This is a genomic window from Rhodanobacter sp. BL-MT-08, from assembly GCF_054161255.1.
The window spans coordinates 2900744-2958414 of the sequence record NZ_CP167872.1; the positions used below are offsets into that span (position 1 = coordinate 2900744).

At 63.0% G+C, this 57671-nt stretch carries 47 protein-coding genes and 2 tRNA genes (1 of these 49 cut by a window edge); 18 read left to right on the forward strand and 31 right to left on the reverse strand.

Going from position 1 to position 57671, the window contains the following annotated elements:
• The first annotated feature begins 844 nt into the window (after nt 1-844).
• Both ACDK93_RS12920 and ACDK93_RS12925 read left to right on the forward strand, forming a co-directional pair.
• Nucleotides 845-1222 (forward strand): nuclear transport factor 2 family protein, encoded by a 378-nt coding sequence (locus tag ACDK93_RS12920; RefSeq protein WP_458069145.1) that lies wholly within the window; start codon nt 845-847, stop codon nt 1220-1222.
• Between the two features lie 65 nt (nt 1223-1287).
• Nucleotides 1288-1797: a DUF2199 domain-containing protein gene (locus tag ACDK93_RS12925; RefSeq protein ID WP_458069146.1), complete on the forward strand. Its 510-nt coding sequence runs from the start codon at nt 1288-1290 to the stop codon at nt 1795-1797.
• 175 nt (nt 1798-1972) lie between these two features.
• On the opposite strand, the gene ACDK93_RS12930 is transcribed toward ACDK93_RS12925, so the two are convergent.
• Entirely contained in the window at nt 1973-2326 is a 354-nt protein-coding gene (locus ACDK93_RS12930; RefSeq protein ID WP_458069148.1) for a hypothetical protein, read from the reverse strand.
• Nucleotides 2327-2975: 649 nt separating this feature from the next.
• Here ACDK93_RS12930 and ACDK93_RS12935 point away from each other — a divergent pair.
• Together ACDK93_RS12935 and ACDK93_RS12940 are read left to right on the forward strand one after the other, a co-directional pair.
• Nucleotides 2976-3344: a hypothetical protein gene (locus tag ACDK93_RS12935; protein ID WP_458069150.1), complete on the forward strand. Its 369-nt coding sequence runs from the start codon at nt 2976-2978 to the stop codon at nt 3342-3344.
• A gap of 401 nt (nt 3345-3745) precedes the next feature.
• Nucleotides 3746-4000, forward strand: coding sequence for a hypothetical protein (locus ACDK93_RS12940; protein ID WP_458069152.1), 255 nt, complete (start codon nt 3746-3748; stop codon nt 3998-4000).
• A 70-nt stretch (nt 4001-4070) separates the two neighbouring features.
• On the opposite strand, the gene ACDK93_RS12945 is transcribed toward ACDK93_RS12940, so the two are convergent.
• Entirely contained in the window at nt 4071-5156 is a 1086-nt protein-coding gene (locus ACDK93_RS12945) for an IS630 family transposase (protein ID WP_458069154.1), read from the reverse strand.
• A gap of 1522 nt (nt 5157-6678) precedes the next feature.
• Nucleotides 6679-7776 carry an IS110 family RNA-guided transposase gene (locus ACDK93_RS12950; RefSeq protein ID WP_458069155.1) on the reverse strand — a complete coding sequence of 366 codons (1098 nt, stop codon included), beginning with the start codon at nt 7774-7776 and terminating at the stop codon, nt 6679-6681.
• A 204-nt stretch (nt 7777-7980) separates the two neighbouring features.
• Between ACDK93_RS12950 and ACDK93_RS12955 the strand changes: the two genes are divergently transcribed.
• Nucleotides 7981-8406 carry a hypothetical protein gene (locus tag ACDK93_RS12955; protein WP_458069156.1) on the forward strand — a complete coding sequence of 142 codons (426 nt, stop codon included), beginning with the start codon at nt 7981-7983 and terminating at the stop codon, nt 8404-8406.
• A gap of 167 nt (nt 8407-8573) precedes the next feature.
• On the opposite strand, the gene ACDK93_RS12960 is transcribed toward ACDK93_RS12955, so the two are convergent.
• The 7 genes from ACDK93_RS12960 to adh all read right to left on the reverse strand — a co-directional run bounded on the left by ACDK93_RS12960 (nt 8574) and on the right by adh (nt 17675).
• Nucleotides 8574-8897, reverse strand: a complete 324-nt coding sequence (locus tag ACDK93_RS12960) for an EthD family reductase (protein ID WP_458069157.1) — start codon at nt 8895-8897, stop codon at nt 8574-8576.
• An 83-nt stretch (nt 8898-8980) separates the two neighbouring features.
• Nucleotides 8981-9388: a DUF779 domain-containing protein gene (locus tag ACDK93_RS12965; RefSeq protein WP_458069158.1), complete on the reverse strand. Its 408-nt coding sequence runs from the start codon at nt 9386-9388 to the stop codon at nt 8981-8983.
• Nucleotides 9389-9406: 18 nt separating this feature from the next.
• Entirely contained in the window at nt 9407-11425 is a 2019-nt protein-coding gene (locus ACDK93_RS12970; protein ID WP_458069159.1) for a TonB-dependent receptor family protein, read from the reverse strand.
• Nucleotides 11426-11713: 288 nt separating this feature from the next.
• Complete coding sequence (locus tag ACDK93_RS12975) at nt 11714-12943, reverse strand: c-type cytochrome (protein WP_458069160.1); 1230 nt, start codon at nt 12941-12943, stop codon at nt 11714-11716.
• Nucleotides 12944-12955: 12 nt separating this feature from the next.
• A complete protein-coding gene (locus ACDK93_RS12980; RefSeq protein ID WP_458069162.1) occupies nt 12956-14653 on the reverse strand; it encodes a methanol/ethanol family PQQ-dependent dehydrogenase in 1698 nt (565 codons plus the stop codon).
• Nucleotides 14654-14724: 71 nt separating this feature from the next.
• Nucleotides 14725-15927: a porin gene (locus tag ACDK93_RS12985; protein ID WP_458069163.1), complete on the reverse strand. Its 1203-nt coding sequence runs from the start codon at nt 15925-15927 to the stop codon at nt 14725-14727.
• 227 nt (nt 15928-16154) lie between these two features.
• On the reverse strand, nt 16155-17675 hold the full coding sequence (gene adh, locus ACDK93_RS12990; RefSeq protein ID WP_458069165.1) for an aldehyde dehydrogenase: 1521 nt from the start codon (nt 17673-17675) through the stop codon (nt 16155-16157).
• A 367-nt stretch (nt 17676-18042) separates the two neighbouring features.
• On the opposite strand from adh, the gene ACDK93_RS12995 reads away from it, so the two are divergent.
• The gene (locus ACDK93_RS12995) at nt 18043-19818 is read left to right on the forward strand and encodes a sigma-54-dependent Fis family transcriptional regulator (protein WP_458069166.1); all 1776 of its coding nucleotides are present in this window, start codon (nt 18043-18045) and stop codon (nt 19816-19818) included.
• 62 nt (nt 19819-19880) lie between these two features.
• On the opposite strand, the gene ACDK93_RS13000 is transcribed toward ACDK93_RS12995, so the two are convergent.
• Complete coding sequence (locus ACDK93_RS13000) at nt 19881-20765, reverse strand: phytanoyl-CoA dioxygenase family protein (protein WP_458069167.1); 885 nt, start codon at nt 20763-20765, stop codon at nt 19881-19883.
• Nucleotides 20766-20884: 119 nt separating this feature from the next.
• Here ACDK93_RS13000 and ACDK93_RS13005 point away from each other — a divergent pair, with 119 nt between their 5' ends.
• Nucleotides 20885-22000, forward strand: coding sequence for a Gfo/Idh/MocA family protein (locus ACDK93_RS13005; RefSeq protein ID WP_458069168.1), 1116 nt, complete (start codon nt 20885-20887; stop codon nt 21998-22000).
• On the opposite strand, the gene ACDK93_RS13010 is transcribed toward ACDK93_RS13005, so the two are convergent.
• From ACDK93_RS13010 to amaB, 10 genes are all read right to left on the reverse strand, one after another.
• Entirely contained in the window at nt 21948-23036 is a 1089-nt protein-coding gene (locus tag ACDK93_RS13010) for a LacI family DNA-binding transcriptional regulator (protein WP_458069169.1), read from the reverse strand. The genes ACDK93_RS13005 and ACDK93_RS13010 overlap by 53 nt on opposite strands.
• Nucleotides 23037-23223: 187 nt before the next feature.
• Nucleotides 23224-25401, reverse strand: coding sequence for a polyphosphate kinase 1 (ppk1, locus tag ACDK93_RS13015; RefSeq protein ID WP_458069170.1), 2178 nt, complete (start codon nt 25399-25401; stop codon nt 23224-23226).
• A gap of 385 nt (nt 25402-25786) precedes the next feature.
• Nucleotides 25787-28492: a M16 family metallopeptidase gene (locus tag ACDK93_RS13020; RefSeq protein ID WP_458069171.1), complete on the reverse strand. Its 2706-nt coding sequence runs from the start codon at nt 28490-28492 to the stop codon at nt 25787-25789.
• Nucleotides 28493-28733: 241 nt separating this feature from the next.
• The gene (murB, locus tag ACDK93_RS13025) at nt 28734-29768 is read right to left on the reverse strand and encodes a UDP-N-acetylmuramate dehydrogenase (protein ID WP_458072455.1); all 1035 of its coding nucleotides are present in this window, start codon (nt 29766-29768) and stop codon (nt 28734-28736) included.
• Between the two features lie 52 nt (nt 29769-29820).
• Nucleotides 29821-30858 (reverse strand): quinone-dependent dihydroorotate dehydrogenase, encoded by a 1038-nt coding sequence (locus ACDK93_RS13030; RefSeq protein WP_458069172.1) that lies wholly within the window; start codon nt 30856-30858, stop codon nt 29821-29823.
• 2 nt (nt 30859-30860) lie between these two features.
• Nucleotides 30861-31628, reverse strand: a complete 768-nt coding sequence (locus ACDK93_RS13035; protein ID WP_458069174.1) for a class I SAM-dependent methyltransferase — start codon at nt 31626-31628, stop codon at nt 30861-30863.
• A 41-nt stretch (nt 31629-31669) separates the two neighbouring features.
• Nucleotides 31670-32443, reverse strand: coding sequence for an SDR family NAD(P)-dependent oxidoreductase (locus tag ACDK93_RS13040; protein WP_458069175.1), 774 nt, complete (start codon nt 32441-32443; stop codon nt 31670-31672).
• A 25-nt stretch (nt 32444-32468) separates the two neighbouring features.
• Nucleotides 32469-32765 carry a DUF4190 domain-containing protein gene (locus tag ACDK93_RS13045; protein ID WP_458069177.1) on the reverse strand — a complete coding sequence of 99 codons (297 nt, stop codon included), beginning with the start codon at nt 32763-32765 and terminating at the stop codon, nt 32469-32471.
• A gap of 173 nt (nt 32766-32938) precedes the next feature.
• Nucleotides 32939-33238, reverse strand: coding sequence for a DUF4190 domain-containing protein (locus tag ACDK93_RS13050; protein ID WP_458069179.1), 300 nt, complete (start codon nt 33236-33238; stop codon nt 32939-32941).
• A gap of 103 nt (nt 33239-33341) precedes the next feature.
• Nucleotides 33342-34877, reverse strand: a complete 1536-nt coding sequence (gene amaB, locus ACDK93_RS13055; RefSeq protein WP_458069180.1) for an L-piperidine-6-carboxylate dehydrogenase — start codon at nt 34875-34877, stop codon at nt 33342-33344.
• A gap of 179 nt (nt 34878-35056) precedes the next feature.
• On the opposite strand from amaB, the gene ACDK93_RS13060 reads away from it, so the two are divergent.
• Nucleotides 35057-35133, forward strand: a tRNA-Arg gene (locus tag ACDK93_RS13060).
• 75 nt (nt 35134-35208) lie between these two features.
• On the opposite strand, the gene ACDK93_RS13065 is transcribed toward ACDK93_RS13060, so the two are convergent.
• Nucleotides 35209-36768: a protein adenylyltransferase SelO gene (locus ACDK93_RS13065; RefSeq protein ID WP_458069182.1), complete on the reverse strand. Its 1560-nt coding sequence runs from the start codon at nt 36766-36768 to the stop codon at nt 35209-35211.
• Nucleotides 36769-36882: 114 nt separating this feature from the next.
• Here ACDK93_RS13065 and ACDK93_RS13070 point away from each other — a divergent pair, with 114 nt between their 5' ends.
• Both ACDK93_RS13070 and ACDK93_RS13075 read left to right on the forward strand, forming a co-directional pair.
• Nucleotides 36883-37473 carry a DUF1415 domain-containing protein gene (locus tag ACDK93_RS13070; protein ID WP_458069184.1) on the forward strand — a complete coding sequence of 197 codons (591 nt, stop codon included), beginning with the start codon at nt 36883-36885 and terminating at the stop codon, nt 37471-37473.
• A 61-nt stretch (nt 37474-37534) separates the two neighbouring features.
• Nucleotides 37535-37867, forward strand: a complete 333-nt coding sequence (locus tag ACDK93_RS13075) for a YkgJ family cysteine cluster protein (RefSeq protein ID WP_458069186.1) — start codon at nt 37535-37537, stop codon at nt 37865-37867.
• Between the two features lie 23 nt (nt 37868-37890).
• On the opposite strand, the gene ACDK93_RS13080 is transcribed toward ACDK93_RS13075, so the two are convergent.
• On the reverse strand, nt 37891-38595 hold the full coding sequence (locus ACDK93_RS13080) for a pseudouridine synthase (RefSeq protein WP_458069188.1): 705 nt from the start codon (nt 38593-38595) through the stop codon (nt 37891-37893).
• Between the two features lie 13 nt (nt 38596-38608).
• Complete coding sequence (locus tag ACDK93_RS13085) at nt 38609-39679, reverse strand: methyltransferase (protein WP_458069190.1); 1071 nt, start codon at nt 39677-39679, stop codon at nt 38609-38611.
• Nucleotides 39680-39837: 158 nt separating this feature from the next.
• Here ACDK93_RS13085 and ACDK93_RS13090 point away from each other — a divergent pair, with 158 nt between their 5' ends.
• Nucleotides 39838-40308 carry a hypothetical protein gene (locus ACDK93_RS13090; RefSeq protein ID WP_458069192.1) on the forward strand — a complete coding sequence of 157 codons (471 nt, stop codon included), beginning with the start codon at nt 39838-39840 and terminating at the stop codon, nt 40306-40308.
• 36 nt (nt 40309-40344) lie between these two features.
• Here the strand turns inward: ACDK93_RS13090 and ACDK93_RS13095 are convergent, their stop codons facing one another.
• From ACDK93_RS13095 to ACDK93_RS13110, 4 genes are all read right to left on the reverse strand, one after another.
• Nucleotides 40345-41151: an AcvB/VirJ family lysyl-phosphatidylglycerol hydrolase gene (locus ACDK93_RS13095; protein WP_458069194.1), complete on the reverse strand. Its 807-nt coding sequence runs from the start codon at nt 41149-41151 to the stop codon at nt 40345-40347.
• Between the two features lie 11 nt (nt 41152-41162).
• Nucleotides 41163-43829, reverse strand: a complete 2667-nt coding sequence (gene mprF, locus ACDK93_RS13100) for a bifunctional lysylphosphatidylglycerol flippase/synthetase MprF (protein ID WP_458069196.1) — start codon at nt 43827-43829, stop codon at nt 41163-41165.
• Between the two features lie 136 nt (nt 43830-43965).
• Nucleotides 43966-45993: an OPT family oligopeptide transporter gene (locus tag ACDK93_RS13105; protein WP_458069198.1), complete on the reverse strand. Its 2028-nt coding sequence runs from the start codon at nt 45991-45993 to the stop codon at nt 43966-43968.
• Between the two features lie 109 nt (nt 45994-46102).
• Nucleotides 46103-46993 carry a pseudouridine synthase gene (locus ACDK93_RS13110; RefSeq protein WP_458069200.1) on the reverse strand — a complete coding sequence of 297 codons (891 nt, stop codon included), beginning with the start codon at nt 46991-46993 and terminating at the stop codon, nt 46103-46105.
• A 79-nt stretch (nt 46994-47072) separates the two neighbouring features.
• Between ACDK93_RS13110 and ACDK93_RS13115 the strand changes: the two genes are divergently transcribed.
• A complete protein-coding gene (locus ACDK93_RS13115; protein WP_458072456.1) occupies nt 47073-47630 on the forward strand; it encodes a YaeQ family protein in 558 nt (185 codons plus the stop codon).
• A 113-nt stretch (nt 47631-47743) separates the two neighbouring features.
• A complete protein-coding gene (locus ACDK93_RS13120) occupies nt 47744-48178 on the forward strand; it encodes an FKBP-type peptidyl-prolyl cis-trans isomerase (RefSeq protein ID WP_458069201.1) in 435 nt (144 codons plus the stop codon).
• A 320-nt stretch (nt 48179-48498) separates the two neighbouring features.
• On the opposite strand, the gene ACDK93_RS13125 is transcribed toward ACDK93_RS13120, so the two are convergent.
• Nucleotides 48499-49695 (reverse strand): acyl-CoA dehydrogenase family protein, encoded by a 1197-nt coding sequence (locus ACDK93_RS13125; protein ID WP_458072458.1) that lies wholly within the window; start codon nt 49693-49695, stop codon nt 48499-48501.
• A gap of 233 nt (nt 49696-49928) precedes the next feature.
• On the opposite strand from ACDK93_RS13125, the gene ACDK93_RS13130 reads away from it, so the two are divergent.
• The 3 genes from ACDK93_RS13130 to metH all read left to right on the forward strand — a co-directional run bounded on the left by ACDK93_RS13130 (nt 49929) and on the right by metH (nt 54725).
• Nucleotides 49929-50858 (forward strand): ArsR/SmtB family transcription factor, encoded by a 930-nt coding sequence (locus ACDK93_RS13130; RefSeq protein WP_458069203.1) that lies wholly within the window; start codon nt 49929-49931, stop codon nt 50856-50858.
• Nucleotides 50859-50927: 69 nt separating this feature from the next.
• On the forward strand, nt 50928-52028 hold the full coding sequence (locus ACDK93_RS13135; RefSeq protein ID WP_458069205.1) for a homocysteine S-methyltransferase family protein: 1101 nt from the start codon (nt 50928-50930) through the stop codon (nt 52026-52028).
• Nucleotides 52029-54725 (forward strand): methionine synthase, encoded by a 2697-nt coding sequence (metH, locus tag ACDK93_RS13140; RefSeq protein ID WP_458069207.1) that lies wholly within the window; start codon nt 52029-52031, stop codon nt 54723-54725. It begins immediately after the preceding gene.
• 43 nt (nt 54726-54768) lie between these two features.
• On the opposite strand, the gene ACDK93_RS13145 is transcribed toward metH, so the two are convergent.
• Complete coding sequence (locus ACDK93_RS13145) at nt 54769-55110, reverse strand: lipid-A-disaccharide synthase N-terminal domain-containing protein (RefSeq protein ID WP_458069209.1); 342 nt, start codon at nt 55108-55110, stop codon at nt 54769-54771.
• A gap of 154 nt (nt 55111-55264) precedes the next feature.
• On the opposite strand from ACDK93_RS13145, the gene ACDK93_RS13150 reads away from it, so the two are divergent.
• Nucleotides 55265-55339 (forward strand) — tRNA-Val (locus ACDK93_RS13150).
• A 401-nt stretch (nt 55340-55740) separates the two neighbouring features.
• The gene (locus ACDK93_RS13155) at nt 55741-56637 is read left to right on the forward strand and encodes a fructose bisphosphate aldolase (RefSeq protein WP_458069210.1); all 897 of its coding nucleotides are present in this window, start codon (nt 55741-55743) and stop codon (nt 56635-56637) included.
• A 42-nt stretch (nt 56638-56679) separates the two neighbouring features.
• Here ACDK93_RS13155 and ACDK93_RS13160 read toward each other — a convergent pair whose 3' ends face one another.
• Nucleotides 56680-57671 carry the end of a diguanylate cyclase domain-containing protein gene (locus tag ACDK93_RS13160; protein ID WP_458069212.1) on the reverse strand. 2776 nt of this gene lie beyond the right edge of the window, so only the last 992 of its 3768 coding nucleotides appear in the window; its start codon lies off the right edge, out of view — the gene reads right to left on this strand; the stop codon is at nt 56680-56682.

The following is a 57671-nucleotide window of genomic DNA, read 5'->3' on the forward strand; positions in this document are numbered from 1 at the left end:
CGGGCTTTCAAAGCAGCGCTATCGTGCAGGTCACCGACGGCGTAGCGTGCTGCCGTCTAACGAGTCATTCAAGCGGACGGCTCCGCCGCCGCTTAATTCCAGCGTTAGGCGTCAGAGCAGCATCCTTTTGTCGTTGTGTCGCGTTCGCCGCTTTCAGGCTTCGCATCGACTGCGCGTGTTGTGTCGTTTCGGGCTGGCCTGCGTTGTCGTCTTTCGCGCCCTTGGTCGCTCATCGTGTCTTGCGCGCGCGTTCGCGTATCTCGCGTCTTCATGCTCCGCGGTGCGCGCGGTTCGTCGCAACGTGCCCTTTGTCGTCAGCGGTTCCTTCTTCGCGCGCAGGCCACAAGCTTCGCGGCATTGCCGAGCTTTCAAAGCAGCGCTATCGTGTTGCTCACCGACGGCGTAGCGTGCTGCCGTCTAACCAGTCATTCAAGCGGACGGCTTCGCCGCCGCTTAATTCCAGCGTTAGGCATCAGACTCATGCATCACCACGAGTGCAAAATCGAGAACAAGGATTTTGAGTTGCTCGGCTCTCGCCACAATCCACTAGATCGGCTTTGGCCGCCTTGGGCTTTGGTCATCTGTCGCAAGTGCTCAAAAATCCGCGAGTGGCAGATTCACTCGCAAGAGGGAATGATGGGCGGCGCGCTTGAGTGCACTGCCTTTCCGCGCGACGACTACGTCAAGTCTCAGTATGGCTTGGACGCATCCGCTGTCGAGGCAATACTTTCGGGGCGGCGGCAGCCTCGCGAGTACGATTGGCATAAGGCAGCCTACAATGATGCCTAACAATTCGTTCAAGGCGGACGGCTTCGCCGCCGCTTAACTCAAGCGTTAGAGCTCAATGACAGATTCCGACGACCTGCTAGACACACTCCAGAAACTCGAAGTGGAGTTGCATGGTCCGAGCACGCGGGCGTCAGAGCGTGCAGCGCAGTTGCTCGCAGAAAGTTTCATCGAGTTTGGTGGCTCGGGTCAGGTCTACTCCAAGGCCGAGGTTCTCCAGCTGCTTGCGAGCGAGGTTCCGCCGGCAATTTCTGCTTCGCAATTTTCTGTGCAGCGTATTGCACAAGATGCAGCGCTACTAACCTACATCTCATGTCATCATTCTTCGCAAGACACGTTCTCTCTGCGCAGTTCTATCTGGCAGTTCCAAGAGGGGCAATGGCGCATCATTTTTCACCAAGGCACAAAGTGCGCTCAGCCAGTAGTACAAGGTTGAGCTCTAACCACTCGTTCGAGGCGGACGGCTACGCCGCCGCTCAACTCAAGCGTTAGGGCCCGAACTTGAGCAGCTCGTTTGTTTGCAAAACTTGCGGCGGAACCCACGAAGGGTTGCCCACAGACCTCGGCTGGACGTTGCCTGACGTGGTCTGGGCTATTCCTGAAGCAGCGCGCGCGAACCAAGCACAGTTCGACAGCAATCGTTGCCAGCTAGGCGATCGGTTCTTTATTCGCTGCATACTTAAGCTTCCTTTCAATGAGCAATCTGGTTACTACGGTTGGGGCGTCTGGGTGGAGCTCTCGGAATCAAACTTCTATCGCTACGCCGAGGTCTATGACAAAGACGGGAGTAGTGAGCCTATGATCCCGGGCCAAATCGCTAATGAAATCCCGGCATATCCTTCAACGCTTGGCCTGCGGGTCACGGTGCAGTTCCAAGACAGTACCAGCCGTCCAACTGTCTACGTGCCAACAGAGAGCAATCATCCGCTGGCTGCACAACAATCCGATGGCATAGACAATCAGCAGTACCATACAGTACTTGTAGCCACGGGGTCGGTCAGCAGGCCCTAACAAATCGTTCAAGGCGGACGGCTTCGCCGCCGCTTAACTCCGGCGTTAGGCGGCAGAGCATTTTCTTTGTGTTTGCTCCGCATCGTCAGGTTCGCGTTCCACACGGCCGGTGTTGTGGGCCAGCGTGCGTTGACCTACCTCGTGGCTCTGTCGTGTCTCGCATGTTGAGCGCGTTTTAGTTTTTCGCTTCCCTCTGCGCTGCATCAAGCGCGGTGCTCGGCATCATCGATTTCATCGCGGACAGCGCGTTCTTTTTGCGCACGCCATCACCGTCAAGGCATTGCCGGACATTAAAAGCAGGGCTATCGTGCAGCCCATAGTTCGGCGTGGCGGGCCGCCGTCCTAACAAGTCATTCAAGCGGACGGCTCCGCCGCCGCTTAACTCCAGCGTTAGGCGGCAGAGCATTTTCTTTTGCGTCTGTCCCGCATGCGTGATCTTCCTGTTCCACACGCTTAGTGTGTTGCACGCCGGCGCGCGTTGCCTTATTTCGTTGCTTGGTCGCATCTCGCGTGTTGCGCGCGTTTTCATTTCTCGCTTCTTCGTGCCGTCCATCACGCGCGGTTTGCGCTAACGTCCAGGTCATCGCAAGCTGTTCGCGCTCGTTGCGCACGCCATCACCGTCAAGGCATTGCCGGCCATCAAAAGCAGCGCTATCGTGCAGCCATAGTTCGGCGTGGCGGGCCGCCGTCTAACAAGTCATCCAAGCGGACGGCTCCGCCGCCGCTTAACTCCAGCGTTAGACCACAGGAGAAACATTATGGAAGTCTCATTGAAGAGCTACTTACCCGGTGTACTTAGCGGCATCGTGATCAGCTATATCACGGTCTACTCAATCGCAGTGACATCCGCAATTGTCATGCCTCGCGAGTTTCCCATTTTGCTATGGCAGGTGGCCGTCGTATTCGGGCTTGGCGCTTTCTTGCCAGCCCTCGTCATCTACCTATCGACACTTCTTGTCTCGCGACCAAATCTTCTCGCGTCGCTCACAGGATTCTGCGTGGCCGTCATTGTCAGCATGTGCTTTTTCACAGGCTTAACGTTCGCTGGGAGTGCGCTGTCAGCGATAATCCTTGGCGCCTTAGTTTCTACTACGCTCGCTAGCTTGTGGTCTAACAGGTCGTTCAAGGCGGACGGCTTCGCCGCCGCTTAACTCCAGCGTTAGACTATCGGGGGAAATATGGTTTTTCGTACGCGCAAAGCAGCAGTCATCGCTGGCATTTTGGTGGTAGCCATGGGATGGGTAATCAAAGCGCCCTTGCTGGTTCATTGGGCCGATATTGGAGCAATCACCCTTATTTCTTTCATCCTGCTTTTTGCAGCAACGGTTTCACTTCTTGCCGGCGCTCTTGCGGTGCAACTAGGTAAGCGCGGCCGTGTTCCGTTCGCATTGCACATACTCTTTGCCGTCCTAGCCTTATATTTCTTACACTCCATGTTTCTGCTTCCGCTTGCTCTCGGTGTTGTCGTGGCTGCTACCGCAATCTTCTGGCCAGTCGCAATCCAGACATCAGTAAGTACTAGCGGCTCCGGTCCAGAGTCAGTCTAACTATCCGTTCAAGGCGGACGGCTTCGCCGCCGCTTAACTTCAGCGTTAGGCGGCAGAGCATTTTCTTTGTGTTTGCTCCGCATCGTCAGGTTCGCGTTCCACACGGGTGGTGTTGTCGGCCAGCGTGCGTTGCCGTATTTCGTAGCTCTATCGTGTATCGCAAGTTGCGCGCGTCTTAGTTTCTCGCTTCTTCGTGCCGTGCGTCACGCGCGGTTCGCGGTACCGTCCAGGTCGTCGCAAGCTGTTCGCACTCGTCACGCACGCCATCACCCTCAAGGGATTGCTGGGCATCAAAAGCAGCGCTATCGTGCAGCCATAGTTCGGCGTGGCGGGCCGCCGTCCTAACAAGTCATTCAAGCGGACGGCTCCGCCGCCGCTTAACTCCAGCGTTAGGTATCGCCATGGAAGTACTCGTTGCTGGTGTACAAGCATTCTTCTTCGGACTAATCGGTGCCATCATCGCGTCGGTCATTTTTTATCTTTCAACCCGCCGCAAACCGGATACTCCCCTTATCTTGGGGCTAGCAATTGGCATCGGCACAACCAGAGCTATCGAGGCGCAGTGGCCTGTGTTACTGGCATACCAACCTCTTGTCGTATGCGCTTGTGTTGTCGCATGCGTGGGGCTGGCAAAGTTATCGCGTGGTGCTACCTAACCATTCATTCGAGGCGGACGGCTGCGCCGCCGCTCAATTCCAGCGTTAGGCTGCGAAATCATGATACCCGCTAGTGTAGTGCTGCATTCTGTTTGGAACTTAAGCGGTTGTTGGCGCGGATGACCTTCTGGAGGATGTCGCGCGCGCTCTTGGTCCAGATGAAAGGCTTGGGCTGGATGTTGTGGTGAGCGACGTATGCCTCGATGGCAGCCACCAGTTCGGGCACGCTGGTGAACACGCCGCGACGCAGGCGTTCGGTGGTGATGTCGCGGAAGAAACGCTCAACCATGTTCAGCCACGACGCCGAGGTCGGGGTGTAATGCATGTGGAAGCGCGGATGCTTGTCCAGCCACGCTGTCACGACCGGGTGCTTGTGCGTGGCATAGTTGTCGGCAATCAGGTGCAAGGCCTTGTCCTTGGGTGTGCGGCGGTCGATCTTCTTCAGGAACTTCAGCCACTCCATATGCGTGTGGCGCGGCTGGCACTGACCGATGACCTGGCCATCGAGCACATTGAGCGCAGCGAACAGGGTGGTGGTGCCATGACGTTTGTAATCATGCGTCATCGTCTGGGCGCGCCCCTTCTTCAGCGGCAATCCGGGCTGCGTGCGATCCAGCGCCTGTACCTGGCTTTTCTCGTCGCAGCACAGCACCAGCGCGTGCTCGGGCGGCGACATGTACAGACCGACGACATCTTCGAGTTTCTGCACGAACTGCGGGTCGCGCGAGATATTGAAACCCCGCACGCGATGCGGCTTCAACCCGTTTGCGCGCCAGTGGCGCGAGACACTGGCGGCGCTGATGCCCAGCTCAGCGGCCATCGTGCGCGTGCTCCAATGGGTGGCTGCCGAAGGCGTGCTCTGCGTAGTCAGTTCCACCAGCCGGGCCACGTCGACCTTCGACGGGGGCGCGCCGCGCGGGCGGTCGCGCTCGATCCCGGCGAGTCGATGCTGGGCATAGCGTTCGCGCCAGCGCGCGACCTGCACCCGCCCGAGGCTCAACTGCTCTGCAATCGCCTTGTTCTGCTTGCCCTCGGCCGACAGCAAAACGATCCGGGCGCGCTGCACTAGCCGGACGCTGGTGAGCTTGGAGCGAACCAGATGGGTGAGCTCACTCTGCTCCTCCTCGCTCAGCACAATGTTGGGGGCAACTCGCACGCCATCTCTCCCGCGGGCCTCGTAGTAAAACATGAGACCGGCGGGTCGCTTATACGTTCAATCAAGATTGAAACACTACACTAGTACCACGAAACTAAGGCCAGGAGACGTGTGTTTTATACCGCGAGATGACGGTAAATTTGTTCCGTTTGCATTTCTCTGCACGCCAGCTGGTAAACGCAGCAGTTTCTATGGTGGCATCCTTAACGTGGTGGTTGACAGTCCCAACGTCAGTGAAATCCCTCTGCATGTAGAGGTAAAAAAATATGCTTTGGTGCACATCTCGTGCTTCAGAGAAAACAGCACTCACATAGTCGGCAACGCCGCAGCTAATATCGGTGCACCTGTCCTAGCCGCAATACAGAGTGACACTGCAGACTTCAGCGTGGGAGTTACTTCTTCTGTTTGGGGTTACAAAACCATCATTAAGTACGCGGCTGCGGTCACAGCCTAACTACTCGTTCAAGGCGGACGGCTCCGCCGCCGCTTAACTCCAGCGTTAGGCGGCAGAGCATTTTCTTTGTGTTTGCTCCGCATCGTCAGGTTCGCGTTCCACACGGGTGGTGTTGTCGGCCAGCGTGCGTTGCCGTATTTCGTAGCTCTATCGTGTATCGCAAGTTGCGCGCGTCTTAGTTTCTCGCTTCTTCGTGCCGTGCGTCACGCGCGGTTCGCGGTACCGTCCAGGTCGTCGCAAGCTGTTCGCACTCGTCACGCACGCCATCACCCTCAAGGGATTGCTGGGCATCAAAAGCAGCGCTATCGTGCAGCCATAGTTCGGCGTGGCGGGCCGCCGTCTAACAAGTCATCCAAGCGGACGGCTCCGCCGCCGCTCAATTCCAGCGTTAGGTGTAAGCATGGAAACTCAATCGCACCAAATGCCAGTTCGGGTCGCGGTCCGCTGGCCATTCCGCATTCTTGCCGCGCTCATCGTCCTCGCGGGACTCGCGGCGGTCCTGGGTGGAGCGATTGCCTGGTGGTCTCACAGCGCTAGTTTTCCCAAGTGGCAAATGCTATTCGCCCTTCCAGGCGTCGCTTGGTTAATTCGCGTGGCGTGGGATTCCGCCATCCGCGGTCGTCCGCCAGCATCCGAGTATTGGCCGTTTGCCTCGCAGAGCGTTTTCACGGTGTACGTCATCGCTTTATTGGTGGCTTCGTACACCTAACAAGTCCGTAAGAGACTTCCCGTCAACGCCGCCCGCTTGATGCTCTTGCCTTGAGCTTTCAGGCTTTCGCTGGTCATCATGTTGTCCTCTGTGTAGCGTCGTGCGTGTCAGTGCTTGCGGCGTTGAACGTTGCCAGACTGCATTTCCGTAAACGGTCTTGTTGCATCGATGGTGCTGACGCGGACCTGGGTATAAACCGCGCCCGGAGACCTCGTTCGTTCGTCGGTGTCGTCGGTGTCTGGCGATCAACCAGAACACTTTTACACGTCCAGAATGTTAGTCAGGTTCTCTCCGGGTGGGTCTGACCCGTTGCTACCTCTTCGCGCTGACGCTGAACGGATGAAACTTGTCGTTTGTGGTTACGCCACGGCACTCATCGTGATGGCATGTTTGCCGGCCGGGCGCTGCACCATCGGGTGCTTCAGCCACGCGTCGGCGTCGTAGGTTTCGTCATCGGCCAGCATGGCCCAGAGCTGCCGGGCATGTTTGTTGGCGATGGCCACCAGCACTTTGCCGAACGGCATCCGACAGGCCAACTGGCGTATCCATACCTGCTCGGGCGTGGACTTTTCCACGCTGACCGCTTTGGCCCGCTGCAGGCTGCTGCGGGCACCCTGGATCAGCAGCGTGCGCAGATGGCCATCGCCACGACAGCTGATTGCACCGAGACGAGCATGCCCGCCACTGGAATGCTGCGTCGGCACCAAACCCAACCATGCGCTGACCTGTCGGCCGTTGCGAAATTCCTTGGCATCGCCGAGTGTGGCGATCACCGCATCGGCAGTGATCGCACCGATGCCGATGATTGCGCGCATCCGTGCACAACGCTCATCCGCCCGCGCATGGGCGTCGATGCGTGCACTGCACGCGTCGACGGCCGTGCGGACCTGCGCCCAGTGTGCGCTGAGGTCACGCAGCAGCTCGCGCATCTCAGGGGGTAATGCCGTGTGCTGGTCCAGGTCGGCCAGGGCAACGCGCAGCGCGTGATCGCTTTTCGCCACCACGACGCCAAATTCGGCCAGCAATCCGCGCAGGCGGTTGCCGATCGCCAACGACTCGACCTTGTAACCCTCGCGTACCCGATGCCATGACAACCGTGCTTGTCGATCGATGGTTTTAACCGGCACGAAGCGCATGTTGCCTTGGCGGGCCGCCGTGGCGATCGCCTCGGCATCGTTGCGGTCGTTCTTCGCGGTGCGATTCTTCCGAAACGGCGTGACGAATTGCGCCGCCATCAGCCGTGGCTGCAGACCGTACTCCAAACACAGACGCCCCCAATGGTGCGCACCGCTGCACGCCTCCATCGCCACGACCGTGCCCGCTGGCACCTGCGCCAGCCACACCGCGAAGGCATCCCGCTTGAGATCCAGCCGGCGCAGCACATGGCCGCTGCCGTCCACCTCGCACACCGAAAACACGCTCTTCGCCAAATCCACGCCGATGGTTATAGTGTTCATGGAGACTTCCTCTTCGAGTGACGGTTGATCAGCATCACCATCATGGCCCTCGAGGCCGAAAGGGGAGGAAGTCTCTTTTTACTCGTTCGAGCGGACGGCTCCGCCGCCGCTTAACTCCAGCGTTAGGAGGTCGACCAAATGAAGGATGGTTATAGTGCTCAAGGAGACTTCCTCTTCTGTTGACGGTTGTTTCGCAACACCATCATGGCCCTCAAGGCCGAAAGGGGAGGAAGTCTCTTTTTACTCATTCAAGGCGGACGGCTTCGCCGCCGCTTAACTAAAGCGTTAGGCCTCATGATCATCGACATCGACAAACTCACTGAATCCGAGCTCATTGATCTCAACAATCGGATTGTTGAGAGGCTACGTTTTATGCAACATGCGCGGGCGCACGCAACGATGCTTCGCTTCAGCATCGGCGATCGCGTCACGTTTGAGCCAGACGTTCGCGGCCCAGTGGTTGGCGTAATTGTCCGGTACAACAAAAAATCGGTCTCCGTTCTCACGGACGATGGCCAGCGCTGGACAGTGGCTCCGGGCCTTCTTCGCCCTGCTTCGACAAAGACCGGTCAACATTCTGACTCGGGCAACATTGTTACTTTGCCGCTCAAACCACGCGGTGAGGTCTGACATCTCCGTAAGAGACTTCCCGCTTGATGCTCTTGCCTTGAGCTTTCAGGCTTTCGCTGGTCATCATGTTGTCCTCTGTGTAGCGTCGTGCGTGTCAGTGCTTGCGGCGTTGAACGTTGCCAGCCTACGTGCTGTTGCCACATTAGACGACTTGATCGCCCGGTAGATTAACCCGGAAAATCCACGATGACTTCGCTCATCTGCATCACCGGCGCGAGGTCGGTGTAGTTGGCGATGTCGGCGAGTATTTCCTTGGCGTGTGGACCGAAACCAGCCTGAAAGGCCTCGGCCGATTCGCTGAAGATATGGCACATGCCGACGTAGGTGGCCGGCGCATCGGGCGCGCCGCCGTTGATGCCTTTGTCCACTGTGTAGTACTTGCAGCTGTCGCCCATCAGCCGCTTGACCAGCGGCATGTGCTTGTCTTTGTAATAGGCGTGGTCGAAGCGCGCGCCGGGCACGTTGGGGTACATCACACTGACTTTGATCATTGCTGTCTCCTGTTGAAAACCTGCGTGTCGCACAGAGTTGACTGGCTTTGCCCAGCCGTCGATTGAATCAGGATGCCACGCCGTCAGAACCGTCCTTCTTTCTGCAACTGGGCGATTTCGTCGTCGGTAAACAGGCGCGAGCGCGTGAGAAAGCGCACGCCCTCGCCGTTATCCAGCGAAAACATGCCGCCACGACCTTCGACCACGTCGATGATCAGCTGGGTGTGCTTCCAGTATTCGTACTGCGATGGGCTCATGTAGAACGGCGCGTCGGCAATGACGCCAAGCTGCACGTCGTTGTCGCCGACGATGAAGTCGTCCTTGGGATAGCACATCGGTGAGGAGCCATCGCAGCAGCCGCCGGACTGGTGGAACAGCACGGGGCCGTGCTTTTGCCGCAAGCGCTCGATCAGCGCGTAGGCGGACGCGGTGGCGATGACCTTGTCGACCCGCGGGTCGGCGGCTGTATCGGTGACGGAAACTTCAGACATGATTCTCTCCGTGGCTGGCTAGAACGTGAGTCGCGCGCCCAGCATGTAAGTACGGTCGGGGCCTGGCTCGAAATAGCGGCTGTTGCTGTCGTTGACGATGACGGTTCCGATGTAGCGGCGATCTGCCAGATTGTCGATGCTGGCGCTGAGCTGCAGACGCGACATCGCGCCCAGCGCGAAGGTGTAGCTGGTGTCGATATCGACCAGGGCATAGCCTGCCGCGCGCTGCGTGTCGGTGTCGTTGACGGTGACCGAGCCCACGCCCTGCAGCGTCACGCCTTGATGCCAGCCCAGGTCGGTGCCGTGTTCGAGGCGCAGCGAACCGTAGTTGTCCGGCACGCCGGGTATCGGCGTACCCGCGGCGACTGGCGTGATGGGCACTGCACACGGCGTCGTGGTGCAGGTGAGGAAGGGGCTGCGGAATGCCGCCAGCAGATGGGTGAAACCGGCTGAGAGCTTGAAGTCGTTGCCCAGCTGGCCGGTCAGCGAAAACTCCAGTCCCTGACGGCGCGCGCTGCCCACGTTCTGGTAGGTCGCACGCCCGTTTTCATTCGTGTCGACGGTCAGCTCGTTGCGCGTATCGGCGCGGAACGCTGCCGCGTCGAACTCCATTGCCGGGACGATTTGCCACTTGGCGCCGACTTCAAGATTCTTGCTGTGCTGCGGCTGCAGATTGAACGCGAGACCCGCCTGCCCGTCGCTGCGGTAGCCGAGCTCGTTATAACTCGGCGTTTCGAAACCCTTGCTGTAACTGGCATACAGACGCACGTTGTCGGCCGGGCGAAACTGCACGCCGGCCACCGGCGTGGTGGCCGAGTATGTCACGCGGCCACTGTCGTTCGGGTTGGCGGCGGTGATGTAGAAATCCTGCTCGTGAAAATGCACGTCGTCGCGGCGCAGGCCCAGCAGCAGCGACCAGCGATCGGCAAAGTGCCAGTACCACTGCGCGTATTCGTCGACGTTGTCGACGTCATCGTTCTCGTTGCGGCGCAGTGCACCGACGACGCCGAGCTGGGTAATGCCGGAACGGCTGGTGACGAAGTTGTTGAAACCGAGCCGACGCTGATGCTGATAGTCCGCGCTGACGCCCAGCACGAATTCGTAGTCGCGGTTGAGCAGATCGCCGCTGTGCGTCCAGCGCAGATCCGTGCCGCCGTAGTCGGTATCGGGCTGGACCACGCCGCCGGACTGCAGCGGATTTTTCTGGGTGGCCGGCGGAATCGAGAGGAACTGCTGGATGCTGCGCTGGCCGTGGTAGACCATCGCGCGCACCTGATCGTTCTCGTCGATCTGCTGTTCGTAGATCAGGCCGAGCTGGGTCTGCTTGCTGCTCTTGCGCGTGTTGTACTGGCTTGCCACGGCCGTGGCCTGGCGCGGATCGGCGTTGACCTGCGCGCGGGTGAGGCCGAGTTCATCCTGTGCGGTGGGTTGATAAAAGCGGTTGAGCACCACGGTGAGCTTGCGCTGCTTGCCCAGATCAATGCCGAACTTGGCGTTGTCCGATTCGCGATGCACGCGGCTGTGCTGGCGATAGCCGCCGGAGATGAATTCCGATGCGGCGATGTTGTAATCGACCGGCCCGACGATGCCGCGCGTATCGGCGCTGTAGCGGAACGTGTCGTTGCCGCCGCCGGAAAATCCCAGCGTGGTCTGCGGCACGGCGGTGCCATCGGCGCTCCACATCTGCACCACACCGCCAGCGGCGTTGCCGTAAAGCACGGAGAACGGACCGCGCAGCACTTCCACGCGATCGGCGCTGTCGATATTGAACTGCGAGACCTGGCCCTGCCCATCCGGCAGCGTGGCGGGAATGCCGTCGATATAGAGGCGGATGCTGCGCACGCCGAAAGTTGCGCGACCGCCGAAACCGCGAATCGATATCTGCTCGTCCTGCGCGTAGTTCTGCCGATCGCGCGCAATGATGCCCGGCACGCCGATCAGCGTTTCGGACAGATTGATGCCGGGGTTGGCGGCCGAGGTCGGCTCGACGTTAACCACCGTGAGTGCAGCGGGAAGATCGAATGGCGATATGGCCATTCGGCTGGCGTTGACCTTGACTGCCGGCAGCGTGGTGGTGGTCTTGGGATCGGTCGCCGCAGCGGTTGCGGCATCCTGTGCCGCAACGGCAGGCGAGACGACAGCAACTGTGAACAGTGCAAGAGCAACAGCCTGATCCCGTCGTCTCGCCGTCGGAAGCCCCTTTGTATCTCGATGAAGCCTTTGCCTGCCCTGCGTCACGTCGATCTCTCCAAAAAAGCACCGCCAACACATGCGAAACCACCGGCGCACCAAACGCACCAGTGGTTTCGCATAGCAGCACCGCGATCACTTGTTGTCGATTGGCTCGCCACGGTATAGCAGCTTTACTTTGGATTTTGTGGCGTCGTCGTATGTCAGCGCCTTGTCTCCTGCCGGATAGCCGTTCTGCTGCAGCAGAAAGGCCATGATCTGAACGTAGTCATCGTGCGCCAGCGTGGCGGGTGCCGTTGCCGGCATGTTGTTTGCCACGATGCCGAACACATCACCGACATGGAAATCGGCCTTGGGCGAGGCAAAGTTCGGCCCCTTCAACGCCGGGCCCGAGCGGCCCAGTAGATTGGGACCGTGGCACATTGCGCAGTAGGTGAGAAATTTTATTTTCCCGCCATCGGCCTGCGCCGAGGTAAACAAGGCCGGCGGTGCACCGGCCGGCTTGGCCGCCTTTTTCGAACCACAGCGCCGGTCTACGCCACCATCGGTGACCGAGCGTTTCAGCATCGCGCTGGTGCCACGATTGATCGGCATCGCCGCGCCAATTTCCGCGTACGGTGCCAGCAGCTTCGCGAGCTGACCCGAGTCGGTCAGTGCCGTCACGGCTTTCTCGAAATCGCGAGCCGCCGGCGCGTGCTCCTCGTCATACAGCGCAACAAGGTTGAACCTGGCGTGCGGTTCGTCCAGCTCGTGGTAGGTGAAACGCGCCGACTCATGCCTGCTGGCCAGATAGGCCACCACGGTGGGCTGCCACAGCATCGCGGCGTGCACCTGGTGTTTTTCCAGCGCGGCAAGCGAGGCATCGTCGGTGAGATGGATGTCCGCATTGACGTTGGGATGCGTCGCGAAATACAGGTTCGGCGTGGTCTGGTAGGTCACCGCCACGTCGGTGTTTTTCGCCAGCTGATCCAGCGTGGTCACCTTGCTGGCTTTGGGCGTAACCAGCACGAAGCCGGTGTGGCCGTAAGGCGCCGTGGTGAGCAGACCCGGCAGCGTGGTTTTCGCATCGGCATCGATGGGAAAACCCAGCACCAGCGAGCAGCTGGCCCTGGCTAGCTTGTTGAACTCTTTCAGACTGAAGCCGTCGTCACCGCCGCCGCTGCCGTCGAACTCATGCAGCGCCAGCGTGCGGCCCTCCTGCGTGGCGATGGCCTGAGCAATGCTCTTGTCCACCGCAGCGGTCGGGCTGCTCTTGTCGACGCAGACCGACAGCTCAGACGCGGCGGCGGCGCCGCCGTACAAAAGTACGGCGGCCGTTCCGACAAGCCATGCAAACCGGCTTTTTTTACCCATCTGTTGCTTCATGCATTGACTCCGTCACATCGCAAATACGTAGAAGTGTCCACCCAGCGGAATGTTCTGCACCTTCGGATCCTTGGCCATGTCGCCGCCCCAGATCGGCGTTGCACCACCCCAGCCGGCATAGATGCCGATGAACTGCTTGCCGTTGACCTTCCACGTGCTGGGCACGCCGATGATGCCCGAGCTCAACTGCGGGCTTTTCCATTTCACCGCGCCGGTGGTTGCATCGAAGGCGTAGAGATAGCCATCGGCGCTGCCGGAGAACACCAGTCCGCCGCCCGTGCTCAGCATGCCGTCGTTCCACGGCAGTTCGGACGGATGGTTCCAGACCTTTTTGCCGGTGTTGAGATCCATCGCGATCACATCGCCCCACTGACCCTTGAACGCCGGATCGGCCATCACCTTGAACGACTCGCCAAGGAACGGCAGGCCGGCCTTGTAGCTGACCGTGGCGCCCTTGATCGTCATACAGGTATGCATGGCGGGGATGTAGGCCATGTGGGTTTTCGGATCGACCGAGATCGGCCACCAGTTCTTGCCGCCGAGGAAGCTGGGGCAGGTAAACACTTCCTTGTCGATGGTGGGGCGCAGGGCGGGATCGGTGACCGGCTTGCCGTCCTTGAAGCCGCTGACCGACGTGGCGGTGACAAACTTCTCGGCGTAGATCAGCTTGCCGGTGGTGCGGTCAATCGCATAGAACCAGCCGTTGCGGCTCGCGCTGACGATGGCCTTGTGCTGCACGCCCTGATAGTTGATGTCGGTCAGCACCGTCTCGTTGGTGCCGTCGTAATCCCAGGTGTCGTTCGGCGTGTACTGGTAGTTCCACTTGATCTTGCCGGTGGCCGGGTTCATCGCGATGACCGAGTCGGTGTACAGGTTGTCACCCGGACGCAGCGTGGCCAGCCATGGGCCGGGATTGCCCACGCCCCAGAACAGCGTGTCGCTTTCGGCGTCGTAGGTGCCGGTGAGCCACGCACCGCCGCCGCCGGTCTTGTAAGCACCCTTGGGCCAGGTCTTGCCGCCCGGCTCGGTCGGTGCCGGCACGGTGTACTGCTTCCACAGCTGCTTGCCGGTCTTGGCATCCAGGGCGGTGATGAAACCGCGTGCGCCGTACTCACCACCGGACAGGCCGACCACGACCTTGCCCTTGACGATCAGCGGCGCCAGCGTCATCGCCGCACCCTCGTCGGCCGCGAGCAGCTGCTTCTTCCACTGCACCTTGCCGGTGACGGCGTCGAGTGCCACGACGTAGTTGTCCAGCGTGGCCATGTACACGTCGTTGCCGTACAGGGCGACGCCGCGATTGACGACGTCGCAGCAGACCGTTTTCAGGCCGACCTTCGACAGATCGTGCTGGTAGCGCCACAGCTGCTTGCCGGTGCTGGCCTGAAAGGCGACCAGCTCATCCTTGGGCGTGGTGATGTAGAGAAAATCGCCGTTGACGATGGCCGGCGACTCGTGGCCCTGTTCGAAGGCGGTCTTGTAATCCCACACCTGCTTCAGGCCGGTGACGTTGCCGGCGTTGATGGTGTCGAACGGCGAGTAGCCGGAGCTGGTGTAGTCATGGCGATACATCAGCCAGCCATCATCGGTGGCTGCCGCTTTGAGCCGCGCGTCGGTGACCGGCATGTAGTCGGCCGCCAGCGCGCCGCCGGTCATGGCCAGCAACGCAACGAACAGGGTGGTTTTGCGCAAGGTCGTCAGACGTTTCATGTGCATCTTCCTCGTGGTGGGTCGTTATGAATATTCAGGACGTGCAATCAGTACTGGAATGACGTGGCGGATCAGAAAAACACGAAGCCGCCGATGGTGCCGCCGTTGAGGCGCGCGGTGTTGCCGAGATAATCTTTGGAGCGGGTCTGCGACAGTTCAAAACTCAGCGTCACGGCCTTGGTCAGCGCGTAATACACGCCGGCAGTGATGTTGCTGTTGGATTTGAAATCACCGTCGGCAACCAGATCCTCGCGGTTCTTGCTGACGCCGTCGCTGAGTCCGAACTTCAGCTTGTCGGTCGCCTGATACGTGGCCTGCACCAGATAGTTGATGCCCTTGGCATTGGACTGATCGCCGTCGGCGAGAATGCCCAGGCCGCGCCCGGCCTGCACGTTACCCAGCAGACCAAACTGGCCGACGGTGTAGGACGCACCGAGCTCGCCCTCGGCCATGGTGAAGCTTTCGGGCGTGATGCCGGAGCCGGTGGGCGCGTAAAACCGCTGCGTCTTGGCGCCGATCCACGCATGCAGACCTGCGCCGGTATAGCTGAATTGCCCCTGCACCTGCGGCGCGGAGCGCGAGTCGTAGACGCCGGTGTTGTCGACCGGACTGAACACGCCGCCGCTGAAACTGAAACCCGACGTGCCGGGCGAGGTGTAGACGATCTGACCGTAGCTGCCGACATACGTATAACCCGCGCCGATATGGCCAAGCGATACGCGGCCACGCTGGGTTGCCTGCACCGGCGCACCGACGCCTATCAGGGTCATGTCGCCGATGATCGAGTTGTAGCCGAAGATGCCGTAGTCACGACCGAGCTTCACCGTACCGAAGTCCGCCGTGCCAAGGGTGAAAAACGCCTGGCGCACGTCAACGCCGCTGTTGGCCGACAGCGCATCGGACGTGGCGACATTGGCCATGATGCTGATCTGCGCCGCAATGTCGATGCCTTCCTGCTGCGTGCTGAACTTGGCGATCAGCGCGTCGGGCAGCAGGCCGTTGCCGATGGTGGTGCGGTTCTGCTGACCGCCGCAGCCGAGCGCACGACCGGCGAGCGCGGTGCCGCCCACGTTATCGCCGTGGCAGCTGACGGTCGTGTAGTACGCGTTGACGAAGCCGCTGATGTCGACGTTCCAGTTGTTGCCGCTGAACTCGGTCGCGCTGGCCGTCAGCGGAACCATCGTCAGACCCAGCAGCGCGCCGGCGGCCGAAAGGCTGCGACGCGCCATGTGTTGACGTTGTTGCGTTTGGTTTTGTCCCTTGATCTTTTTCATGATCCCTTCCCCTCGTTGGTGAGTGACTCTTGAGAAAACGATTCACCGACCCCCGCCAGCGTTTCGTTTTTTGTCGTTGCCTCGTTTGAACATGTTTCAGATGCGTACAAGCGCCTAGCCGCCATCGACAGTGAGTCGGCGGATACGACGTGTTGGGCATGACGGCCGCCGCGAAACGCGGCGATGCGAATCACGGAAGGCCGCGTGGCCTTCCGTGATTGGAGCGCTTAGAAAAAGCCCAGCTTTTTCGGCGAGTAGCTGACCAGGAGGTTCTTGGTCTGCTGATAGTGGTCGAGCATCATCTTGTGATTCTCGCGACCGATGCCCGACTGCTTGTAGCCACCGAACGCGGCGTGCGCCGGATAGGCGTGGTAGCAGTTGGTCCACACGCGGCCGGCCTGGATGCCGCGGCCGAAGCGATACGCCCGCGTGCCGTTGCGCGTCCACACACCGGCGCCGAGGCCGTACAGCGTGTCGTTGGCAATCTCCAGCGCTTCGGCGTCGTCCTTGAAGGTGGTGACGGAAACCACCGGTCCGAAAATTTCTTCCTGGAACACGCGCATCTTGTTGTGGCCGAAAAACACCGTCGGCTTGACGTAGTAGCCGTCCTTGAATTCACCGTCCACGATCTGGCGCTCGCCGCCGATCAGCACCTTGGCGCCTTCCTGCTTGCCGATATCGAAGTAGGACAGAATCTTCTCCAGCTGCTCGCCCGACGCCTGCGCGCCGACCATCGTGGTCGGATCAAGCGGGTTGCCCTGCTTGATCGCGGCCACGCGCTTGAGCGCGCGCTCCATGAAGCGGTCGTAGATCGATTCGTGGATCAGTGCGCGGCTCGGGCAGGTGCAGACCTCGCCCTGGTTGAACGCGAACAGCACGAAGCCTTCGATGGCCTTGTCGAGGAAATCGTCGTCCTCGTCCATCACGTCGGCGAAGAAAATATTCGGCGACTTACCGCCGAGCTCCAGCGTCACCGGAATCAGGTTCTGGCTGGCGTACTGGCTGATGAGGCGACCAGTCGTGGTTTCGCCGGTGAAGGCGATCTTGGCGATGCGGCTGCTCGAAGCCAGCGGCTTGCCGGCTTCCAGGCCGAAACCGTTGACGATGTTCAGCACGCCGGGCGGCAGCAGATCACCGACGATCTCGGCCCAGATCAAAATGCTTACCGGGGTCTGCTCGGCAGGCTTCAGCACCACGCAGTTGCCGGCAGCCAACGCCGGTGCCAGCTTCCAGCAGGCCATCAGCAGCGGGAAGTTCCACGGAATGATCTGACCGACCACGCCAAGCGGCTCGTGGAACTGGTAGGACACCGTGTCGTTGTCGATCTCGCCCATCGAGCCTTCCTGCGCGCGGATGCAGCTGGCGAAATAGCGGAAGTGGTCGATGGCCAGCGGCACGTCGGCGTTGAGCGTTTCGCGAATCGGCTTGCCGTTGTCCCAGGTTTCCGCGTAGGCAATGACTTCGAGATTCTGCTCCATGCGATCGGCAATCAGATTGAGGATGCGCGCGCGCTCGGCGACCGACGTCTTGCCCCAGGCCTCCTTGGCGGCGTGCGCAGCGTCGAGAGCGGCTTCCACGTCGTCCTTGTCGGAGCGCGGAATCTCGCAGAACGGATGCCCGGTGATCGGGGTGATGTTGTCGAAATACCTGCCGCCCTTCGGCTCCACCCACTGGCCGCCGATGAAGTTGCCGTAGCGCTGCTTGAAGGGAACCTGTACCGCGAGATGCTGCTGCTCGAGCTTGGTCATGGATTGGCGCTCCGTGTCTGGGAAAGGTACAGACGCAAGAGCAGGAGACGTGCCAGCAGGCCGAAAAAAAATCCCGTGTTGCACTGTGCCAATCGACCGGCTCGCCCCAGCTCCGGGAAAAAATCCATAATCGCTGCAGCGCACCAACAAAGTCGGCAGCGCGCCTGTTGCGCTTTGCCCCCGCGTATGTTTTGTATCGAAACACACCTTCTGGAGGTGTCGCAGATTGCGACACATGAGACCACCCATGCGGAATCCTGGTTTCACCGAATCGATAAACACGGCGCGCCGAAGCTTCTTCAACAGCGGCTCGGAGCCCCGCGGACTGGTTTCGGACACCATCCTTGCCTCGTGGCGCCGGTGCCGCATGCAGGGCTTGGTGGCCGACGAACGACCGAGCGTCACACCGATCGAGCGCCATCAGCTCGGTGAAATGCAGGAGGAACACGAAGTACTGCGGCGGTTGTGCCGGCCTGAACTTGAAGCGCTTTATGCCAGCGCCAATCACGCCGGCAGCATCGTGGTGCTGACGGCACCTGACGGCTTCATTCTCGACGCGCTGGGCAACGCCGATTTTCTCGACAAGGCCGCGCGCGTGGCGTTACGCCCGGGCGCCCCGTGGAGCGAAGCGGCAACCGGCACCAACGCGATCGGCACCGCCCTGATCGAACGCCGCGCGATAGAAGTGCGTGGCGGCGAACACTATTACGCACCGCACAAGGTGCTGAGCTGTTCGGCCTCGCCGATCTTCGATCCCCACGGTGCGGTGGTCGGCGTGCTCGATCTCTCCGGCGAGTCGTCTTCCCATCATTTGCACGCGCTGGGCATGGTGCAGCTGGCCGTCGAGCAGATCGAACATCGATTGTTCGAAAGCGATTTCGACGGCGCCGACATCGTGCGCATCCAGCCGGACGCGGCGCTGCTCGGCACGGCGCGCGAAGGCATGCTGGTGTTCGAGGCGCACAAGCTGGTCGCCGCCAATCGGCACGCGCTGCGCCTGCTCGGCATGGACTGGAGTGAACTGGGCAAACGCCGCTACGACGAGCTGTTTGCCTCGGCCTTGCCGCGCCCCGGCAGCGTGGCCGGCATGCGCTGCCAGAGCGGCGAAATGGTGCATGCGCGTCGCGACATGCCTCGACAGATCAGTGCGCCCTCGCGCACGCAGCATGGCACGCACGTGCAGCGGAGTACGCACGTCAAGCCGCTGCGTTCTCCGGCACCGGTTTTCTCGGCGACGATGAATGAAGCGATTGATCGCAGCGTGCGCCTGCTCGATGCCGATATTCCGCTGCTGCTGCAGGGCGAAACCGGCACCGGCAAGGAGGTAGTGGCGCGCGAACTGCACCGCCGCAGCGCGCGCGCCGGTGCGCCCTTCATTGCGGTGAACTGCGCCGCTCTGCCCGAAAGCCTGATCGAGTCGGAGCTGTTCGGCTACCTGCCCGGTGCCTTCACCGGCGCCCGCCGCGACGGCTCGCCCGGCCTGCTGCGCGAAGCCGACGGCGGCACGCTGTTTCTCGACGAGCTCGGCGACATGCCGCTGGCGATGCAGAGCCGGCTGCTGCGCGTGCTGCAGGAGCGCGAAGTCACGCCGCTCGGCGGCAGTCGCGCGCATCCGATCGATGTGACGGTTATCGCGGCCACGCACCGCGACCTCGCCAGCGCCGCCGAGCGCGGCGAGTTTCGTTCCGACCTGTATTACCGCATCGCGCAATCGACCCTGCGCCTGCCCGCGCTGCACGAACATGTGGACCTTGCGTCTGTCATCGAACAGCTTTGGCTCGCCCTGGGCGGAAATCAAATCCCGATGCACCTGCATCCGGAGCTGGTGACGGATCTGGCCGGCCGCCGCTGGCCTGGCAATCTTCGCCAGCTGGTGGGATTGCTGCGCAGCCTGATGGCGCTGGGCAACGTCGGGTCGGTGCTGACGCGGCGCGATCTGCCAGCAGACCTGCAAACGCAGAGCGCGACGCAGAGCCTGTCGCACGCGGGTACACCGGCGTCTGGCAGTCTTGAGTCGATCGAGCTGCATGCCATCGACGAAGCCATCGCCACTTGCGACGGCAACGTGGCTGCCGCGGCACGCAAGCTCGGCGTCAGTCGCAGCACGATCTATCGACGGCTGAGTCAGAACGGCAACGGTTGAAGTGATTCACGCGGTCATGCCGTCGCCGCGAACGGCAGATGCAGAGCCTGCCAAAACCCTCGCTAGCGCATGCGCCCCTCGGCATTGCCGGCGCGCGCACTATCGAGTATTTCCGGATACGGAAACTCCAGCCCCAGCAGCTGGCGCATGTCCGGACTCGCCTGCGCGATGAACTCGACCGGCAGCGCGGCCGGCAGATTTTCCATCGGCTTGACCCACTTGGGCAGGTACTGGATCAGGATCGCCGAGCGATCCATCGTCGACAGATTGGGCATGGCGCAATGCCATACCGCGCCGAAGAAGATCACCGTATCGCCGGGCTCGCCCAGCATGCGCTCGCAGCGATCGTAGAAACGGTCGCTCTCGACCGGATAGTGCAACTCGCGCTGCGAACCCGGCACGTACGCCGTCGCACCAGTTTCCACCGTAAAGGGATCGAGCATGATGGTGGCCTGCGCATTGAGCGGGAAGCTGGCGTTGAGCCGGGCCGGATGCGTCAGCGGCGAGTGGTAGTCCCAGTAAGGATAATCGATATGCGGCTCCTGCCCCGGGCCGCCGGGCAGGATGCGGTTGGCCGCGATCGAGCCCATGGTGAAACCGCTGCCGAGAAAAGCGCGCATCACCTGCATCAGCAGCGGGTGCGCCGCCATGCGCGAAAACACGTCGCCCTTGGCCAGCAGGTTCCACACACGCCGCTGCAGATCGATGGTGCCGGCCTTGCCCGCCGCGCCCTGGAAATGCGTGACCTTGGGGGCGGACGATTCGGACTCGCGCATCACCACCTCGCGCGCCTGCGCAATCTCTTCCGGCGAGAACAGGCCACGCACGGTCACCGCGCCGGAGCCGTCAAACAGTTCGCGCACGACAGCGTCAACATCGAGATGCGCGGCATCGACGATAGTCGAACCGGCAACGACAGCAGATGCACGAGCAGTGAGTGTAGACACGAGGCGTTCCTCAGGTTGGAAAACTGGATGACCGAGACAAACGCTACGCCATATTGCAAGCGCTTGCAAAGCGCACTGCAGCATGCGTAGAGTCCGTGGTTAATCCACAAGGAATGGCGATGACACAGCTGCGAATCGGCCTGATCGGCGCCGGCTACATGGGCAAGGCGCATACGCTGGCATGGCAGTCGGTGCGCACCGTATTCGATACGCCGCTATCGCCGGTATGCGAGATGCTGGCCACGTCCACCGACGCCGGCGCACGCGAGCACGCGCAGGCCTGGGGCTGGCGGCGCTCCACCGGCGACTGGCAAAGCCTGGTAAACGATCCCGACATCGATGCCGTGGTCATCGCCACTCCGCCGCGCACGCACCTGCCGATGGCGCTGGCGGCCATCGCGCAAGGCAAGCACGTGTTGTGCGAAAAGCCGCTGGGCTGCACGCCGGCCGAATCGCTGCAGATGGCCGAAGCCGCCAAGCGGGCCGGCGTCGCGCACATGGTCGGTTTCAACTACATTCGCACGCCGGCCAGCCAGTTGGCGCGCGAGATCATCGCCTCGGGCGAAATCGGCGACGTCATCCATATCGCGGCCGAGCACGTAGAGGACTACCTGCATTCGCCGCAGCTGCCGGCCAGCTGGCGCACGCGCGAGAGTACGGCCACCACCGCCGGCGCGCTTGGCGACGTCGGCGCGCACGCGATCAACGCCTGCCTGCGCCTGGCCGGCCCGATCCGGTCACTGGTCGCCGATACGCATATCGTCCACGCCCGGCGCGCCGGGCCCGACGGCGACGAGGTGGTGGGCAACGACGATCTCGGCCAGCTGCTGCTGCGTTTTGCCAGCGGCGCCAGCGGCACGCTGGGATTCAGCCGCGTCGCCGCAGGTCGCAAGATGGGCTACACCTATCGCGTCACCGCCACGCGCGGCGCCCTCGCCTTCGACCAGGAAGACCAGAACGCGCTCTGGCTTTTCGATGCGAGTCGCCCGCTCGAACGCCAGGGCTTTCAGAAAATTTTGATGCGCCCCGGCCATCCCGACTACGCGTCGTTCAATCAAGGCCCTGGCCACGGCACCGGCTACAACGAGCAGATCGTGATCGAGGCGCGCGACTTTATTCGCGCGATCAGCAGCGGCCAGTCCGTGTGGCCGGATTTTCGCGCAGGGCATGAAGTGGACTGCGTTATCGCCGCCGCGCTGCAGTCGGCCGCCGAGCGGCGCTGGATCGACCTTTGACTGTATTGTCGGCGCGCAGGCTGTCGCGCTCGACGATCTCGCTGGCAAAAATGCTTGACGCAGGCACCCGATCCGGCTCGAGCAGCCACCCCGCCATCTGTGCGATGGCCTGCTCGATCATCGCGGCGATCGGCTGGCGCACCGTGGTGAGTCGGTAGGACGCCCACGCGGCCAGCGGCATGTCGTCGAAACCGACGATGCTGATCGACGTCGGCACCGCCACGCCGCGCTCGCGACACGCATCCATCGCGCCGAGCGCGATGATGTCATCGCCGCAGAAAACGCCATCGATATCCGGCAATGCATCGAGCAGCGCATGCAGGCCGAGCCGGCCGTGTTCGTGCGAGTAATCGCCGGTGAAGTGTTTTGCCACCGGCGTGACACCCCGTTTTTTCAACGCGCGCTCGAAGCCGCGACAGCGGTCGCGCGACGCCACGTCGGTGCGCGATGCGCCGAGAAACACCAGTCGCCTTAGCCCACGCGAAACCATCAGGTCGCCCACGGCGGCCCCGGCCGCGGCATTGTCCACCGTCACCACCGGCACCGACGCCGGGCCACCGCCGCGCCCGAACAGATGCATCACCGGCAGCCCCGCTTCCACACAGCGCTCGGCGAAACCCGCCGGCGGCGCCGAGGTGGCGATCAGCACCGCGTCGACGTTGTATTTCAGCATCATTTCCAGCGCCGCATCGGCGCCGCCGCGCTCGGCGAGATTGGCCAGCAGCGGCCGCAGGCCGCGCGCCTGCAGCTGCCGGGTGAACTGATCGAACACATCGAGGAACGCCGGATTGGCAAAGTGGTTGGAAACCAGCCCGATCAACTCGGTGCGGCCGGTGACCAGACTGCGCGCGGCATGATTGGGACGAAAGCCCAGCATTTTGGCCGCCGCTTCGACCCGCGCACGCATGCTCGCCGACACGCTGGCGCCCTCGGTAAAGGTTCGCGACACCGCCGAGATCGACACGCCCGCCTTGTCGGCGACATCCTGCGCGCTGACGCGCGTCGGGAAAGCCGAACGGGAACCGCGCTTGTTCACTACCGCACCCGGATCAAAAAATGACCAACCCATCATGCCATGACGGGATGAGTATCTGTCGGCAACGAGCGCGGTCTATATCAAGGCGCCACGGCTGATCGACGTTGCACGATCAGCACGATTGGATCAGTGCCACGCCTCGTATTGGCTTATTGCACAAGCGCAATTCGTGCCGCCACACGGCAAGTCAGTGAACAACCGGCGCGCCCACGTTGCAGAGTTTTTCCAGCAGCTGAACCTGGACATTGCGCGGCGTATCGCCCTCGGCCAACGGCGCGCGCACGTACTGCCCGTCGGGCTGCAGCAGCATCGCGCTGGTGTTGTCGGCGAGATACAGATCGAGCGCGTTCCGCACGCGCTGCTGGAGTTTCTTGCCCTGGATCGGAAACGCGGTTTCGACGCGGCGATCGAGGTTGCGCTCCATCAGATCGGCGCTGGCTAAATACAACAGCGGCTCGCCGTCGTTGGCGAACCAGTACACGCGGCTGTGTTCGAGAAAGCGGCCGATGATCGAGCGCACGCGGATGTTCTGCGACACGCCCTCCACGCCGGGCCGCAGGCAGCACACGCCGCGAACGATCAGGTCGATCTGCACGCCGGCGATGCTGGCCTTGTAGAAGGCGCGTATCAGCTTGGGCTCGGTCAGCGCGTTGACCTTGATGATGATGTGCGCCGGCTTGCCGGCCTCGGCGTTCGCGGTTTCGCGCGCGATCAGTTCCAGCAGTGTCTTTTTCAGCGTGAACGGCGCATGCAGCAGCTTTTTCATGCGCAGCACCTTGCCCATACCGGTGAGCTGACTAAAGAGCTTGTGCACGTCGTCGCAAAGCACCTGGTCGGAGGTGAGCAGGCTGTAGTCGGTGTACAGCCGTGCGTTGCCGGTGTGGTAGTTGCCGGTACCCAGGTGCGCGTAGCGCACCAGCTCGCTGCCTTCGCGGCGCTGGATCAGCATCAGCTTGGCATGTGTCTTTACGCCGACGACGCCGTAGATCACCATCGCGCCCGCCTGCTGCAGACGCGAAGCCAGCGAGAGATTCGATTCCTCGTCGAAGCGCGCGCGCAGCTCCACCACGGCGGTGACTTCCTTGCCCGCGCGCGCCGCGTCGACCAGCGCGTCGACGATTTCTGACTTGGCACCGGTGCGGTACAGCGTTTGTTTGATGGCCAGCACCTGCGGATCTTTCGCCGCCTGGCGAAGCAGATCGACCACCGGTGAAAACGATTCGTACGGATGCAGCAGCAGCACATCCTGCTTGCCGATCACCTGGAAAAGGTCTTCGGTATGCTTGAGCGCCTTCGGCAGCGTGGGCGTAAACGGCGGGTACTGCAGGCTCGGGTAGCCCGCCTCGCTGGCGATGCGGAACAGCCGCGCCAGGTTGACCGGGCCGTTGACTTCATACAGCTCCGACTCGGCCAGGCCGTACTGCTTGAGCAGGTAGTCGGTGAGCTCCTTCGGGCAGTTGTCGGCCACTTCCAGCCGCACCGCGTCGCCGAAGCGTCGCGAATACAGCTCGCCACGCAAGGCCAGCGCGAGATCTTCGATGTCTTCGGAGTCGAGGCTGAGATCGGCGTTGCGGGTCAGGCGGAACTGGTAGCAGCCGAGCACCTTCATGCCGGGGAACAGCTCATCGACGTGGGCGTGGATGATCGACGACAGCAGCACATATTTGTCGCCGCCCTCGCAGATCGCCTCGGGCACGCGGATCAGGCGCGGCAGCACACGCGGCGCCGGCACGATGGCCAGGCCGGAGTCGCGGCCGAACGCGTCGACTCCCTCCAGCCGCACGATGAAGTTGAGGCTCTTGTTGACCAGCAGCGGAAACGGATGGGTCGGGTCGAGCCCGATGGGGGTGATCAGCGGCGCGACTTCATCGCGAAAATAGCGGCGCACCCACAGCTTCTGCTTGTGCGACCACTGCAGGCGCCGAACGATGCGGATGCCCTTGTCGTCCAGCGCCGGCAGGATGCGCTCATTGAGAATGGCGTACTGCCGCTCGATCTGCTGATGGGCAATCTTGCTGACCTCGGCCAGCGCCTGTCGCGGCGCGATGCCGTCGGGCCCGATCAGTTCGTGATCCAGCGCGATCTGGCCCTTCAGCCCGGCCACGCGAATCTCGAAAAACTCGTCCATATTGCTGGAGAAGATCAGCAGAAACTTCAGCCGCTCCAAGAGCGGCGTGCGTTCGTCCAGCGCCTGGTCGAGCACGCGGATATTGAACTGCAGCTGCGAGATTTCGCGGTGGATGTAAAGCCGCTTGTCGGTGAGATCGAACGCCGCCGGCGCTGGGGTAGTTGCCTCGGCATCGTTGGCCGCGGGTACGGAAATGTCCGACGATGCGGGCTTTTTGGAAATAGTGCGGCTACTCATCGAATCACGATCCAGGTCGGCAGAGACATCCAGTCAGCGAACCCGCATGGTAGCGCGCCGCCCGGACCATCCGGCCGTCGCCCGCATCACGGGTCATCCAACGGTCAGTCTGATCCATGGGCCGTTACGACGCGATGACATCGGGCCGGGCCAGCCGCCGTGGGTTGGGGTGAGCGGGGCGATGCCCCACATCGCGCTCCGATTGTGTTGGGTTGTAGAAGCTCAACCCAACCTACAAAAGCGAGGCGCCCTTCGGCCATTTGCTGCGCGGATAGTGGTTCCGAGGAATGCGTCGTAGGTTGGGGTGAGCGAAGCGATGCCCAACACAATCGGAGCGTGGCGTTGGGCATCGCTTCGCTCACCCCAACCTACGTACGGCTTGGTATCAATGCGCGGCGGGCGGTGGTCCCTGGACGACCTGCACCAGATGCGCCGGCTGCAGATATTTCTTGAACGCGCCCTGCACCTGCGGCGCGGTGAGCGTGAGGTAATACTTGGCGGCGACCATCGGCTCGTCCAGCGGCTGGCCCTTGTAGCCCCAGGCGACCAGCGAATGCGCAATGCCGTTGACGCTGGACACGCCCAGCGGGATCGAGCGGATCTCGAACTGGCGCGCGTTGGTGAGCTCGTCCGGCTTCACCGGCGTGTTCTGCATATCGGCCAGGTTCTGCCGGATCAGACCATCGACCGGGCCAACCTTGCTCGGGTCACTGCCGTACTGCACGAAGAAGATCGAGCGCGACCGGTCGAAGCGCATGCCCGAGCTGGCGCCGTAGGCGAAGCCGTGCTTCACGCGCACGTCGACCATCAGGCGCGAGGCGAAACCGTTGCCGCCGAGCACGTCGTTGCCGAGCTTCAGCGCGTAGCGATCGGGGTCGGTCAGGTTCAGATCGAGCATCTGCCCCATCAACACTTGATCCTGCGAAGCAAAGGCGTTGTTGACCACGGTATAGGCGGCCGGATGCAGCGGCACCGGTTTCGGGATCACGTTGGGCTTGGGTCCGGTGGCTTTCCAGTCGCCGAAGTATTTCTCGACGATGGCCTTGGCCTGCGCCGGCGTCACGTCGCCGACTACCACGAGCGTGGTGAGGTCTGGGCGATAGGTCGCGTTGAAGTAGTTTTTGACGTCCGCCAGGGTCACCGCATTGACCGTGCTCGGCAGGGCTTCGCGCAGGCCCGGGTCACCGGCCGGCAGCATGCCCTTGGTCAGCGCATGAAACATCTTGTATTCGGGCGATTCGATTTCACCGGCCAGCGTGCGCGCCAGCGTGCTTTGCTGCACCTCGAACGCCTGCGCCGGCAGCGCCGGATGCAGCTCATTGTCGGCCAGCAGCTGCATGCCCTTGTCGAATGCGCCGCTGGGTACGGCAAGCGTAAAGTCGCTGCCGCCGGACGCGGAGGCCGAGATGTCGTCCAGCGCCTTGTGGAACGCGCTGCGGTCCAGGCTGGTGGTGCCGTAATCGAACAGCGAGGCGAGCAGGCGACCGACGCCCTCCTGCCCCTTCGGCTCCTGCAGGCCGGCGTCGTGATCGACGTGACCCACCACCGTCACCGTCTTGCTGATGCTTTCCGGCTGCACGATCAGACGCAGGCCGTTGGCCAGCTTCATGTCGGTGGGTGCCAGCGTCCAGTGCGGCATCTGCAGCGTGCCGAGCGCCTTTTCGGCCCACGCCGGCAGGGGCGCGTCGAGCTTGTCGTCGCCGCCGAACGATTCGGTGCCGCCGAAGCCGCTGCTGTCCGGCGGACGCTTGCCGTCATTGCTGGGCGTCAGCACCACGGTGATGCGCTGGTGCGATTTCAGATACTCGCGCGCCACCCGGTTGACGTCGTCGACGGTGACGGCGGCAATCAACTTTTCGGCGGCTTCGGGCGAATCCACGCCCTGCCAGGCCAGCGCCTGCGACCACGCGCTGGCGAGAGTCACCGCGCTGTTCTTGTTGAACTCGGCCTGGGCCAGTTCGGAGCGCTTGGCCGCATCGACCAGCTCGGGCGACACGCCGTCCTTCAGCAGCTGCGTCACCACATCCTCGAGACTGGCCTGGGTCTGCTTGGCGTCACCGCCCTTGGGGAAGCTGGCCTCGATCGCGCCGATGCCGCCACGGGTGAACGGCTGCATCTGCGCATCGGCGCTGAGCACCTTGCCCTGCGCCGCCAGCTCCGACAGGATGCTGCGCGCATTGCCCAGCACGTCCATCAGCACCTGCGCCGCGGCGTAATCCTTGCTCTGCTGGCCCGGCATGCGATACAGAAACTGCACTGTTCCGGTGCCCTGCGGCGTGCTGCTGCTGATGGTCTGCGGCTTCAACGGCTTCAGCGCGATCGGCAAGCGCGCCGGCGTGGCGCGCTGCGGAATCGGATCGAACAGCTGCTTGACCTTGGCCAGCGTGGCCTGCGGATCGACGTCGCCGACGATCACGAAGATCGCGTTGTTCGGCACATACCAGTCGGTGTGGAACTGCTTGAGCACGGCCGACGTGGTTTTGTCGAACGTGGGCCGCGTGCCCAGCGGATCGGCCTCGTAGCCGGTGCCCGCGAACAGCGCGCTCTCAGCTTTTTCGAAGGCCAGGAAACCCGGATCGGAAATGTCGCGCGACACCTCCTGCTCGATCGCACCCTTCTCCAGACCCCAGTCCTTGTCGCTGACCAGCAGGCCCTGCATGCGGGTGGCTTCGATATGCAGCAGGATGTCGAGATAGGCCGACGGCGCCACGAAGTAATACTGGGTCGCATCGTTGGTGGTGAAGGCGTTGTTGTCGCCGCCCATCTTGCCGGTCATCTCGTTCAACTGCGCGCCGGTCATGCCCGCGCTGTCGCGAAACATCATGTGTTCCAGCGCGTGCGCGGTGCCGGGATAGCCCTTCGGCGTCTCGTAACCGCCGGCCAGATAAGTGATCTGGGTGGTGACCATCGGCGCCAGCGTGTCGCGCACGATCACCACGCGCAGGCCGTTCTTCAACGTAGCGCGGGTGACGTTGCCCGCTTCGCTGGCGACGGCCGGAATTGCCGCGTCGGCGGCATGCGCCGCGCCGCCAAGCAAACCGATACCCAGCAGCACGCTCCATGCCAGGGGTTTGAGCTTGTTCAACATCATGACCGGTGATTCCTTGTGGATTGCTGATGGGAGTTTTCGTGCGTGCGCGATACGCCGCGCCTTCATAGACCGTGAAACGACGACGGAATTCTGCTGACGCCCCGGCAGACTGCCGCGTGCCAGAAGGCATGATCCCATGACGAGGCAGAACCGCAGCAGGTATGGCGGCAAGCGGCCGCGGCGAACGCTTTCGTGGAACGCAGGCCCGATCGCAAGTTCCAGCGATGGCAGCCAATCGTCGTCAGCGCGGACTCGCACCGATAATCAGCGGCTCGGGCTCCAGCTGCACGCCGAAGGTCTTCTGTACGCCGCCCATCACCTGCTGCGCCAGCGCCCACAGCTGCTCGCCGCTGGCCTTGCCGTGATTGACCAGCACCAGCGCATGGCGATTGGAGATGCCGGCGTCGCCCTCGCGCAGGCCCTTGAAGCCGGCCTGCTCGATCAGCCATGCGGCGGACAGCTTGCTGTGCGCGTCGCCGGCCGGCCACGACACCAGACTGGGATGCGCCTGGACCAGCGATTCAGCCAGCGCACGCTCGACGATCGGATTCTTGAAAAAGCTGCCGGCGTTGCCGATCACTTCCGGATCGGGCAATTTTTTCGTGCGCAGATGCACCACGGCCTCGGCCACGTGGAACGGCGCGGGTTTGTCCACGCCCATGCGTTTGAGTTCGTCGTGGATGCCGGCATAGTCGGTGCGCAGCTCGCGCTGGCGCGGCAGCACGAAGCGCACGGCGGTGACGATGTAGCGACCGGGCTCGCGCTTGAACAGCGAATCGCGATAGGCGAAGGCACAGGTCGCATGATCCAGCGTCACCACGCGGCGCTCGCGGATGTCCCAGGCCTCGACGCTCTCGACGAACTCGGCCACTTCGCAGCCGTAGGCGCCGATGTTCTGAATCGGCGCCGCGCCGACGGTGCCGGGAATCAGGATCAGGTTTTCCATGCCGGCGTAACCCTGACCCAGCGTCCAGCGCACGAAGTCGTCCCAGCGCTCGCCGGCGGCCACCGCGATATGCGCGCTGTCGCCATCGCTTTCGACCTGTACGCCGCGTGTCGCCATGACCAGCACGGTGCCGTCGAAGTCGCAGGTAAACAGCACGTTGCTGCCCTCGCCCAGTACCAGCAGCGGGCGATCGCGAATGCCCGGAAACTGCAGCAGCTCGGGCAGCTTGGTGGCATCGCGAATTTCCGCCAGCAGGCTGGCCTTGGCCGCCACGCGCAGCGTGTTGCGGGTCGCCAGCGAGGCGTTTTCGATCAGCGTGTAGCCACCCATATCTATTCGCTCCGCTGGCATGTCCGTGCCTTGCGGCGTGGTGTTCATGCGTTCAGCCGGCATGCGTATCTTCCCGCTGTCGGCGCATTTCGTTGACGCATTCGCCGATCAGCTGCGGCCCGCGATAGATCAGCCCGGAATAGATCTGCACCAGCGCCGCGCCGGCCTCGACTTTCTCCGCCGCGTTGCTGCCGTCGAGAATGCCGCCGACGCCGATCAGCGCAATACGCCCCTGCACGCGACGGCTCATACCGGCCAGCACGGCCGTGGCGCGATCGAACAGCGGCCTGCCGGAAAGCCCACCCGTCTCGCTACTCTGCGGATCGTCCGCCACCGAGGCGTGATCGATGGTGGTGTTGGTGCAGATGACGCCGTCGATGCCGGTGTCGAGCAGCACCTCGGCGATCGCATCGAGCTCGGCTTCGGCCAGATCCGGCGCGATCTTCAGCAGCATCGGCTTGCGCTTTCCCTGCTGCGAGCCGAGCTGCTCCTGCGCCTCGCGCAGCGTGCCGATGAAGCGGCGCAGCGTGGCCTCTTCCTGCAGATCGCGCAGGCCCTGCGTGTTAGGCGAGGAGATATTCACGGTGATGTAGCTGGCGTATTCGTGCACCCGGCGCAGGCAGATCAGATAGTCATCGACCGCGCGCTCGTTTGGCGTGTCCTTGTTCTTGCCGATATTGATGCCGAGCACGCCGCGATAGGCCGCCTTCTGCACGTTGCGCACCAGCGCCTCGACGCCACCGTTGTTGAAGCCGAGACGATTGATGATCGCCTCGTGCCCGGCCAGTCGAAACATGCGCGGCTTGTCGTTGCCCGGCTGCGGCAGCGGCGTGACCGTACCCACTTCGATAAAACCGAACCCCAGTGCCGCCAGCGCATCGAGATGGTCGGCATTCTTGTCCAGGCCCGCCGCCAGACCGACCGGGTTGGGAAAGGTGATGCCGAACGCCGTGGTCGGCAGATCCACCGGCGGCCTGGCCAGCCAGTGCGCGAAGCCGCTGCGCTGGGCCACGCCCAGCCCATACAGCGTGAGGCCGTGCGCCACTTCGGGATCGAGCTTGAACAGCAGGGGGCGAAGAACGTCGTACATGGTCAGGCCAGATGACCCGCAAAGACGCGGGTGTCGTAATCGAAGCTTATCGTGCCGCGCTCGGCGCAGGCCTCTAACAGCTCGCGCAGCGCTTTCAACATCCGCGCATGGTTGGGGTGACCTTCTTTTGGCGCATAGGACGAAGACATCAAGCGTCCACGCAGTGCCTCGAAATCCAGCTTCTGGCTATGCGGAAAACGCCCGCTGCCAACATAGCCCGCGCCGAACCACGCACGCATCCGCACGTCGTCGGCGTAGCGTTCGGCCACGCTGGTGTAGTCGGTGCCGTAGGTCTGCAGCAGCGCCTCGTAGCCTTCCAGAAACGGCGTACCGGTGAGCCGGCGCGAGTTCCACCAGATCGCCGCCAGGCCGCCGGGCTTGAGAATGCGTGCAAACTCGCGCCGCGTCGTTTCTTCATCGAACCAGTGAAAGGCCTGTGCCACGGTGACCAGATCGATGCTGGCATCGTCCAGGCCGGTGGCGTCGGCACGGCCATCGATTGCGCTGAAATTGGCATCGCCGCCCAGCCATGTGTCGGCCGCCGCGCGCATCGGCGCATTCGGCTCCACCGCGATCACCCGATAGCCGGCGTCGAGCAGCATCTTCGAGGAGATGCCAGTGCCGGCGCCGACGTCCGCCACCAGCCCATCGGTGGTGACGCCGCACTTGCGCTGCAGCCATTCAAGCAGTGCCGCCGGATAGTCGGGGCGATAGCGCACGTAGTCGTCGACGCGATCGCTGAAGCGCGAGGTGGATTGCAGCAGCGTCATGTTATTCGGGCCTGCCTATGGTTGGATCTCTATCCAGATACTCAGCCATTGAGCATCTGTCCGCCGTCGACTACCAGGGTATGCCCGGTGATCCAGCCCGCGTACGGCGATGCCAGAAACAGCGCGGCGTGCGCCACCTCTTCGGGCTTGCCAAAGCGCCCGAACGGAATCTTCGCCAGCGTGGCGCGATAGACGTCGGGAGCGTCCTCGCTGCGCTGCTCCCACAGGCCATCGGCAAATTCGATCGAACCCGGTGCGATCGCGTTGACGCGAATGCCGTCTTTCGCCAGCGCCAGCGCCTGCGACCCGGCGTAGTGCGTCAGCGCCGCCTTGACCGCCGCATACGGCGCACCGCTGCCGCGCGGGCGCAGCGCGGCGATCGACGTGGTGTGCAGAATGCTTGCCCGCTGTGACGCCTTGAGAAACGGCAGCGCCGCGCGGGACGCGCGAACGGCCGCCAGCAGATCGACATGGATGCCCGACGTCCAGCTCGCTTCGTCGTCAACAAAACCGAAGCCGGTGCCGTTGTTGATCAGCACGTCGATGCCACCCAGAGCTGCCGCCGCGACGGCGATATAGCCGTCTATCTCGTCGAGCTCGGCGAGGTCGCACGATTGCGCATGCGTTACACCGCCGAATGTCGCCATCGCCGCACGCGTTTCTTCCAGCGCCACGACACCGCGTGCGCAGATCGATACCGCCCCGCCCGCCTGCGCGAACGCCAGCGCCATGCTGCGACCGATGCCGCGACTACCGCCGGCGATGACGACGCGGTAGCCGTGGAAATCAAACGGGGACGTGTTCGTTTGCGTCACTGGTATTTTCGCAGCCGCTGGGTAACTAAAGGTGTGTCGTCGTCATTCGCAAGGCCACGACCGCGGCGTAGACGAACACCACGACGACCTGGATACGCGATAGCAGCATGCCCGCTTTGGCGTAGTTGGCTCCGATGACTCTCCCTTGCGAAGCATTGATTTCTCGGATCGCCAACCGTCCACAAATGATCGCCACCAATGCCCCAACCAGCGGGATAGCCACCCATGTCAGTATTCCAAAAGTTAGGCTGACTATTGCCAAAGTACTGGTATTGGTGCTGGCACTCGTTGAAACAGGTTGAACCAACGTTTCTGATGTCATCCGTAATCTCCTTATTTTTTTGGAACCGACAAAAGGTATTGAATCGTGGTTGAGCTGCTGCTGACGTCAGCGTCAAATCTGGATACAGCAAGCAAATACGTTACAAATCATGACCGACAAATGCCCAGATATGGGTGATCAACCTAGACAGATAGCGAATGCGAATTTTTCAGTCAGTGCCAGAACGTGCCCATGCTGAGAAACAGCACACCGAACAGAACAAACAGCACGGTCACGACAAACGCCAGGTGCAGATAGCCGAGCACCAGTCCGGCGACGACCATGCCGTCGCCATCCAGCAGCGTATCCACCGGCGCACGACGTATTTCGCTGCGCGCCAGATGGCCGCAGACCACGGCCACAATCGCTCCGATGAAGGGCAGCAATAGCCAAGAGAGAATGCCGAAGACCAGGCTGACGATGGCCATGGTGCTGGTGGTTCGGGTGGACGGGTACGCCGGTTGGTAGCTCATCGGTTCGCTCACGCGTGCAGGGTGGGAACAAAGCCTTCGTGATCGAAAGGCGGATGACGCATCATCCGCCTTTCAACGATCCGATTACAGATCGAACTTGATGCTACAAGTCGAATTTAATACCTTGCGCCAGCGGCAGCGAGTCGGAGTAGTTAATGGTGTTGGTCTGCCGGCGCATATAGACCTTCCACGCATCCGAGCCGGATTCGCGGCCACCGCCGGTTTCCTTTTCGCCACCGAAGGCGCCGCCGATCTCCGCACCGGAGGTGCCGATGTTAACGTTGGCGATGCCGCAATCCGAACCTGCCGCCGAAAGGAACTGCTCGGCCGCGCGCAGGTTGTTGGTGAATATCGACGAGGACAATCCCTGCGGCACGTCGTTCTGCATGGCGATGGCTTCGTCCAGCGTGCTGAACGGCATCACGTAGAGGATCGGCGCGAAGGTTTCGGTTTGGACCACCTCGTCCGAATTTTTCAAGCCCGTGACGATCGTCGGCAGCACGAAGTTGCCCTTGCGCTCGGTCAGCGCCCTGCCGCCGGTGAGCACCTTGCCGCCGGCCGCCTTCGCCTTTTCCACGGCGGTCAGATAGCCCTGCACCGCCTCGGGGCTGTTGAGTGGGCCCATCAGCGTGGTGGCGAGCGTAGGATCGCCGATCTTGCCTTCGACCTGGCCATAGGCCTTGACCAGGGTCTCGACCACGCTGTCATGGATCGAGTGATGCACGAACAGCCGACGCGTGGTGGTGCAGCGTTGGCCGGCGGTGCCGACCGCGCCGAACACAATGCCGGGGATGGCCAGCTTCAGGTCGGCAGTTTCGTCGAGAATGATCGCGTTGTTGCCGCCCAGTTCCAGCAGCGAGCGGCCCATGCGGTGCGCCACGCGCTCGCCGACCATGCGGCCGACCTTGGTCGAGCCCGTGAAGCTGATCAGCGGGATGCGTTTGTCGTCGACAAACGCCTGCGACAGCTCGGTGCCTGCATCGTTGAACAGGAAGAACAGGTCAGGGAATCCGCCAGCCTTCAGCGCCTCGTTGCAGATCTTCAGCGTGGCGATCGCCGATAGCGGCGTCTTCGGCGACGGCTTCCAGATGCAGATGTCGCCGGCGATGGTCGCCAGCATGGCGTTCCACGCCCACACCGCGACCGGGAAATTGAACGCGCTGATGATGCCGACCAGGCCCAGCGGATGGTACTGGTCGTACATGCGATGGCCGGGGCGCTCCGAGTGCATGGTGGCGCCATACATCATGCGGCTCTGGCCCACGGCGAAGTCGGCGATGTCGATCATCTCCTGCACTTCGCCATCGCCCTCGGGCTTGATCTTGCCCATCTCGAACGCAACGAGCGAACCGAGCGCGTCCTTGTGCCTGCGCAGCGCTTCGCCGCACAGCCGCACCGCTTCGCCGCGCTGCGGCGCCGGCGTGGTGCGCCAGACCTTGAACGCCGCCTGGGCGCGTTCGACGATCGTGGCGTAATCCGCGGCGCTGGATGCGTGCACGCTGGCAATCACTTCACCGGTCGCCGGGTTGACCGGCTGCAGCGTGCCAGCGTCGGTCGTCTTCGACCACTCGCCCCGACCGAGATACGTGCCGGACTGCGCGTCCGAAAGGCCGAGCGCGGTGAGGATGGCGTGGGGCATGGATAACTCCTGAGGCGGGCTTGGCACCTTGCGGCACCGTGAATTGAAAGGATCTAGCCCGCCATTCTAGCAGGCGCCTTATTTATCGGCCGGGAGACGGCCGCCAGAATGGGCGAACCGGTTAGGTACGCGTGGCTCGGATCGCACCGTCGGAAGATCCATGCGAAAATCCCGCCGCTGCCCTCGTAGCTCAGTTGGATAGAGCGGTCCCCTCCTAAGGGACAGGTCGGACGTTCGAATCGTCTCGAGGGCACCACTCATTCATCCAAAAAGCCGGCACTGCCGGCTTTTTGCGTTTTTGTAGCAGACAAAGCGTCGCTCGGGCGCGGGCTCAGGAGCTGCACGACAGCATCGAGCAACCGGCTTTCTGCCTTGCCCAGTCGGGACGCTTCTGCGCGTAAAGTTCCCGCCCCGGCTGGTCGTCGTAGGGATGACGCATGACGTCCAGCAGCTCTTCGATACCGCGGTTGTCGCCCTGCTCAGCCCGATCGATCGCCTGCTGCGCGAGGTAATTGCGCAGCACGTAGCGCGGGTTGGCCGCGTTCATGCCGGCGCGACGCTGCTCGGTCGACTGTGGGTCGGCGGCAAGCCGCGCGGCGTAGCGCGCCAGCCACCCGGTGAAGTCCGGCGTCGCCTGCTGTTTTTTCGCCTCGTCATAGAACGCGTCGTCGAACGGCGCCAGGCTGGGAGCCGCAAGGTCCAGATCCGCCAGCGCGCGGAACCACAGCGTCATGTCGACTTCGGCCTGCTGCAGCAGCGACTGCAGCGACTGCATCAGCGTCACGTCGTCGTCGCGGCATTCGGCCAGACCCAGTTTGGCCGCGATGGTGGCGCGATCGGCCAGGCCGAACGCCGTGGCATAGCGATCGAGTCCGGCCTGCAGCGGATCGGTGCTGGCAAACAGCGGCGCCAGCGCACCGGCCAGCCGGCTCAGGTTCCACCACGCCACATTGGGCTGCTGGCCGAAGCGGTAACGGCGGCGCTGCGCGTCGGTGGTGTTGGGCGTCCAGTCGGCATCGAAATTGTCGACCCAGCCATACGGGCCGTAGTCGATGGTGAGACCGAGAATCGACATGTTGTCGGTGTTCATCACCCCGTGCACAAAACCCACCCGCATCCACTGCGCCACCATCTGAGCGGTGCGCTCGCATACGGTCGCAAACCATTCGGCGTAGAGCGCTTCGCCCTCGCCTTCCAGCTCAGGAAAATCGCGCCGGATGGTGAAATCGACCAGCTGTTTGAGCAACGCGATATCGCCGCGCGAGGCCGGCAGTTCGAAGTTGCCGAAGCGGATGAACGACGGCGCCACGCGGCAGACGATGGCGCCGCGCTCGGGCGCGGCGTTGCCGTCGTAGAACATGTCGCGCACCACCTGCTCGCCGGTATCGACCAGACTCAACGCGCGCGTGGTCGGCACGCCCAGATGATGCATCGCCTCGCTGCATAGAAATTCGCGCACCGACGAACGCAGCACCGCGCGGCCGTCCGCACCGCGGGAGTACGGCGTCAGGCCGGCACCCTTCAGCTGCAGCTCCCAGCGCTCGCCACGAGCGTTGACCGTTTCGCCCAGCGATATCGCCCGGCCGTCGCCGAGCTGGCCGGCCCAGTTGCCGAACTGATGGCCGCCGTAGTTGGCAGCGTAGGGCTCCATGCCGGTCAACAGGGCGTTGCCGCCAAAAACCTGGGCGAACTGCGGATCGAGCACATCCTCTTCACTGAAACCAAGCGTCGCCGCCATCTCGCGCGAATACGCCAGCAAGCGCGGCGCGCTCACCGGCGACGGATCGATGCGCGAATACGCGGCACCTTCCACCTGCCGGCGGCGCGAGCCCAGCACCGCATCGCCGGGCAGCTCGCGGATGAACGCATTGTCGAAGGTCGGTTGATGCATACGGCACGCGCCTGGATGGTCGAACTAAGAATATGGGGATGCGCCGGGCGATCGCCAATGATGTCGGCCGACGCAGCGGCTATAGTCGCGCTTTCTTTGTTACCACAGCGCGCCATGACCGAGTCCGTCAGCCCTTTCATCACCGCCGATCTGCAGCCTGGCGACGAACCCTATATCGACGCCACGCGTCGCTGGGTCGAGCGCGCCGTGGTTGGCCTCAACCTGTGTCCCTTCGCACGCGCGCCGATGGTGCAGCAGAAGATTCGTTATGCGGTCAGCCACGCGCGCGACACCGATGCGCTGCTGGACGATCTGCTCGGCGAGCTGCAGAGCCTTCATGCGATCGACGCCAGCGAGTGCGAAACCACGCTGCTGATCCATCCGCACGTGCTGGGCGACTTTCTCGACTACAACGACTTTCTAGACAACGCCGATGCCGCGGTGGAAACGCTGGGGCTGGAGGGCGAGCTGCAGGTCGCCAGTTTTCATCCCCACTATCAATTCGCCGACAGTGATCCGGACGATATCGAGAATTTCAGCAACCGTTCGCCCTATCCCACGCTGCACCTGCTGCGCGAAGCCAGCGTGGAGCGCGCGATGGAAGCGATGACCGATACCGACGTCATTTACCGGCGCAATATGGACACCTTGCAGCGTCTGGGGAACGAGGGCTGGCAGGCACTCTGGCGCGATAGCGACGTCTGATAGCGGCGCGTTGAAACGCCCCGGTTCATATCCGCCGCGAGCGATGCTGTCATGCTGACGTGTGAACAGCCTCGCCAAACCCTACGCGGAAAGCATCGATCCCAGCATCCGCTGCACGTCCTGCGAAGCCATCTGCTGCCGCCTCACCGTGGTACTGATGCCTGAGGATCACGTGCCCGAATGGCTGATCGATCGCGATCTGCACGGCATGGAAACGCTGGCAAAAGGCGACGACGGCTGGTGTGCCGCGGTGGATCCCAACACCTCGCGCTGCACGATCTACGACGAGCGACCGTCGATCTGTCGCAAGTACGCGATGGGCAGCCCAAGCTGTCAGGATGAGCGGCAGAAGTGGTACGGCGAGCCCGTGCCGACCCTCGTCAATCTGATCTAAAGGCATTAGACCGCCGCCGCTAATCACGCGGGATCGAAAATCCTTGCAGCTTCTGCCGCATCGATGGCACGCCATTCGCCCAGCGGCAAGTCACCCAACGTGAGTCCACCCACTGAAACGCGCTGCAGGGTTTCGACGTGGTTGCCGGCCGCGGCAAACATCCGACGCACCTGGTGATAGCGGCCTTCGGTCACGGTCAGACGCGCGTGGCGCGGCCCGAGCACTTCCAACGAAGCAGGCGCCAGCGGCTCTTTTTCCGACTCCAGCATCATCGTGCCGCTGGCGAACAGCTCGCCTTCGTCGCCGCGCAAATCCTGCGCCAGCGTCGCCTCATACACCTTGGCGACCTGGGCCTTGGGCGAAATGATCCGATGCAGCAGCGCGCCGTCGTCAGTAAACAGCAGCAGTCCGGTGGTATCGCGATCCAGTCGACCCACGCTGGACAGCGCCGGCGTGCGCACGTTGTAGCGCGGTGGCAGCAGATCGTAGACCACCCGCCCCGGATCCTTGCGCGAGCAGGTCACGCCGAGCGGCTTGTTCATCATCAGCACCAGACCCACCGGCGGATCGATCGGCTCATCGTCGATGCGGATGGTTTCATGTGGCACGACGTCGTCGGCGTACAGCACCTCGCCCGCGAGGTCGGTGATGCGCCCGGCGCGAAACATCTGCGCGACGTCCTTGCGGCTGCCGTAGCCCAGATTGGCGATCAGTTTGACTAACTTCATGGCTTGACCCGTTTCATTGCCGCACTCCGCTTGCTTCGATCACCTTGAAACCCTCTTCCAGTACCACGACGCGCATCTCGCGAAAACGCCGGGTCAGCAGCCCCTCGTACGGCAGGTGGCGATTGGCCACCAGCCACAAACAGCCGTCCGGCTGCAGCGCCTCCGCCGCGCTGGTAATGAACGCCTGACCCAGCGCCGGCAGATCGGCGCGCCCCTGATGAAACGGCGGATTGCTGACGATCGCATCGTAGGTCTGCCGCAGACCGCGCGTAACGTCATGCCAGTGGACGGCTACTTCCGGGGCATGCCCGCTGGCGCGACAGGCGCGATCCAGATTGATCCGCGCCGGCTCCAGCGCACGCGCCTCGGCCTCGTACAGATCCAGAACCGTCACGCCGGGACAGCGCGCGATCAGCTGCGTTGCCAGATAGCCGTATCCCGCGCCCAGATCGGCCACGCGACCGTGCAGGCTGGCAGGCAGATGCGACGCCAGCAGTGCCGAGGCGCGATCAATGCGATTCCAGGCGAACAATCCGGGCCGACTGATATAGCCGTCCATCATCTCGCGCGGTGCATCCAGGGCCTGCCATTCGTCTCGCAGCGGCTGATCGATATCGGCGCTCGCGGGCGTGCTCCAGAAGACTCGGCATTTGTGCTTGGAAAGGTGCTGCACGGCACGGGCCAGCTTGGACAGATCGGCTTCGCCTGACTTGGCGCCTTCCGTATTGGGCATGCTCGCCAACAGCGTGCCGCCAGGCGCGAGATGCTGCAAAGCGCGCGCGAACAGCGCGCGCGATTCGTCGCGCTGGCGTGGCGGTAACACCATGACCAGGTCAAATTGCTCGCCCTGCGCGGGCTCGCCAACGGCAAAGCCGTTGCGCGCCAGTTCGTCCGCAAACGGCATAAAGCTCTGCTGGCAGAGCCAGCTTTTCGACGCCATCTCGCGCAGCCGCACGCCCGCGCGCGCGTTCAAAAAAAGTACGCGCCCGTCCGCCGGCAGGCGAAGTTGGGCCGACTCGAAAGGAAAGAACAACGCATCCAGCGCCGCATCGGGCGGCGCTGCGAACACACCGGCAGCCGTCACAGGATTTCTTGGCAGTAAAACGAGCCGCCATTGTACTTGGCTATCGGGCCGGTCATCGAAATGAGGGGCTGAACCTGCGTCAACAGCAGCGCTTTCGCTGCGGCAACGGCTGGTATTCAATGAGCGCTACGCCACCTTGTTCGTGGACACACTCGCTCATGCCGAAAACACTGCGCAGCCACTCCCTGTTTTGCGGTTTGCTCGGCGTCGCGGTTGGGCTTGTGGTAGTTCACACGCTCGCCTACACGGCAGCGTTTTCGGCTCCGCGCGGAATTTTTCTCGGCTTGCGTTCGCGCGCAGCATTCGAGATCGGGCTGTTTTTATGGGACGCCGTCGTCGTCTATGGTCTGGGCGCGGGCGTGATCACCTTTGGTGCGCTGCTGGCCGCGTATTGCTCGTTCGCTGTGCCCACCGCGCGATCGGCGCTGTTTTACCTTGCAGGCATCGTGCTCACGATCTATGTGCTTATACCGCTGGCCGAACACATGCCGGTATCGCTGGCGCTGTCACGCCAGTGGTGGGCTTACGGTCTGGAACTCTCGCTGGTGGTCAGCGCGTTTCTCGCCCTGGTGGTCGCGCGGGCCATCTCGGCCACGCGACGCAGAGCAGAGGAACGGCCGGAGAACTGAGCGACGCCCGGCGGCAACTCCGAACACTGCGTCAAGTTAATGGCTAGCTGCGGCAGACGCCGATGACGCCGGCAGTTCGTCAAGCATCTGCTTGGCCAGCGGCTGGTAGCCGCCGTCGAAGTGATGGTCGCCCTTCTTCGGATGCATGACGATCCACTTGGGCACGTTGGGCTCGGTGCATACGGTGTCGTCGGCGTCGTCCAGGCCGTAGTAGCAAACCACCGGCGACTTGTTGTCGAGCGCCTGCAGCGGCGGCATGGCGTCGTATTCCTTGATGGGGTTGATGCTTTCCATCAACGACTTGAAGTGGTCCTGCAACCAGCCCTGCTTGATCATGTAACCCTGGAGTTCAATTTCAAAATTGATCTCCTTGCTCGGCGCCAGCAGCACGAGCTGAGTGATACGTGCACGGTTCGCAGGGCTGAGTTTGTTGATCAGCGTGGGCAGCAGGTCGGCGCCGAAGGAATAACCGATCAGCCAGATACGCGGTTTGTTCCACGCCGTGGCGTATTTGGTCATCAGCGCGTCGAGCTCGGCGGCGGATTCGTCGGCCGTGCGATTGCGCCAGTAGTACTTGAAGGTGTTGACGCCCAGCACGGGAATGCCGCGGTCGATGAAGGCGATGCCGAGGCGGCGATCGAGGTCAGCCCAGCCGCCGTCGCCGGAATAAATGATCGCCATCACGTCGCTCTTGCCGGCCGGCGGCGGCGAGCTGAAGCTGCTCACCGTCATCGGCACGCTGACGCTCTCCAGGCTGACGCGGGCGAACGGCTGCCAGATGAGCAGCACAACCGCCACCACTACGACCACGATGGCCAGCGCAACAAGCTTTTTGTGTTTCATCGGCCGGCCTTTCATCGACGTACCACACCTGTGAGGCCACCAGCGATTAGGCTGGCGACGTTGGTCAGAATCATGGGCAAGGCGATGCCGCCGGGCACCGCCATATAGCGCGGCTCCCATTCCGGATCGAACTTGTCCTTGTAGCGCTGCAACCCGCGGAAATTGTAGAAGCGCTCGCCGCGGCCGAAGACCAGCGCGCCGAAGCGGTTCCACAGCGGCGCCTGCCGCCGGTTTTGCAGGCCGGCCAGCGGCGCCATGCCGAGGTTGAACCAGCGATAGCCCTGGGCCTTGGCCCACTGCATCAGCTCAACGAAAAGATAATCCATGATGCCGGGTGGACCGTCGGGCAGAAAGCGCATCAGATCCACCGATGCTTCTTCGTGCGTATCGGTGAGAAACAGGTTGGCAAACGCCACCAGTTTGTCGTTCTGCCAGACCAGAGCCATCGGTGTGCGCACCAGATAGCGCGGATCGAACGCGCCCAGCGAGAAGCGCTTCTCTCGCCCGCGCTTGTCGCCCATCCAGGCATCGGACACCTGCTTGATCTGCGGCAGCAGCGCGGCGACGGATTCGGCCGGAATGATTTCCAGGCGCAGTCCTTCCCGACTCAGCTTGTTGACCGTGTTGCGCAGCACCTTCTTCGACTTGCCGTCGAGATTGAAGCCGTCCAGCCGCACGCGAGCCTCTTCGCCGATCTTCAGCAGGTTCATGCCGACTTCGAGATACAGATCGAGATCGGCGGGACTGACCTGATAGAACACCGGCCAGCCGCCGCCGCGCTCGCACTGTTCCAGAAACGCCCAGACCAGCTCGCGCCGCACGTCATCGTCGGCGCCGACCGGATCGCCCATCGTGACCCAGCTGCGGCCCTCGATGTCGTACATCACGAAGGCCGTATGCGCGGCGTCGAACAGCAGGGTCTTGTCCCCCATCAGCGCCAGATGCGCCTGCGCTGACGGAAACTGCTTGATCAGCGGCAGCGCCTGCGCCAGCTCGGCCTCGGTCGGCGGCTCGCGATGCAGCTTCAGCGGCTTGATCAGGCTGGCGACGGCAAACAGCATGCCGGCCGCTGCGGCCGCCACCAGCGCACGCAGCGCGCGCGGCGCGCCGCCCTCGTGGAAGCTGAATTCCCACCACAGGCTGTTGCTGTAATCGACGTGCTTGAAGCTGAAGGTCACCAGCCACACGGCGCAGGTCAGAATGGCCAGAATCGCCAGAATCCAGCCCAGCGAAAACGTCGTGCTGAACAGCGACGCGCGCCGATAAAAAAGGTGATGCGCCGGCGCCAGCGCCATCGCCAGCAGCGTCAGCAGGGTCGCCTCTTCGTAGTCGATGCCCTTGAGCAGCGAGAAAATCGCGCCGGCCACCAGCAGAATCAGCGTCAGCACATAGGCGGCATCGAGGCGGCGCTGCAGCCCGCGCGCCAGGATCAGCAGCAGCATGCCTATCACGCTGGCGAGCAGATGCGACACTTCCAGCACGGACAGCGGCAGCACTTCACGCAGCAGCTGCATGCGGTTCGGCAGCGCGCGGGTGGCGCCGGAAAACAGCAGCACCGCGCCGGAGACGAGGGTCAGCCCGGCAAAGAACGACGGCAGCAAGCCGGTGAACCACGGCGACAGCAGCGACTTCTGCCGGATGCCGCGCGCCTCCCGCTGCAGTACCAGCACGATGGCGCCACACAGCGGCAGCAGGTAGTAGATCACCCGGAACACCACCAGCGCGCCAAGAATCGGCGCCGTCAGCGCCAGATTGCCGGTGGCACCGAAGCCGGCCAGCATGATCGCCTCGAACACGCCCAGGCCACCGGGTACGTGGCTGATCAGGCCGGCGATCTGCGCAATTACGAAAATTGCCAGAAAGTGCCCGAAGCCGTTGTTGAGCTGGTCCGGCATCAGGATGTACAGCACCGCTGCGGCGAGGCCCCAGTCCAGCGCACCGATCAGGATCTGCCTGAACCCGGTCGCGACCGACGGCATATTGATGCGCAGGTTAAAAATGCGCAGCGGTCGACGCAGCAACCCGCCGGCCAGCCACAGCAGCGGCACCGCGGTCAGCGCCAGCGCAATGGGAATGCGCAGCTGCGCCATCGTGCGCAGCGGAGCCAGCTGAAAATCCAGTGGCAGCGGGATGCACAGCAGGGTTACGCCGGTGAGCGCCAGCAGGCCGAGCCAGAAGCTGGTGGTGCAGAAAAGCACGATCCGGCCCACCTCGGCGGTGGTCAATCCGTTCTGTATGTAAAAACGGTACCGGATCGAACCTGACACCAGCAGCGCCATGCCCACCGCATTGCTGAAGGCGTAGCTGATGAAGGAAATCAGGGTGACGCGGCGCCATGACAGCTTGCGGCCGATCGACACCAGCGCGTAGCGGTCGTACAGCGTCATCACGCCGTAGCCCAGCGCGGTGAACAGCGCCGCCAGCAGCAGCCGTCCGCGCGACAGCCGGTTCACGTACTTGCGCACCTGGTGGTAATCCACCTCTTTGGCCAGCAGATGCAGCGCCCACAGCGCCAGGCACAGCATGGCCACCGAAAACAGCGGTCCGGCCAGCCGGCGCAACAGCACCATGCGCTGGCTCGGCGGCGCCAGCACCTGCTCGGCGCTCAATGCCGGCTCGACCTTTTCCTGCACGTCTTTTGGCTGCGCGTCTGTTGGCTTCAGGCCCTGTGGCTTCACGCGACGACGAACTCCCTCTGTATAGCTGCGTAGTGTAAAGCCTGGGCTACGTCAGGTCGTGAACAACCTGTTGGCAGGCGCCGCATGGCGCCGGGTCGAATGCCGCAGGTTCCGCCATATCGGGTGCTTCGTTTGCTCAGTGGGGGGAAATAGCGCCCTGGCCCAATCGCCCGACCCATCGATAAAGCAGCACCATCACCGCAGCAAACGCGGCACCGCCAATCCACAGCGCCGGGCCGCTGGCGAACGCGTCGCTCACAATGGCCAGCGGGTAATCTTTGCCCGAGAGCGCCACGAAGGCGGCGATCACCACACCAAGCAGGCCCTCGCCCACAATCATGCCCGAGGCCAGCAGGACCCCAAGCTGCTTGGTCGACTCCGGATCTTTCGAGGTGCGATCCGCACGGCGGTCGAACCACCAGCCGGCCACCGCACCGACCACAACCATCAAGGTGCTCTGTGTTGGCAGGTAAATGCCCAGGCCCACGGCAAGCGGCGACAGATGCGCTGACTTGGTCGTGCGGCGCAGCGTCTCGTCGACGGCAATCGTCACGACGCCGATGACGCCGCCGATCTTGATCAAACCCCAGTCGATATTGTTCTGGATCACGCCCTGCGCGAGTGCCGAGATCAACCCGGCCTGCGGTGCGGCCAGCGCGTTGGCCCGCTGCGGACCCGGTGCGCCGACGAACCCGTACGCATGATTGAGCAGGTCCAGGATGGGCGGAATGATCGCCGCGCCGGCGATCACGCCAATCACCAGCGCCCACTGCTGCTTCGACGGGGTGGCATCGACCAGCTGGCCCGTCTTCAGATCCTGCAGGTTGTTGTTGGCAATGGCGGCGGCGGCAAAAACGATCGAGGTGATGAACAGCGCGAATGCCACCAGCGCCTTCTCACTATCCGCCGGCAGCATCGAACGCAGGCCAAACACCAGCAGCAGCGCCGCACTGATGACCACGATAATTCCAACGCCGGAGAGCGGACTGTTCGATGAACCGATCAGACCGGCCATGTAGCCGCATACCGCGGACACGAAAAAACTCATCAGCACGACAAAAAGAAGTCCGCCGATGACCAGGGCGACCGTGTGTTCTCCAAGGCCGTGACCGGCCGTGGCGGCAAAGGTCGTGATCAGCCAGCCAATCGGTAACAGACACGCCAGCGAGATCAGGCCGACCTGGCCGATCGGAATATCCTGCTCGGTGCGCGGCATCAGGCCGGCATTCTCAGCGCCGCGTGCGCGCGAGGCGGCCATGGCCGACGACAGCCCGCTGATGACGGGCTTAACCAGTTTGGCCAGCGTCCAGATAGCGGCAACGCCAATCGTGCCTGCGCCGACAAAGCGCACCTTGTGACTCCACGTGGCACCGGCAAGATCCGCAATCGAGCCGACCACCGGCGCCATCGCGGAAAAGTGCGGCACACCCCAGCCCCAGCCAATCAGCGCGCCGACGAGCATCGCCACACCGACCCACAGGCCGACCAAGTGTCCGATGCCGAACAGCGCAAACGAGAGGAAAAAGTCGAAACCGGTTACGCCGCCCCTGTCGCCACCGACGCGAAAATAATGCACCACGTCGCCGGCAAAAACGCGCGTCGCCACGATCACTGCAAACACGGCAGAAACAATGGAGCCCCACAGCACAGCCAGCAAACCTGCACGGTTCGATGCCGCCGCGGCGGCTTCGCTGACGCCATCCGTCCCGCCCGCACCCACCTTCAGGACTTCGGCGCACGCCACACCTTCGGGATACGGCAAATCGGAATTGGTCACCAGGGCGCGACGTAGCGGAATGGAATACATCACACCGAGGATGCCGCCCAGCGCGCAGATCGCGAACGAGGTCCAGTAATTGAAGCCCGTCCACCAGCCGATCAAAATCAGACCCGGCAGCACGAAGATGATCGACGAAAGGGTGCCCGCCGCAGACGCGACGGTCTGCACGATGTTGTTTTCCTGCAGCGTGGCACCCTTGAAATAGCGCAGCACCGCCATCGAAATCACCGCCGCCGGAATCGACGTGGCAAAGGTGAGGCCGGCCTTGAGGCCAAAGAACACATTGGCGGCGGTGAAAACCACGGTGATGACCACACCGATGATCACGCCTCGTATCGTCAACTCTTTGCGCGACTCGGCGCTGGACGGCAGTTGTGCACTCACGAATGAATCTCCCCCGGACGGATGCTGCGGGGAAAGATAGCGTGGAATGACCCGCCGCGGTTGTTTCGAGGTCGAAAGCCGCCGGTCGTACGCGATTCGCAATACACATTTACAAGCGTAGGCGACTCTCGAACTCGCGCCGCTCACCGGATAGCGGATCGAAGAACGTCAGATCCTTTGCCAGCAGCTTCAGCGGCCGCTGGTAATCATCGACATTCCGCTCAGTCAACATCGGATACCACGGATCGTTGAGAATCGGCGCACCCAGCGCCGCCATATGCACGCGCAGCTGATGCTTCTTTCCGGTGACTGGGTGGAGCGCGTAACGCCAGTACTCATCGCTGCGCTCCATCACTTCGATACGCGTCTCGCTGTTCGGCTCGCCTTCGACTTCCTGCGTGCGGAAAAACGGTTCACCACGCATCAGCCGCGTGCGTCGCGTCAGTGGAAAAGCCCGCTCGGGCAACGGCAGCGCCAGCGCTTCGTAGCGCTTTTCAATGCGCTGCTGCTGAAACAGCGCCTGATAGGCCGAACGAGTGGCGCGATTCGCCGAAAACAAAACCAGGCCCGCGGTGGCACGGTCGATGCGATGCAGCGGCACCAGATCGGGGTTGTCCAGCCGGCGCATCAGCCGTCGCAGCAGTGTCTGCTCGACGAAACCACCGCTGGGTATCACCGGAAGGAAATGCGGTTTGTCCGCCACCACGAGATGCTCGTCGACGTGCAGCAGGTTTTCAAGAAACGGGATTGGCACTTCATCGACTACCTCACGGTAGTAGTGCACGCGCAGCCCTGGCCGCGGATAGGGTGCAGTCGGACTGATCGGCTCGCCTCGCGCATCCAGCACGCGACCGCGTGCCATCCGATCAAGCCACTGTTCGCGGCTGACGGCGGCAAACGTGGCACACAGACCATCGAGCACGGTCAGCCATGGCCCGGCGGGCAAATGCGCCGTGCTGGCTTCGGCATCACGGAAAAAAGCGGCGGCGGGTGGGGACATGGCGACCGGCAGTGTAAAGCACGCACCCCGTACGGCCCGGAGGCGTAGAATGGACGGGATACCTCCGACGGTCATGCTCATGGCACTCAACGCCACCATCTACAAAGTCGAACTGCAGATCAGCGACATGGATCGGCACTACTACGCCACTCATGCGTTGACCCTGGCGCGCCACCCGTCGGAAACCGAAGAGCGGCTGATGGTGCGGCTGCTCGCCTTTGCCCTTTACGCGGAGGATCGGCTGGAGTTCGGCAAGGGCGTCAGCGACGAGGACGAGCCGGCGCTGTGGCGCAAGGACTACACCGACGAGATCGAGCTGTGGATCGAACTGGGCCAGCCCGACGAAGCGCGCATCCGCAAGGCCTGCGGCCGCTCGCGGCAAGTGGTGGTGATCAACTATGGCGGCAACACGGCCGAAATCTGGTGGAGCAAGGTCGGCGCCTCGCTGGCGCGCCACAAGAACCTCACCGTGCTCGATATTCCTGCCGCCACCGTGACCGAACTGCTGCCCCTGCTCCAGCGTGGCATGCGTCTGCAGGCACTGATCCAGGACAGCCAGCTGCAGCTGATGAACGACGCCGAGTCGGTGACGATCGATCCGATACAGCGCATGGGCGTTCCCGAAACGGTCGGCTGAGCCAGCTGCGGGCGACTTTCGCGTCGCCGCGTTTTCAAGAACAATGGCGCGCCGATGCAGCCTTTCCCTGCCGCATCGCTCTCATCAAACCACCTGACCCAAGGAATCAAGCCATGCGCTGGTTGCTGCTGCCCCTGCTCGCCATGTTCATCGTTACCGCCTGCAGCGTTTCTCCGCAGGCGCATGCCCAAGGCGAAGTGCAAAAGCTCACCGTGATCGATACGAAGGTCGGCACGGGCAAGGTAGCGATGAACGGCAAGGACGTGGTTGTGCACTACACCGGCTGGCTCTACGACCAAAACGCCAAGGACCACCACGGCAGCAAGTTCGACAGCTCGCTCGACACCGGCACACCGTTCACCTTCACCCTTGGCGAAGGCAAGGTCATCGAAGGTTGGGACCAGGGCGTCGCCGGCATGCGCGTCGGCGGCAAACGCACCCTGCTGATTCCCGCCTCGCTCGGCTACGGCGACAACGGAGCGGGCGATGCCATTCCGCCCGGCGCCTCGCTGGTGTTCGATGTGGAACTGTTGAACGTGACACCTTGAGTTTGGGGTTGACGGTGACACCGTGGCCATGGAGCGGAAAAGCAAAATTACTGTTCAACGTTGGATCAAGTCACTTCAGATCGGCCAGTGCTTCACTGTCAAATGCCTTGGGTCCCGTGCCGCACGTTTCGTCGCGCATGATTTTACGCACGTAGTCGCGGGCGGCTACTAGCCCTCCTTGCTCGCGCCACAAGCTTCAAGACGATACAGCGATGGCACGCGCCGTCAGCGCCGTGCGATGCAGGAGGTGTTGGACGACTCGGCGCCGATGCGGTGTTCGCGAACGCCTGGCGAATGCTTGCACCGTTTGGCGGCGCTCGTCAGCGCAAGCCCGTCTCCGCCCGCGCGATCACCATGCGCTGGATCTCGCTGGTGCCCTCGTAAATCTCGGTGATCTTGGCATCGCGGAAGTAGCGCTCCAGCGGCATCTCTTTCGAATACCCCATGCCGCCATGGATCTGCACGGCCTGATGGGTAATCCACATCGCCGCTTCCGATGCGGTGAGCTTGGCGACCGCCGCTTCGGTGCCAAAGCGGCCGCCGGTCTTGTCGGCCTCGCCCTTCTGCCACGCGGCGCGCAGGGTCAGCAGCATCGACGTGTCGAGCTTGCATTTCATGTCGGCGATCTTCGACTGGGTCATCTGGAACGTGCCAATCGGCGCGCCAAAAGCCTTGCGATCCCGCGCCCACTGCAGGGTCGCCTCGTACGCCGCGCGGGAGATGCCGATCGCCTGCGAAGCGATACCGATGCGCCCCGCGTCGAGCACGCCCATGGCGATCGAAAAGCCCTTGCCCGCTTCGCCCAGCAGATTCTCCTGCGGGCAGACGTAGTCGTGGAACTCGATCTCGCAAGTGGCCGAAGCGCGAATGCCCAGCTTCGGCTCGCTCTTGCCCGCATGAAAGCCCGCCAGCTTGGTATCGATGATGAAAGCCGATACCCCGCGCGCGCCCACGCCCGGCGTGGTGATGGCGAACAGCAAAATGTAGCGGGCCACCGGGCCGGAGGTGATCCAGCTCTTCTTGCCGTTGATGACCCAGTCGCCCTGCGCGTTCATGGTCGCGCGGGTGTGCATGGCCGACGCATCGGAGCCCGACTGCGGCTCGGTCAGCGCATACGCACCGATCGCCTCGCCGGTGGCGATAGCGCGCACGTAGGTCTGCTTCTGCTCTTCCGTGCCGTGCTTGAGGATGGCGTTGCAGAACAGCGAGTTGTTGACCGACATGATGGTGGAAGTGGCCGCATCGGCCGCGGCGATCTCGATCATCGCCAGCACGTAGGCGATGGTGTCCATCGCCGCGCCGCCGTATTCCTCGGGCACCTCGATGCCCATCAGGCCGAGTTTGCCCATCTCGCGGATGTTCTCCAGGGGAAACTCGCCCCTGGCGTCGAATTCGGCGGCCACCGGCGCGATGCGCTTTTGCGCAAAATCGCGGGCGATCGACTGGATCGACAACTGATCTTCGGTAAAGCTGAAATCCATCGAAAAAGCTCCGCAGTGAGAGTGGCAGCCGGTCATTGTAGCCGGCGCGTTCAAACCCGCTTGTGCGAACGCAGCATCGGCGCTCGCCATGATGTGGGCCACGCAAACGTACGGCCGAATGGCCGACGCGGACGCCGCCAGCAGGCGCAGCATCTTGTCGCACGCGCGCCGGACTGAACGCAGCGGGCCCGCGCTTTGTCCCGACGCTTGACGCCCCGGCAAACCGCGCCTAGCCTTGTCATCTCTTTATCGCGATAAAAGGATGCTCGATGGATCTGGCCAGTGCTTCCAGCGTGCTGCGCTTGCTCGCGGATCCCACCCGTGTTCGCCTGCTGGCGCTGCTCGAATACGAGGAGCTGACGGTGGCCGAACTGGCCGCCGTGCTGCATCTCGCCCAGCCGCGCGTGTCCACCCACCTGGCCAAACTGAAGGAGGCCGGGCTGGTGCGCGATCGCCGCGCCGGCGTGTCGGCGTATTACCGCGCCAACAGCGAAGGCGAAGAGGCGCAGCGCAAGCTGCTCGATTCCCTGCGCCAGAGCATCGACGACGCCCTGCTGCGCGAAGACACAGAGCGCCTGCCGGGCGTGCTGGCGCAGCGCGCGGGCACCGAAGGCTGGGCCGACACGGTCGCCGGCGACATGGAGCGCCACTACTCACCCGGCCGCACCTGGGAAACCCTGGCCCGCTCACTGCTGCAGCTGCTGGAAACCGGCGACGTGCTGGACATCGCCTCGGGTGACGGCATCACCGCCGAGCTGCTGGCGCCGCACGCCAGGTCGATCACCTGCGTGGATTCCAGCGAGCGCGTGGTCGATGCCGCGGCGAAGCGGCTGCGCGCGTTCGCCAACGTGCAGGTGATCCGGGGCGACATGCAGGCGCTGGAGCTGGGTGAGCAGCGCTTCGATCTGGTCTTGATGCTGCATGCGCTCACCTACGCCGAAAACCCGGCCAGGGCCGTCGCCGAGGCGTCGCGCGTGCTGCGCGCCGGCGGTCGCCTGCTGGCGGTGACGCTGGGCCAGCACGATCACCGCACCGCGGTCGAGCCCTTCGATCATCGCAATCTCGGCTTTTCCGGCGACCAGCTGCGCGAGCTGGCCAGCAGCGCGGGGCTGGACGTCATCAGCTGTCATCAGATCAGCCGCGAGCGCAAGGCGCCGCACTTCGAAGTGATCAGCCTGCTGGCGCGAAAACCGCATTGAACCGATCGCTGCCAACACCATGTTGAACACCGCTGCGCGACGCGCGAAGCAAGCAAAGGAATCACCACCATGAGCGCCCTGCCCTGGCTACACCCCGACCGCGTTGCCCTGCTGGAACAGGCGCTGCATCAGCGCATCCTGATCCTCGACGGCGGCATGGGCACGATGCTGCAGGCACACGAGCTGGACGAAAGCAGCTTCCGCGGCGACCGCTTCGAACACGGCCACGACGGCCACGCGAAAGCCGATGAAGGCCATGCCCACGAACACGCCGGCAGCTGTGATCTGAAAGGCAACAACGACCTGCTGACGCTGACCAGGCCCGACATCATCCGCGGCGTGCACACGGCCTATCTTGAGGCCGGCGCCGACCTGGTCGAAACCAACACCTTCAACTCCACCCGCGTCAGCCAGGCCGACTACGGCCTGCAGCATCTGGCCTACGAACTGAACCTCGAAGGCGCACGACTGGCGCGCGCCGCCTGCGACGACATGACGGCAAAGACGCCCGACAAACCGCGCTTCGTCATCGGCGTACTGGGCCCGACCAGCCGCACCGCATCGCTGTCGCCGGACGTCAACGACCCCGGCTATCGCAACGTCACGTTCGAGGAGCTGGGCGAAAACTACACCGAGTCCGCCAACGGCCTCATCGACGGCGGCGCCGACGTGATCATGGTCGAAACCATCTTCGACACGCTCAATGCCAAGGCCGCGCTGTTTGCGCTGAGCGAGCTGTTCCACAAGCGCGGCGCGCGCGTGCCGGTGATGATCTCCGGCACCATCACCGACCGCTCCGGCCGCACCCTGTCGGGGCAAACGGCCGAAGCGTTCTACTACTCGGTCGCGCACGCGCGGCCGCTGTCGGTCGGCTTCAACTGCGCGCTTGGTGCGGAAGATCTGCGCCCGCACGTGCAGACGCTCTCCAATATCGCGCAGAGTTTCGTCAGCACGCACCCGAACGCCGGTCTGCCGAATGCGTTTGGCGAGTACGACGAATCGCCCGAGCACATGGCCGGGGTGATCGGCGGCTTTGCGCGCGATGGGCTGCTCAATCTGGTTGGCGGCTGCTGCGGCACCACGCCGGCGCACATCAAGGCGATTGCCGAAGCCGTGCGCGACTGCGCGCCGCGCGTGATCCCGTCCGCCGCGCATGCGGAGGCCGCGTAAGTGAGGCGATACACCCGCCTGTCCGGCCTGGAACCGCTGGTCCTCACGCCCGAGCTGCTGTTCGTCAACGTGGGCGAGCGCACCAATGTCACGGGCTCGGCGCAGTTCAAGAAGCTGATCAAGGAGGAGCGCTACGACGAGGCGATCGACGTGGCGCGCCAGCAGGTCGAGAACGGCGCGCAGATCATCGACATCAATATGGACGAGGGCCTGATCGACTCCGAAGCGGCGATGACCCGCTTCGTCAATCTGATTTCCTCCGAGCCCGACATCGCGCGCGTGCCCTTCATGATCGACTCGTCCAAGTGGACGGTGATCGAGGCCGGCCTGCGCTGCCTGCAGGGCAAGGGCATCGTCAACTCGATCTCGATGAAGGAAGGCGAGGCGCAGTTTCTCGAGTACGCGCGCAAGGTGCAGCAGTACGGCGCCGCCGCCGTGGTGATGGCGTTCGACGAGCAGGGCCAGGCCGACACCTGCGCACGCAAGGTCGAGATCTGCTCGCGCGCTTACGAGCTGCTGACGCGCGAGCTCGACTTTCCGCCGGAAGACATCATCTTCGATCCGAACATCTTTGCCGTGGCCACTGGCATCGAGGAGCACAACAACTACGCGGTGGATTTCATCGAAGCCACGCGCGAGCTGAAAAAGCGCTTCCCCGACTGCCATATCTCCGGCGGCGTCTCCAACGTGTCGTTTTCGTTTCGCGGCAACGACACCGTGCGCGAGGCGATCCACTCGGTGTTCCTGTACCACGCCATCAAGGCCGGCATGGACATGGGCATCGTCAACGCCGGCTCGCTGGCGATCTACGACAACCTCGATCCCGAGCTGCGCGAGCGGGTCGAGGATGTGGTGCTTAACCGCCGCGACGATTCCACCGAGCGTTTGCTCGAAATCGCCGACAACTACCGCAAGAAAAAAGGCGAGGCCGCGGTCGAAACGATCGCCTGGCGCGAAATACCCGTGCGCGAACGGCTCAGCCACGCATTGGTCCACGGCATTGACCAATACGTGGTCGAAGACACCGAAGAAGCGCGCCAGCTGTCCTCGCGCCCGCTCGACGTGATCGAAGGCCCGCTGATGGACGGCATGAACGTGGTCGGCGACCTGTTCGGCGCCGGCAAGATGTTTCTGCCCCAGGTGGTCAAGTCCGCCCGCGTGATGAAAAAAGCCGTGGCCTACCTGCTGCCCTTCATCGAAGAAGAAAAGCTGCGCACCGGCGACATGGGCAAGAACAACGGCAAGATCATCATGGCCACGGTCAAGGGTGACGTGCACGACATCGGAAAGAACATCGTCGCCGTGGTGCTTCGCTGCAACAACTTCGAAGTGATCGATCTGGGCGTGATGGTGCCGGCGCAGAAAATTCTGGAAGCGGCCATCGCCGAGAACGCCGACATCATTGGCCTGTCCGGCCTGATCACGCCGTCGCTGGAAGAAATGAGCCAGGTCGCGCGCGAAATGCAGCGGCAGAACTTTCATATCCCGCTGATGATCGGCGGCGCGACCACCTCGCGTGCGCACACTGCGCTGAAGATCGAGCCGCACTACAAGTCGCCCACCGTATGGGTGAAGGACGCCTCGCGCGCCGTCGGCGTGGCGCAGTCGCTGGTGAGCAAGGATCTGGTCGAAGAGTTCATCGCCAAGATCCGCCTCGAATACGCCGACGTGCGCGAGCGGCACAAGGACCGCGGCCCCGGCAAGCAGCTGGTGCCGCTGGCCAAGGCACGCGCGCAGCGCTTCACCGACGACTGGAAGGCCTACGCGCCGCCGGTACCGAAGACGCAGGGCATCACCGTATTCGACGATTACGACCTTGCCGAGCTGCGCCAGTACATCGACTGGCTGCCGTTCTTCAACGCGTGGGAGCTGGCTGGCAAATTTCCCGCCATCCTCGACGATGAGATTGTCGGCGCGCAGGCGCGCGAGCTCTACGCCGACGCCAACCGCATGCTCGACACGCTGATCGCCGAGCGCTGGCTCACCGCCAAGGGCGTGATCGGCTTCTGGCCGGCGGCGAACATCGGCGACGACATCGAGGTCTACGCGGTCGACGCCGCGCCGAAGGCCAAACCTCTGGCCACGCTGCGCCATCTGCGCCAGCAGGTGGAAAAACCCGCCGACCGCCCGGACTTCTGCCTCGCCGATTTCATCGCGCCCAAGGACAGCGGCGTCAAGGATTGGGTCGGCGGCTTTGCCGTCACCACCGGCATCGGCATCGAGCCGCACGTGGCCCGCTTCGAGGCCGACCACGACGACTACTCCTCGATCATGCTCAAGGCCCTGGCCGATCGCCTGGCTGAGGCCTTCGCCGAGCGGTTACACGAGCGCGTACGCAAGGAGTTCTGGGGCTATCAGCCCGACGAGACGCTGGCCAACGACGACCTGATCGCCGAAAAATACCGCGGCATCCGCCCCGCTCCCGGCTATCCGGCCTGCCCCGAGCATTCGGAAAAGGCCACGCTGTTCGAACTGCTCGACGCCACCGAACACACCACCATCGAGCTGACCGAAAGCTTCGCCATGCACCCAACGGCGGCGGTATCCGGCTGGTACTTCTCGCATCCGCAGAGCCAGTATTTCGTGGTCGGCAAGCTCAGCCGCGATCAGGTCGAGGACTATGCCAAGCGCAAGGGCTGGTCGCGCGACGTGGCCGAACGCTGGCTGGCGCCGTACCTCGGCTATGAGGTCGAGTAAGCGATCCGGCGTGGGCGATAACGCGGTGAAGTGCGGCCTGGGATCAGACTTCGCTTTCGACCACGTTGCGGCGCTTGACCTCGCGCATATGCACAACCAGGTTGTACACCGAGACAAACGCCGGGAAAAAGTTCGACAGAATGCCGACCGAGTCGTTCTTGCCGACGATGAAGTAGCTCAACAGCAGCGCGCTGCCGATCACCGACAGCCACCAGAACGACAGGGGCATCACCACCCGCTTCAGCTTGCGCGTGTAGTACATCTGCACAAACCAGCGGCTGGTAAACATCAGCGAACCGATCAGGCCGACCAGTTTCCACGGCGTAATCTCAAAGCCGTGCAGCGCCGCGACAATATGGTTGAGCTCGTGCTGCAGGAATTCCATCGGGGCCGCCTCGTCAGTCAAGCGCGGCAGTTTACCAACCCTCGAAGCGATCGGATGCCCCATCGCAAGCCCGCAGCCCGGCGGCTTAAGCTGGCGCCAGCAAGCCAACGATTGACCCGGCGCCCCGCTCCCCGTATATTTGCGCGCTCTCGGCGGGCGATTAGCTCAGCGGTAGAGCACTGCCTTCACACGGCAGGTGTCGCAAGTTCGATCCTTGCATCGCCCACCACTAGATTTAACGACTTAGGCCACCTCACTGGGTGGCCTTTTTCGTTGTATGGATGCTGATATGGAACCTCAAATTCGAGCGACTGCAAATGCCTATCCAGCAAACAGACCGCAAAAGCCATGGGCGAGTCAGGAACCTGATGTATCGGCTCGGCTGAAATCGAAACCACGTGGCTCAATCTCATATCGAGCTATCGACTGCCGTGTGCTTTCGGCAACGTAGGCGACGCAACATGCTAATTTCCTCAGCAGTTTTGCATTGGTAAGCCCCGTTGCCGCATCGCGCTAAAAAAACTATTGACTGTCTAGATTGGGCCTTTACTGCCAGTTGTGCTACCTGTCTAGCCAGTTGCTTGACGTGTCTGGCATTGATCGCTGTGCTTTTTGAAAGGAGAACTATCCGTGGCCAATGAAAAGATGTTGAAACAGATTGCTGAAAAGCCGGGTTTTTTTGCGGCGCTGGATCAGAGCGGTGGTTCGACGCCGGGGGCGTTGCGGCACTACGGGGTCGCCGACAGCGACTACAGCGGCGATGCCGAGATGTTCCAGCTGATACACGCCATGCGGGTGCGCATCATGACGGCGCCGACGTTTACGGGTGACAAGATCATCGGCGCGATTCTGTTTGAAGCCACCATGGGCGGTCAGGCCGAGAGCAAGCCGGTGCCGACGTTTTTGTGGGAAGACCGCGGGGTCGTGCCGTTTCTCAAGGTCGACAAAGGCTTGGAGACCGAAGCCGACGGCGTGCAGCTGATGAAGCCTATCCCCGGGCTGGACGACCTGCTGTCGCGCGCGGTGAAGCTGGGCATCTTCGGCACCAAGATGCGTTCGGTGATCAACCTCGCCTCGAAGGAAGGCATCGCGGCGATTGCCAAGCAGCAGCTCGAGATCGGCCAGCAGATCGTGGCGCACGGGCTGGTGCCGATCCTGGAGCCGGAGGTGTCGATCAAGAGCCCGGACAAGGCTGGCGCGGAGTCGATCCTGCGCGATGAACTGCTGAAGGGTCTGGATGCGCTGCCGGAAAGCAGCCGCGTGATGCTCAAGCTGACGATACCGAGCGTGGCCGATTTTTATCGTCCGCTGATCGAGCACCCGCGGGTCCTTCGCGTGGTGGCGCTTTCCGGCGGCTATTCGCGCACCGAAGCCTGTCAGAAACTCGCCGAGAACCACGGCATGATCGCCAGCTTCTCGCGCGCGCTGATCAACGATCTGAAGAAATCCATGAGCGATAGCGAGTTCGACGCTGCGCTGGCCGAAGCAATAGACGAAATCTATGCGGCGTCGGTCGACAAGGCCTGATGCGAGGCTGCAGGTTTCAAGCGTGACACCGTGCCGATGCGGTCACAGCATCGGCTCGATCGACGCCGCGCGATCGTGGCGCTGTTCTTCGGCACGCACGTGCTCGATCAGAAGGGCCATGAACTGGCTGCGGATGCTTCGATAGGAGGGATCGGCCGGGCCGTTGACAGAGGCCTCGTGCATCGCCGCGTGGGTATCGGCCAGAGCGGCGGATACGCCTGCGCCGTTCTCTAGATAGCTGGCCAGGGCGCAGCTGGCTCCGGCGTGGGATTCCCAGAACACCGGGCTGGGAGGCAGCGCAGCCAGCCGCTCCTCCCAGAAAAGCGCGGAGGCCAATGCGCCCAGCGCGGTGATCGGACGGTGGGCGTCGGCGGCGGTATGTGGGCCGGCCAGCCAGCCATGCAGTTGCTCCGCCGGCATCGGTCGCGCCAGCGCGTAGCCCTGCCCTAGATCGGCACCGAGAATCAGCGCGGCTTCGATCAGCCCGGTCGTCTCCAGACCTTCCACCACCACTTCGAGATCCAGATCGTGACCGAGGCGGATCAGCTGGCGAATGAAACGCAGCGTGCGCAGTGGGTCGTCGGTCACCTGCCGGACCAGCGCCTGGTCGATCTTGACCCGATCGAACGGCCACTGCCGCAGTCGAACGAGCGAGCTGTAGCCGGCGCCCAGATCGTCCTCGACCAGGCGGACGCCGAGCGCTTTCAGCGCGTCCATGCCGTTGAGCGCGCGTGGCGCCGAGTCGCCGGTGCCGATGGGCGATTCCAGTATCTCCAGCAGCACGGCCGCGGGCGGGCAGCTGGTGGCGGCCAGCACGGCAGCCGCCATATCGACGTAGCGCGAATCCTCGACCGCGACCGCCGGAATGTTGACCGAGATATCCAGGGTGAAACCGAGCCCGTCCAGACGCTGGCGGCACGCGGTGGCCTGAGTCAGGCCCTGGCCGAACAGCTGGATCAACTCCAGCTCGCCGAGCGCGGGAAGAAAGCGCGCCGGCAGCAGCAGCTCGCCGTCGGCATCCCGCAGTCGGGCCA

What these genes read in the sequence shown, in the direction of transcription:
- ACDK93_RS12920 (WP_458069145.1), top strand. Translation starts at nt 845, where the DNA reads ATGACAGATTCCGACGACCTGCTAGACACACTCCAGAAACTCGAAGTG.
- ACDK93_RS12930 (WP_458069148.1), bottom strand. Translation starts at nt 2,326, where the DNA reads ATGAAAACGCGCGCAACACGCGAGATGCGACCAAGCAACGAAATAAGG.
- ACDK93_RS12935 (WP_458069150.1), top strand. Translation starts at nt 2,976, where the DNA reads ATGGTTTTTCGTACGCGCAAAGCAGCAGTCATCGCTGGCATTTTGGTG.
- ACDK93_RS12940 (WP_458069152.1), top strand. Translation starts at nt 3,746, where the DNA reads ATGGAAGTACTCGTTGCTGGTGTACAAGCATTCTTCTTCGGACTAATC.
- ACDK93_RS12950 (WP_458069155.1), bottom strand. Translation starts at nt 7,776, where the DNA reads ATGAACACTATAACCATCGGCGTGGATTTGGCGAAGAGCGTGTTTTCG.
- ACDK93_RS12955 (WP_458069156.1), top strand. Translation starts at nt 7,981, where the DNA reads ATGGCCCTCAAGGCCGAAAGGGGAGGAAGTCTCTTTTTACTCATTCAA.
- ACDK93_RS12960 (WP_458069157.1), bottom strand. Translation starts at nt 8,897, where the DNA reads ATGATCAAAGTCAGTGTGATGTACCCCAACGTGCCCGGCGCGCGCTTC.
- ACDK93_RS12965 (WP_458069158.1), bottom strand. Translation starts at nt 9,388, where the DNA reads ATGTCTGAAGTTTCCGTCACCGATACAGCCGCCGACCCGCGGGTCGAC.
- ACDK93_RS12970 (WP_458069159.1), bottom strand. Translation starts at nt 11,425, where the DNA reads ATGGCCATATCGCCATTCGATCTTCCCGCTGCACTCACGGTGGTTAAC.
- ACDK93_RS12975 (WP_458069160.1), bottom strand. Translation starts at nt 12,943, where the DNA reads ATGAAGCAACAGATGGGTAAAAAAAGCCGGTTTGCATGGCTTGTCGGA.
- ACDK93_RS12980 (WP_458069162.1), bottom strand. Translation starts at nt 14,653, where the DNA reads ATGAAACGTCTGACGACCTTGCGCAAAACCACCCTGTTCGTTGCGTTG.
- ACDK93_RS12985 (WP_458069163.1), bottom strand. Translation starts at nt 15,927, where the DNA reads ATGAAAAAGATCAAGGGACAAAACCAAACGCAACAACGTCAACACATG.
- adh (WP_458069165.1), bottom strand. Translation starts at nt 17,675, where the DNA reads ATGACCAAGCTCGAGCAGCAGCATCTCGCGGTACAGGTTCCCTTCAAG.
- ACDK93_RS12995 (WP_458069166.1), top strand. Translation starts at nt 18,043, where the DNA reads ATGCAGGGCTTGGTGGCCGACGAACGACCGAGCGTCACACCGATCGAG.
- ACDK93_RS13005 (WP_458069168.1), top strand. Translation starts at nt 20,885, where the DNA reads ATGACACAGCTGCGAATCGGCCTGATCGGCGCCGGCTACATGGGCAAG.
- ppk1 (WP_458069170.1), bottom strand. Translation starts at nt 25,401, where the DNA reads ATGAGTAGCCGCACTATTTCCAAAAAGCCCGCATCGTCGGACATTTCC.
- ACDK93_RS13020 (WP_458069171.1), bottom strand. Translation starts at nt 28,492, where the DNA reads ATGATGTTGAACAAGCTCAAACCCCTGGCATGGAGCGTGCTGCTGGGT.
- murB (WP_458072455.1), bottom strand. Translation starts at nt 29,768, where the DNA reads ATGGGTGGCTACACGCTGATCGAAAACGCCTCGCTGGCGACCCGCAAC.
- ACDK93_RS13030 (WP_458069172.1), bottom strand. Translation starts at nt 30,858, where the DNA reads ATGTACGACGTTCTTCGCCCCCTGCTGTTCAAGCTCGATCCCGAAGTG.
- ACDK93_RS13035 (WP_458069174.1), bottom strand. Translation starts at nt 31,628, where the DNA reads ATGACGCTGCTGCAATCCACCTCGCGCTTCAGCGATCGCGTCGACGAC.
- ACDK93_RS13045 (WP_458069177.1), bottom strand. Translation starts at nt 32,765, where the DNA reads ATGACATCAGAAACGTTGGTTCAACCTGTTTCAACGAGTGCCAGCACC.
- ACDK93_RS13050 (WP_458069179.1), bottom strand. Translation starts at nt 33,238, where the DNA reads ATGAGCTACCAACCGGCGTACCCGTCCACCCGAACCACCAGCACCATG.
- amaB (WP_458069180.1), bottom strand. Translation starts at nt 34,877, where the DNA reads ATGCCCCACGCCATCCTCACCGCGCTCGGCCTTTCGGACGCGCAGTCC.
- ACDK93_RS13065 (WP_458069182.1), bottom strand. Translation starts at nt 36,768, where the DNA reads ATGCATCAACCGACCTTCGACAATGCGTTCATCCGCGAGCTGCCCGGC.
- ACDK93_RS13070 (WP_458069184.1), top strand. Translation starts at nt 36,883, where the DNA reads ATGACCGAGTCCGTCAGCCCTTTCATCACCGCCGATCTGCAGCCTGGC.
- ACDK93_RS13080 (WP_458069188.1), bottom strand. Translation starts at nt 38,595, where the DNA reads ATGAAGTTAGTCAAACTGATCGCCAATCTGGGCTACGGCAGCCGCAAG.
- ACDK93_RS13090 (WP_458069192.1), top strand. Translation starts at nt 39,838, where the DNA reads ATGCCGAAAACACTGCGCAGCCACTCCCTGTTTTGCGGTTTGCTCGGC.
- ACDK93_RS13095 (WP_458069194.1), bottom strand. Translation starts at nt 41,151, where the DNA reads ATGAAACACAAAAAGCTTGTTGCGCTGGCCATCGTGGTCGTAGTGGTG.
- ACDK93_RS13110 (WP_458069200.1), bottom strand. Translation starts at nt 46,993, where the DNA reads ATGTCCCCACCCGCCGCCGCTTTTTTCCGTGATGCCGAAGCCAGCACG.
- ACDK93_RS13115 (WP_458072456.1), top strand. Translation starts at nt 47,073, where the DNA reads ATGGCACTCAACGCCACCATCTACAAAGTCGAACTGCAGATCAGCGAC.
- ACDK93_RS13120 (WP_458069201.1), top strand. Translation starts at nt 47,744, where the DNA reads ATGCGCTGGTTGCTGCTGCCCCTGCTCGCCATGTTCATCGTTACCGCC.
- ACDK93_RS13125 (WP_458072458.1), bottom strand. Translation starts at nt 49,695, where the DNA reads ATGACCGGCTGCCACTCTCACTGCGGAGCTTTTTCGATGGATTTCAGC.
- ACDK93_RS13130 (WP_458069203.1), top strand. Translation starts at nt 49,929, where the DNA reads ATGGATCTGGCCAGTGCTTCCAGCGTGCTGCGCTTGCTCGCGGATCCC.
- ACDK93_RS13135 (WP_458069205.1), top strand. Translation starts at nt 50,928, where the DNA reads ATGAGCGCCCTGCCCTGGCTACACCCCGACCGCGTTGCCCTGCTGGAA.
- ACDK93_RS13145 (WP_458069209.1), bottom strand. Translation starts at nt 55,110, where the DNA reads ATGGAATTCCTGCAGCACGAGCTCAACCATATTGTCGCGGCGCTGCAC.